Source organism: Anaerosacchariphilus hominis, assembly GCF_014290175.1.
GTDB classification, from domain to species: Bacteria; Bacillota; Clostridia; order Lachnospirales; family Lachnospiraceae; genus Laedolimicola; species Laedolimicola hominis.
The window spans coordinates 343484-401154 of sequence record NZ_JACOOR010000004.1 but is presented as its reverse complement, the minus strand read 5'-3'; the positions used below and the strand labels follow the sequence as shown (position 1 = coordinate 401154).

At 52.5% G+C, this 57671-nt stretch carries 52 protein-coding genes and 1 pseudogene (1 of these 53 cut by a window edge); 46 read left to right on the top strand and 7 right to left on the bottom strand.

Going from position 1 to position 57671, the window contains the following annotated elements:
• Positions 1–232 precede the first annotated feature (232 nt).
• From rplS to pgeF, 7 genes and pseudogenes are all read left to right on the top strand, one after another.
• Positions 233–580, top strand: a complete 348-nt coding sequence (gene rplS / locus H8S44_RS09035; protein WP_178038697.1) for a 50S ribosomal protein L19 — start codon at positions 233–235, stop codon at positions 578–580.
• A 91-nt stretch (positions 581–671) separates the two neighbouring features.
• The gene (gene lepB, locus H8S44_RS09030) at positions 672–1244 is read left to right on the top strand and encodes a signal peptidase I (RefSeq protein ID WP_186872208.1); all 573 of its coding nucleotides are present in this window, start codon (positions 672–674) and stop codon (positions 1242–1244) included.
• A gap of 43 nt (positions 1245–1287) precedes the next feature.
• Positions 1288–2142 (top strand): ribosome biogenesis GTPase YlqF, encoded by an 855-nt coding sequence (gene ylqF / locus H8S44_RS09025; protein ID WP_186872207.1) that lies wholly within the window; start codon positions 1288–1290, stop codon positions 2140–2142.
• Positions 2143–2153: 11 nt separating this feature from the next.
• Positions 2154–2732, top strand: coding sequence for a signal peptidase I (gene lepB / locus H8S44_RS09020; protein ID WP_186872206.1), 579 nt, complete (start codon positions 2154–2156; stop codon positions 2730–2732).
• A 22-nt stretch (positions 2733–2754) separates the two neighbouring features.
• Positions 2755–3435: pseudogene (locus tag H8S44_RS09015) on the top strand (ribonuclease HII); the annotation flags it as partial.
• 19 nt (positions 3436–3454) lie between these two features.
• A complete protein-coding gene (locus H8S44_RS09010; RefSeq protein WP_186872204.1) occupies positions 3455–3814 on the top strand; it encodes a YraN family protein in 360 nt (119 codons plus the stop codon).
• 2 nt (positions 3815–3816) lie between these two features.
• On the top strand, positions 3817–4641 hold the full coding sequence (gene pgeF, locus H8S44_RS09005) for a peptidoglycan editing factor PgeF (protein ID WP_330593446.1): 825 nt from the start codon (positions 3817–3819) through the stop codon (positions 4639–4641).
• Positions 4642–4779: 138 nt separating this feature from the next.
• On the opposite strand, the gene H8S44_RS09000 is transcribed toward pgeF, so the two are convergent.
• Positions 4780–5949 (bottom strand): ribose-phosphate pyrophosphokinase, encoded by a 1170-nt coding sequence (locus H8S44_RS09000; RefSeq protein ID WP_186872202.1) that lies wholly within the window; start codon positions 5947–5949, stop codon positions 4780–4782.
• A 153-nt stretch (positions 5950–6102) separates the two neighbouring features.
• Between H8S44_RS09000 and H8S44_RS08995 the strand changes: the two genes are divergently transcribed.
• Genes H8S44_RS08995 through H8S44_RS08950 form a run of 10 tightly spaced genes read left to right on the top strand, consistent with a single transcriptional unit; the run spans position 6103 to position 15907 of the window.
• Positions 6103–7428, top strand: a complete 1326-nt coding sequence (locus H8S44_RS08995; RefSeq protein ID WP_186872201.1) for a DUF512 domain-containing protein — start codon at positions 6103–6105, stop codon at positions 7426–7428.
• 52 nt (positions 7429–7480) lie between these two features.
• The gene (gene der / locus H8S44_RS08990; protein ID WP_186872200.1) at positions 7481–8809 is read left to right on the top strand and encodes a ribosome biogenesis GTPase Der; all 1329 of its coding nucleotides are present in this window, start codon (positions 7481–7483) and stop codon (positions 8807–8809) included.
• The gene (plsY, locus tag H8S44_RS08985; protein ID WP_186872199.1) at positions 8806–9450 is read left to right on the top strand and encodes a glycerol-3-phosphate 1-O-acyltransferase PlsY; all 645 of its coding nucleotides are present in this window, start codon (positions 8806–8808) and stop codon (positions 9448–9450) included. Before der ends, plsY begins: the two co-directional genes overlap by 4 nt.
• A 37-nt stretch (positions 9451–9487) precedes the next feature.
• Positions 9488–10498 (top strand): NAD(P)H-dependent glycerol-3-phosphate dehydrogenase, encoded by a 1011-nt coding sequence (locus H8S44_RS08980; RefSeq protein ID WP_186872198.1) that lies wholly within the window; start codon positions 9488–9490, stop codon positions 10496–10498.
• 13 nt (positions 10499–10511) lie between these two features.
• On the top strand, positions 10512–11504 hold the full coding sequence (locus tag H8S44_RS08975) for a hypothetical protein (protein WP_186872197.1): 993 nt from the start codon (positions 10512–10514) through the stop codon (positions 11502–11504).
• The gene (locus H8S44_RS08970; RefSeq protein ID WP_186872196.1) at positions 11494–12042 is read left to right on the top strand and encodes a hypothetical protein; all 549 of its coding nucleotides are present in this window, start codon (positions 11494–11496) and stop codon (positions 12040–12042) included. The genes H8S44_RS08975 and H8S44_RS08970 overlap by 11 nt, the downstream gene beginning before the upstream one ends.
• Positions 12043–12092: 50 nt before the next feature.
• Positions 12093–13046 (top strand): Gfo/Idh/MocA family protein, encoded by a 954-nt coding sequence (locus H8S44_RS08965; protein ID WP_186872195.1) that lies wholly within the window; start codon positions 12093–12095, stop codon positions 13044–13046.
• Between the two features lie 6 nt (positions 13047–13052).
• A complete protein-coding gene (locus H8S44_RS08960; RefSeq protein ID WP_186872194.1) occupies positions 13053–13985 on the top strand; it encodes a magnesium transporter CorA family protein in 933 nt (310 codons plus the stop codon).
• A 29-nt stretch (positions 13986–14014) separates the two neighbouring features.
• Positions 14015–15040, top strand: coding sequence for a tRNA preQ1(34) S-adenosylmethionine ribosyltransferase-isomerase QueA (gene queA, locus H8S44_RS08955; protein ID WP_186872193.1), 1026 nt, complete (start codon positions 14015–14017; stop codon positions 15038–15040).
• A gap of 27 nt (positions 15041–15067) precedes the next feature.
• Positions 15068–15907, top strand: coding sequence for an HAD family hydrolase (locus H8S44_RS08950; RefSeq protein WP_186872192.1), 840 nt, complete (start codon positions 15068–15070; stop codon positions 15905–15907).
• 28 nt (positions 15908–15935) lie between these two features.
• Here the strand turns inward: H8S44_RS08950 and aroA are convergent, their stop codons facing one another.
• Both aroA and H8S44_RS08940 read right to left on the bottom strand, forming a co-directional pair.
• Positions 15936–17213 (bottom strand): 3-phosphoshikimate 1-carboxyvinyltransferase, encoded by a 1278-nt coding sequence (gene aroA, locus H8S44_RS08945; protein ID WP_186872191.1) that lies wholly within the window; start codon positions 17211–17213, stop codon positions 15936–15938.
• Between the two features lie 23 nt (positions 17214–17236).
• Entirely contained in the window at positions 17237–18334 is a 1098-nt protein-coding gene (locus H8S44_RS08940; protein ID WP_186872190.1) for a prephenate dehydrogenase, read from the bottom strand.
• A gap of 300 nt (positions 18335–18634) precedes the next feature.
• Between H8S44_RS08940 and H8S44_RS08935 the strand changes: the two genes are divergently transcribed.
• From H8S44_RS08935 to H8S44_RS08915, 5 genes are all read left to right on the top strand, one after another.
• Positions 18635–20716: an elongation factor G gene (locus H8S44_RS08935; protein ID WP_186872189.1), complete on the top strand. Its 2082-nt coding sequence runs from the start codon at positions 18635–18637 to the stop codon at positions 20714–20716.
• Between the two features lie 143 nt (positions 20717–20859).
• Positions 20860–22602, top strand: coding sequence for an ABC transporter ATP-binding protein (locus H8S44_RS08930; RefSeq protein ID WP_186872254.1), 1743 nt, complete (start codon positions 20860–20862; stop codon positions 22600–22602).
• Complete coding sequence (locus H8S44_RS08925; protein WP_186872188.1) at positions 22592–24328, top strand: ABC transporter ATP-binding protein; 1737 nt, start codon at positions 22592–22594, stop codon at positions 24326–24328. Before H8S44_RS08930 ends, H8S44_RS08925 begins: the two co-directional genes overlap by 11 nt.
• A gap of 139 nt (positions 24329–24467) precedes the next feature.
• A complete protein-coding gene (gene leuS, locus H8S44_RS08920) occupies positions 24468–26885 on the top strand; it encodes a leucine--tRNA ligase (protein ID WP_186872187.1) in 2418 nt (805 codons plus the stop codon).
• Complete coding sequence (locus H8S44_RS08915; RefSeq protein WP_186872186.1) at positions 26885–28213, top strand: chloride channel protein; 1329 nt, start codon at positions 26885–26887, stop codon at positions 28211–28213. Before leuS ends, H8S44_RS08915 begins: the two co-directional genes overlap by 1 nt.
• 151 nt (positions 28214–28364) lie before the next feature.
• On the opposite strand, the gene H8S44_RS08910 is transcribed toward H8S44_RS08915, so the two are convergent.
• Positions 28365–28760 carry a hypothetical protein gene (locus H8S44_RS08910; protein ID WP_186872185.1) on the bottom strand — a complete coding sequence of 132 codons (396 nt, stop codon included), beginning with the start codon at positions 28758–28760 and terminating at the stop codon, positions 28365–28367.
• 120 nt (positions 28761–28880) lie between these two features.
• On the bottom strand, positions 28881–29138 hold the full coding sequence (locus tag H8S44_RS08905; protein ID WP_186872184.1) for a chorion class high-cysteine HCB protein 13: 258 nt from the start codon (positions 29136–29138) through the stop codon (positions 28881–28883).
• Positions 29139–29319: 181 nt separating this feature from the next.
• Here H8S44_RS08905 and H8S44_RS08900 point away from each other — a divergent pair, with 181 nt between their 5' ends.
• The 7 genes from H8S44_RS08900 to H8S44_RS08870 all read left to right on the top strand — a co-directional run bounded on the left by H8S44_RS08900 (position 29320) and on the right by H8S44_RS08870 (position 37851).
• On the top strand, positions 29320–30105 hold the full coding sequence (locus tag H8S44_RS08900; RefSeq protein ID WP_186872183.1) for a zinc dependent phospholipase C family protein: 786 nt from the start codon (positions 29320–29322) through the stop codon (positions 30103–30105).
• 35 nt (positions 30106–30140) lie between these two features.
• Positions 30141–31376, top strand: coding sequence for an MFS transporter (locus H8S44_RS08895; RefSeq protein ID WP_186872182.1), 1236 nt, complete (start codon positions 30141–30143; stop codon positions 31374–31376).
• A 29-nt stretch (positions 31377–31405) separates the two neighbouring features.
• Positions 31406–32335: a S8 family peptidase gene (locus H8S44_RS08890; protein WP_186872181.1), complete on the top strand. Its 930-nt coding sequence runs from the start codon at positions 31406–31408 to the stop codon at positions 32333–32335.
• 52 nt (positions 32336–32387) lie between these two features.
• Positions 32388–34091, top strand: a complete 1704-nt coding sequence (locus H8S44_RS08885) for a S8 family peptidase (protein ID WP_186872180.1) — start codon at positions 32388–32390, stop codon at positions 34089–34091.
• A 97-nt stretch (positions 34092–34188) separates the two neighbouring features.
• Positions 34189–35406, top strand: a complete 1218-nt coding sequence (locus H8S44_RS08880; RefSeq protein ID WP_186872179.1) for an NADP-dependent isocitrate dehydrogenase — start codon at positions 34189–34191, stop codon at positions 35404–35406.
• Positions 35396–36841 (top strand): MBOAT family O-acyltransferase, encoded by a 1446-nt coding sequence (locus tag H8S44_RS08875; protein ID WP_186872178.1) that lies wholly within the window; start codon positions 35396–35398, stop codon positions 36839–36841. Before H8S44_RS08880 ends, H8S44_RS08875 begins: the two co-directional genes overlap by 11 nt.
• A 14-nt stretch (positions 36842–36855) precedes the next feature.
• Positions 36856–37851: a hypothetical protein gene (locus tag H8S44_RS08870; protein WP_186872177.1), complete on the top strand. Its 996-nt coding sequence runs from the start codon at positions 36856–36858 to the stop codon at positions 37849–37851.
• On the opposite strand, the gene abc-f is transcribed toward H8S44_RS08870, so the two are convergent.
• Positions 37845–39755, bottom strand: coding sequence for a ribosomal protection-like ABC-F family protein (abc-f, locus tag H8S44_RS08865; RefSeq protein ID WP_186872176.1), 1911 nt, complete (start codon positions 39753–39755; stop codon positions 37845–37847). The two genes, H8S44_RS08870 and abc-f, sit on opposite strands and share 7 nt — an antisense overlap.
• 175 nt (positions 39756–39930) lie before the next feature.
• On the opposite strand from abc-f, the gene H8S44_RS08860 reads away from it, so the two are divergent.
• The 13 genes from H8S44_RS08860 to rlmH all read left to right on the top strand — a co-directional run bounded on the left by H8S44_RS08860 (position 39931) and on the right by rlmH (position 52662).
• Positions 39931–40578, top strand: coding sequence for a redox-sensing transcriptional repressor Rex (locus H8S44_RS08860; RefSeq protein WP_186872175.1), 648 nt, complete (start codon positions 39931–39933; stop codon positions 40576–40578).
• Positions 40579–40691: 113 nt separating this feature from the next.
• Positions 40692–41864 carry an alanine racemase gene (gene alr / locus H8S44_RS08855; protein WP_186872174.1) on the top strand — a complete coding sequence of 391 codons (1173 nt, stop codon included), beginning with the start codon at positions 40692–40694 and terminating at the stop codon, positions 41862–41864.
• Positions 41865–41961: 97 nt separating this feature from the next.
• On the top strand, positions 41962–42309 hold the full coding sequence (locus H8S44_RS08850; protein WP_186872173.1) for a type II toxin-antitoxin system PemK/MazF family toxin: 348 nt from the start codon (positions 41962–41964) through the stop codon (positions 42307–42309).
• Positions 42310–42409: 100 nt separating this feature from the next.
• Positions 42410–43138, top strand: a complete 729-nt coding sequence (locus tag H8S44_RS08845) for a YebC/PmpR family DNA-binding transcriptional regulator (RefSeq protein WP_186872172.1) — start codon at positions 42410–42412, stop codon at positions 43136–43138.
• A 14-nt stretch (positions 43139–43152) separates the two neighbouring features.
• Positions 43153–43932 carry a CFI-box-CTERM domain-containing protein gene (locus H8S44_RS08840; protein ID WP_186872171.1) on the top strand — a complete coding sequence of 260 codons (780 nt, stop codon included), beginning with the start codon at positions 43153–43155 and terminating at the stop codon, positions 43930–43932.
• Positions 43933–44001: 69 nt separating this feature from the next.
• Positions 44002–44745 (top strand): ClpP family protease, encoded by a 744-nt coding sequence (locus H8S44_RS08835; protein WP_186872170.1) that lies wholly within the window; start codon positions 44002–44004, stop codon positions 44743–44745.
• 27 nt (positions 44746–44772) lie between these two features.
• Positions 44773–47526 (top strand): FtsK/SpoIIIE family DNA translocase, encoded by a 2754-nt coding sequence (locus H8S44_RS08830; RefSeq protein ID WP_186872169.1) that lies wholly within the window; start codon positions 44773–44775, stop codon positions 47524–47526.
• A 40-nt stretch (positions 47527–47566) separates the two neighbouring features.
• Complete coding sequence (locus tag H8S44_RS08825) at positions 47567–48556, top strand: chitobiase/beta-hexosaminidase C-terminal domain-containing protein (protein WP_186872253.1); 990 nt, start codon at positions 47567–47569, stop codon at positions 48554–48556.
• A gap of 15 nt (positions 48557–48571) precedes the next feature.
• The gene (locus tag H8S44_RS08820; protein WP_186872168.1) at positions 48572–48874 is read left to right on the top strand and encodes a Dabb family protein; all 303 of its coding nucleotides are present in this window, start codon (positions 48572–48574) and stop codon (positions 48872–48874) included.
• A gap of 169 nt (positions 48875–49043) precedes the next feature.
• Positions 49044–49928 (top strand): sulfide/dihydroorotate dehydrogenase-like FAD/NAD-binding protein, encoded by an 885-nt coding sequence (locus H8S44_RS08815; protein WP_158364019.1) that lies wholly within the window; start codon positions 49044–49046, stop codon positions 49926–49928.
• Positions 49928–51316, top strand: a complete 1389-nt coding sequence (gene gltA, locus H8S44_RS08810; protein WP_186872167.1) for an NADPH-dependent glutamate synthase — start codon at positions 49928–49930, stop codon at positions 51314–51316. Before H8S44_RS08815 ends, gltA begins: the two co-directional genes overlap by 1 nt.
• A gap of 69 nt (positions 51317–51385) precedes the next feature.
• The gene (locus H8S44_RS08805) at positions 51386–52186 is read left to right on the top strand and encodes an MBL fold metallo-hydrolase (protein ID WP_186872166.1); all 801 of its coding nucleotides are present in this window, start codon (positions 51386–51388) and stop codon (positions 52184–52186) included.
• Positions 52183–52662: a 23S rRNA (pseudouridine(1915)-N(3))-methyltransferase RlmH gene (gene rlmH, locus H8S44_RS08800; protein ID WP_186872165.1), complete on the top strand. Its 480-nt coding sequence runs from the start codon at positions 52183–52185 to the stop codon at positions 52660–52662. Before H8S44_RS08805 ends, rlmH begins: the two co-directional genes overlap by 4 nt.
• Positions 52663–52735: 73 nt before the next feature.
• Here the strand turns inward: rlmH and H8S44_RS08795 are convergent, their stop codons facing one another.
• Positions 52736–54145 (bottom strand): alanine/glycine:cation symporter family protein, encoded by a 1410-nt coding sequence (locus H8S44_RS08795; RefSeq protein ID WP_186872164.1) that lies wholly within the window; start codon positions 54143–54145, stop codon positions 52736–52738.
• 149 nt (positions 54146–54294) lie between these two features.
• On the opposite strand from H8S44_RS08795, the gene H8S44_RS16410 reads away from it, so the two are divergent.
• The 4 genes from H8S44_RS16410 to H8S44_RS08775 form a co-directional block, all read left to right on the top strand.
• Complete coding sequence (locus tag H8S44_RS16410) at positions 54295–55458, top strand: D-alanyl-D-alanine carboxypeptidase family protein (protein WP_186872163.1); 1164 nt, start codon at positions 54295–54297, stop codon at positions 55456–55458.
• Positions 55459–55585: 127 nt separating this feature from the next.
• A complete protein-coding gene (locus H8S44_RS08785; protein WP_186872162.1) occupies positions 55586–56191 on the top strand; it encodes a hypothetical protein in 606 nt (201 codons plus the stop codon).
• 36 nt (positions 56192–56227) lie between these two features.
• Positions 56228–57214, top strand: coding sequence for a diaminopimelate dehydrogenase (locus H8S44_RS08780; protein ID WP_186872161.1), 987 nt, complete (start codon positions 56228–56230; stop codon positions 57212–57214).
• Positions 57215–57245: 31 nt separating this feature from the next.
• Positions 57246–57671: the 5' portion of a DUF2284 domain-containing protein gene (locus H8S44_RS08775; RefSeq protein ID WP_243167531.1), read on the top strand. Its footprint extends 96 nt past the window's final position; 426 of the gene's 522 nt are visible here — the first part of the coding sequence; the start codon lies at positions 57246–57248; its stop codon lies off the right edge, out of view.

Below are 57671 nucleotides of genomic sequence, written 5' to 3'. Positions count from 1 at the left end.
GAAATTTATAAAAAGAAATCCTTGCATTTTAGGGATTCCTATGATAAAATTAACCACGTTGTGATAAAGAGCAGATGGTCCGCTGCTGCAGCAGACGGAAAAGGGCATCTTTTGATATATATGCGATATATTCGAGAGAGAAGCGAGACAGATACGCGCCGGCCTCCGGTGCGGTTTCGGGTCCTTCGTACTGGCGGTAAGAACATCCAGAAAACAAGGAGGAGACAACGAAATGAACGAGATTATTAAGAACATTGAGGCTGAGCAGCTGAAGGCTGAAGTACCGGAGTTCAAGGTAGGAGATACCGTAAAGGTTTACGGTAAGATCAAAGAGGGAAACCGTGAGCGTATTCAGGTATTCGAGGGTATCGTACTGAAGAAGCAGGGCGGCGGAGCTCGCGCTACCTTTACTGTAAGAAAGAATTCCAACGGTGTTGGTGTTGAGAAGACATGGCCGCTGCATTCCCCGAACGTAGAGAAGGTAGAAGTTGTTCGTCATGGTAAAGTAAGACGTGCAAAGCTGAACTACTTAAGAGGACGTGTAGGAAAGCGCGCGAAGGTAAAAGAACTTGTAAAATAATTTCGAAAAAGGGGAGAATGAAAATTCTCCCTTTTTCTTTCATGTGGACGTTTTATAGAATTCCATTTTATAGAAGGGACAGGAGGAGAAGATGAGAGGACTGAATTTCCGACGCAGGAAAAAAAGAGTGGATCTGTCGGCGCTTCAGGGGATCCTGGTCTGGATCGGGGAAGCGGCACTGGCCTTCGTCATAGGCTGTATTCTGGTATACTTTTTCGGTTACTCTCTGAGTAATGTGGGACAGTCCATGGAGCCGACTCTGTACAGTGGAGACAGGGTGCTGATCAACCGGCTGGTCTATGAGGTAAAGTCTCCGGATTACGGAGATCTGATCGTATTCCGTCCAAACGGAAATATAAACGCCCACTACCATGTGAAACGCGTGGTGGGAAAGCCCGGCGATACGGTGACCATTGAGAGCGGCCGGGTATTTGTGAACGGCCAGGTGCTGGACGAACCGGTACAGACCGAGAGTATGAAGGACGCGGGACTGGCAGAAGAGGGCGTGACCCTGGGCCAGGACGAATACTTTGTGTTGGGTGATAACCGGAATAACAGCGAGGACAGCCGAAGCGCGGACATCGGAAATGTGGAAAAGAAAAATATCCTGGGTAAGGCATGGTTTATCCTGACCCCTGGAGAACGCTTCGGATTTTTGAAATAGAGACTGCAAAACAGGACAGTTTGGAAAATAAGAGAGGGTCAAGATGAATATACAGTGGTATCCGGGTCATATGACCAAGGCCAGAAGAATGATGCAGGAAAATATCAAACTGGTGGATCTGGTGATCGAGCTGGTGGACGCCCGCGTACCCCAGAGCAGCCGGAATCCTGATATTGATGAGCTTGGAAAGAATAAAGCGCGCCTTCTGCTTCTGAATAAGGCAGACCTGGCAGACGACGCAGCTACGGAGGTCTGGAGCACCCATTTCCGTGCCAAGGGCTTTCAGGTGGTGAAGTTGAACTCCAGGAGCGGTTCCGGTCTCAAGGCCATCAATGGGGCTATTCAGGAGGCCTGCAAAGAAAAGATTGAGCGGGATCGAAAGCGCGGTATCCTGAACCGTCCGGTTCGCGCCATGGTGGCTGGTATTCCCAATGTGGGCAAGTCCACCTTTATCAACAGCTTTGCGGGCAAGGCCTGTACCAAGACCGGCAATAAGCCGGGCGTCACCAAGGGAGCTCAGTGGGTCCGTTTGAACAAGCAGGTGGAGCTTCTGGATACGCCGGGTATCCTCTGGCCCAAGTTTGAGGATCCGGAGGTGGGTCTGAAGCTGGCCATGATTGGCTCCATTAAAGAAGAGGTATTGAATACAGAAGAACTTTCCCTGGAGCTTCTGAAGTATCTGAAGGGACAATATCCGGGCGTCTTAAAAGAACGTTACGGCGTGGAGGAAGCGCTTGCGGAAGTGGAGCTGTTGGGAGAGGTGGCTGCCCGGAGGGGCTGTCTGCAAAAAGGCGGAGCCCCGGATCTGCAGAAGGCGGCCGCCATACTTCTGGAGGAGTTTCGAAACGGAAAGCTGGGTAAAATCACACTGGAGCTGCCCGGAGCAGTGGAAGCATAAGGAGGCGGACTATGGGCAGAAAGAACAGAACAGAAGATTACATAGAGGAAGAAAAGCCAGATGTGATGAGGGAGCTTCTGGGCATGCTGGTATACGTGGGAATCGTGCTGGCTGTGACCTTTCTCATCATTACCTTTGTGGGACAGCGTACCCATGTGAGCGGAGAGTCTATGGAGAATACCCTGGATGACGGCGATCAGCTGATCGTGGATAAGGTTACCTATCGCTTCCATGCTCCGGAACGCTATGATATCATTGTGTTCCCCTTCCGTTATAAGGATAATACCTATTACATCAAGCGTATCATCGGACTGCCGGGAGAGACCGTACAGATCGTGGACGGAGAGATCTATATCAACGGTGAAGTATTGCAGGAGTCCTATGGCCGGGAGGTCATGCAGGATGCGGGCCTGGCAGCGGAACCCATTACCCTGGGGGATGACGAGTACTTTGTATTGGGAGACAACCGTAACTACAGCTCCGACAGCCGCGACCCCAGCGTGGCATTGATTCACCGGAAGGAAATCGTGGGAAGAGCCTGGCTTCGGATCTGGCCTCTCAGTTCCTTTGGTATCCTGAAACATCAGTAACTAGGATAAGGTAGAAAAACAGGACAGAACAGGCATGACAAAGACAGAACAGCTGCGCCTGGAACGGGAGCAGCGAAAAGCGGAAAAACTGCAAAAAGAGCGGGAACGTCTGGAGGGGATGCGTACCTTTGAGCGGCAGTATGCCTCTTATGGCGCTGTCTGCGGCATTGACGAGGTAGGCCGCGGCCCCCTGGCCGGTCCGGTGGTGGCGGGAGCGGTGATCCTTCCGGCGGACTGCGAGATCCTTTATCTGAACGACTCCAAGAAGCTTACGGAGAAACGGCGGGAGCTTCTCTATGACGAGATTATGGAAATGGCTGTGGCCACGGGAATCGGTGTCATCGGTCCGGAACGGATCGATGAGATTAATATTCTTCAGGCCACCTATGAGGCCATGCGGCTGGCCATCGGAAAGTTGTCGGTGCGGCCGGAGGTGCTCCTGAACGACGCTGTGACCATTCCCCAGGTGGGGATCTATCAGGTACCCATCATCAAAGGAGACGCTAAAAGCCTGTCCATCGCGGCGGCCAGCGTCATAGCCAAGGTGACCCGAGACCGGATGATGGTGGAGTATGAGTCCATCTATCCGGGCTATAGCTTCGCTTCTAATAAGGGCTATGGCTCTGCACAGCATATTTCTGCATTGAAAGAGCTGGGTCCGACGCCCATTCACCGCCGCAGCTTTATCAAAAACTTTATGTAAATAGCTTAGGGAGGCTTCTATGCAAAACCGCCGTCAAATCGGCACAAAAGAGGAAGCTTTGGCCGCTGCTTTTCTGGAAAAGCAGGGCTATCAGATACTGGAACGGAATTTTCGCTGCCGCCTGGGCGAGATCGATCTCATCGCCCGGGACGGCAGCACACTTGTATTTGTGGAAGTCAAGTACCGGAAAAATGCGGATTTCGGTACACCTGCGGAAGCTGTAAATCGGAAAAAGCAGCTGACCATCTGCAAAGTGGCCGATTATTATCGGATGGTCCACCGGATCCCGGATAACCGGCCTTGTCGCTTTGATGTGGCGGCCATTCAGGGAACGGTTATACAGGTGATCCGGGACGCGTTTCCCTATCAGGGAGGATGAACATGAGATTAAGAACGAATGAGGGAGTTCCCTTTTTGACCTTTCCGCTGCTGGAAGAAACGGGGATAGTGATTCACGGTTTTTCTACCAGGCTTGGCGGGGTCAGTAAAGGAGACTGCGCCACCATGAATGTGAGCTTTTCCAGAGGTGATAAGGAAGAGGATGTGCGGGAGAATTACCGGCGGCTGGGCCGGGCTATGGGCTTTTCCTGCGAAAATCTGGTCTGCTCGGATCAGACCCATACTACAAACATACGGGTGGTGACAGAAGCGGATCGGGGAAAGGGATTTACCTGTCCCAAAGATTATACCGATGTGGATGGTCTGATAACGGATGTATCGGGTCTGGCCCTGGCCACCTTTTACGCGGACTGTGTGCCTTTATACTTTGTGGATCCGGTGCGCCGGGTCATCGGCCTGTCCCATTCCGGCTGGCGGGGAACTGTGGGAAAGATGGGAAAGAAGACCGTAGAGAAGATGCGGGAGGTCTACGGATGTGAGGCCACAGATATCCGGGCCGCCATCGGTCCCTCCATCTGCCAGAGCTGCTATGAGGTCAGCGGGGATGTGATCCTGGAATTTCAAAAGGCATTCCGGGAAGAACTGTGGCCGGAACTCTTTTATGCGAAAGAAAACGGGAAGTATCAGCTGAATCTATGGAAAGCCAATGAACGGATTCTGGAAGAGGCGGGCATCCTCCCGGAGCATGTGGAGGTCACCGATCTCTGCACCTGCTGTAATCCCCGGCTTTTATTCAGTCACCGGGCTTCTCATGGAAAGCGGGGAAATCTGGGCGCCTTCCTGATGCTGAAAGAGAAGGCGTATTAAATACAGAAGTGTATCAGCAAAGCATAGAACAGCAGGGCCAGTGAAAAGGCCGGTTAAAAAAGGAGCTATACACGGAACATTCCGTGTACAACTCCTTTTCTGATCCTTTCATCCGGATGCGATGATCCGGACCCGGCTTTAAGCGTTCTGCTTCTCCAGAAGTTTGCGAATTTTCTCCGTGGGATTGTTGATCTTTCCGACCGGAGTATCGTGATTCAGGGTATCAATGATGGTAGCCAGGAACTTGGTCATGTCTGCCTCTGCATAGTAGGGTTTGGAAAGAAGCTCCGGAGAGCGGTAGTTCAGGTTCGTGGTCACGATACGCTTGATGTAACCCTTCTCGTAATATTCATCGAATTTGTCGAAGCCGTCGGTGAAGAGACCGAAGGTACAGCATACATAGACATTGCGGGCTCCCCGCTCCTTCATCTGCTTTGCCACGTCCAGCATGCTTCCGCCGGAGGAAATCATATCGTCGATGATGATGACATCCTTGCCCACCAGGGAATCACCCAGGAACTCATGGGCCACGATGGGGTTCTTGCCGTTTACGACGGTGGAGTAGTCTCTTCTCTTATAGAACATACCCAGGTCGATGCCAAGTACGTTGGAGAAGTAGACCGCGCGTTCCATGGCGCCCTCGTCGGGAGCGATGATCATCAGGTGATCGTTATCCACCCGGAGATCCGGCTCAGTGCGAAGCAACGCTTTCATGAACTGATAGGGTGGTTGGAAATTATCAAAACCATTCAGAGGAGTGGCATTCTGTACTCTGGGGTCATGGGCATCAAAGGTGATGATATTCTGAACTCCCATATTCTGAAGCTCCTGCAGGGCAAGGGCGCAGTCCAGAGACTCCCGGCGGGTACGGCGGTGCTGACGTCCCTCGTAAAGGAAGGGAATGACCACATTAATCCGGTGTGCCTTTCCGGTGGCAGCGGAGATGATACGCTTCAGATCCTGATAATGATCATCGGGAGACATGTGATTGACCTGGCCGCATACGGTGTAGGTCAGACTGTAATTGCATACATCCACCATGATGAATAAATCGCTTCCACGGACGGATTCGCCCAGACGGCCTTTTGCTTCGCCCGTACCGAACCGGGGGCAGGAACAGTCGATCAGGTAGGAATCCTGCGCGTATTCCTGAAAATAGACGTTGTCCCGGTGCTGGGTGTTCGCGGTTCTGCGGAAATCCACGAGGTAGCGGTCTACCTTTTCCGCAAATTCCCTGCAGCTTTCCAGAGCTGCGATTTTCAGCGGTGCTACCGGTAAAATGTTATCAAACTGGTTATTTTCTGACATGAGAGTCCTCCAAAAGTGTGACGTAATTGAAGTTAGTATTAAAAAACATACTACATATAAATTTATACCATTTTCAGGGGCAGATCGTCAAGACAGATTGCTTTTTATTTTCAAATAAGGTATGATGTAATATGGTAAAGAAGAGGAGCTTTTATGAAAAAGATAAGAGAACATGTAATTAAAAGTATAGAACCGGGAAGTATCGCGGAGGAACTGGAGCTGGAGCCGGGAGACGTACTGGTGGAAGTGAACGGCCAGCCGGTCCGGGACGTTTTGGATTATCATTATCTGATCAACGAAGAATATCTGGAGATCGTGGTACGGAAGCCCGATGGAGAAGAATGGGAACTGGAGATCGAAAAGGAATATGAAGACGATCTGGGTATCGAGTTCGAGAACGGTATGATGGACGATTACCGTTCCTGCAGTAATAAGTGTATTTTCTGTTTTATCGATCAGCTGCCGAAGAACATGCGGAAGACCCTGTATTTTAAGGATGACGATTCCAGACTTTCCTTCCTGCAGGGAAACTATGTGACATTAACCAATATGAGCCAGGAGGATGTGGATCGAATCATCACCTACCGGATGGAGCCCATCAATATTTCCTTCCAGACCATGAATCCGGAGCTTCGCTGTAAGATGCTGCATAACCGCTTCGCCGGAGAGGCCCTGAAAAAGGTAGACCAGTTTTATGAGGCCGGAATCATCATGAACGGCCAGATCGTTCTGTGTAAAGGAGTCAATGACGGAGAGGAACTGAATCATTCCATCGAGCAGCTGACCCAATATCTTCCTTATCTGCAAAGCGTATCGGTGGTTCCTGTGGGACTGACCCGTTACCGGGACGGTCTGTATCCCCTGGAACCCTTTACCCGGGAGGACGCGGAGCAAGTGCTGGATCTGATTCACAGCTGGCAGGAGCGGATTTACCGGGAATACGGCACCCATTTTATCCATGCGGGCGACGAATGGTATCTGCTGGCAGAGCGGGAAATTCCGGAGGAAGAAACCTACGATGGCTATCTTCAGCTGGAAAACGGTGTGGGTATGGTACGTCTTCTCCGGGAGGAGACTGCAGCGGAGCTGGCAGAGCGTCAGGGAGACGACCGGAAACGCCGGGTGACCATCGCCACCGGAGAGCTGGCGGCGCCCATTCTCCGGGAGATCGGAGATGATATCACGAAGAAATATCCGGGGATCGATCTGCAGATACAGGCCATCAAAAATGAATTCTTCGGCGGAAAGATCACCGTGGCGGGGCTTCTGACCGGACAGGATCTGGCGAAGCAGCTTTCAGGCCTTGATCTGGGCGCGGAGCTTCTCCTTGGCGATCATATGCTGAAAAGCGGAGAGCAGGTATTCCTGGATGACATGACCGTGGCCCAGCTGTCAGGGACTTTACAAGTTCCTATAACTATTGTAAAATCAGACGGAAAAGCCTTTGTGGAGGCCGTGGTCGGCGGCAGTAAGGCCTGAATGTCCGAATCTGCAGTCAGAATACAGAATATAAGAACAGGAGAACAAGTATATGAGTAAACCCATCGTAGCCATCGTGGGGCGTCCCAATGTGGGTAAATCCACCCTTTTCAACGCCCTGGCCGGAGAGAATATTTCTATTGTAAAGGATACCCCCGGCGTGACCAGAGATCGCATCTACGCAGATGTAACCTGGCTTGACCACGCCTTCACCCTGATTGACACCGGCGGAATCGAACCGGACAGCAGCGATATCATCCTGTCCCAGATGCGGGAGCAGGCTCAGATTGCCATCGACACCGCCGACGTGATTATTTTCTTGGCAGACGTACGCCAGGGCCTGGTGGACGCGGATTCCAAAGTGGCGGACATGCTGCGACGCTCCCGGAAACCCGTGGTACTGGCTGTGAATAAGGTGGACAGCTTCCAGAAGTTTATGGCAGACACCTATGAATTCTATAACCTGGGGATCGGCGATCCGGTGCCCATTTCCGCAGCCTCCCGTCTGGGCATCGGCGATATGCTGGACGAGGTGGTAAAGCATTTCCCAAAGCAGACCGGCGAGATCGAGGAGGACGACCGTCCCCGTATTGCCATTGTGGGAAAGCCCAATGTGGGAAAATCTTCGATTATCAATAAGCTCATCGGCGAGAACCGGGTGATTGTATCCAATATCGCAGGCACCACTCGGGATGCCATTGATACTGAGGTACGCCGGAACGGAAAGGACTATATCTTTATCGATACGGCAGGCCTTCGCCGCAAGAATAAGATCAAGGAAGAACTGGAGCGTTACAGCATCATCCGCACTGTGACAGCGGTGGAGCGGGCCGACGTGGTGATTCTGGTCATTGACGCGAAAGAGGGCGTCACCGAGCAGGACGCAAAGATCGCGGGCATCGCCCATGAGCGGGGCAAGGGCATTATCATCGCCGTAAATAAGTGGGACGCCATCGAAAAGAACGACAAGACCGTCTATGAATATACCAATAAAATCCGCAATATTTTAGCATATATGCCTTATGCGGAGATTACGTTTATCTCTGCGGTAACCGGACAGCGTCTGCCGAAGCTGTTTGAACTGATTGATATGGTCATTCAGAATCAGAACCTTCGGGTGGCAACCGGTGTTCTGAACGAGATCATGACCGAAGCTGTGGCTCTGCAGCAGCCGCCCTCAGACAAAGGCAAGCGCCTGAAGCTCTTCTATATTACACAGGTGGCAGTGAAGCCGCCTACCTTCGTCATTTTCGTAAATGACAAGGAGCTGATGCACTTCTCCTACACCAGATATCTGGAGAACAAGATCCGGGATGCTTTCGGCTTCAAGGGAACTGCTTTGCGGTTCCTGATTCGGGAAAGAAAGGGTGATCAGCAGTGATACGTCTGGCATGTGTGGCCATCGGCTATGTGTTCGGTCTGTTTCAGACCGGTTATATCTATGGAGAATTAAAAGGTACGGATATCCGCCAGCATGGAAGCGGCAACGCGGGAGCCACCAACGCGCTCCGGACGCTTGGCTGGAAGGCAGGCCTTATTACCCTGCTGGGAGACTGCTTTAAGTGTGTCTTTGCGGTGCTTCTGGTACGCGCCCTGTTTGCGGGCCGTTATCCGGATGAACATATGGGCGTGCTTCTGGGAATGTACGCAGCCCTGGGTGTGATTTTGGGACATAACTTTCCTTTTTATCTGAAGTTTAAGGGCGGAAAGGGCATTGCGGCTACCGCAGGTCTGTACCTGTCCCTGGATCCGGTGATGACCCTGGTGGCTGTTGTATTATTTGGAGGCGCCGTAGGCGCGACCCGTTATGTATCCCTGGGTTCCATTCTGGTCAGCATCTGGCTGCCGGTGGGGACAATTCTGTTTGGGCAGCAGGGAAAGTGGGGGCTGTCTCAGGGACATCTCTATGAGCTTTATGCAATCACTGTTTTCCTGTGTCTGATGGCTATTTTCCGCCACCGTAAGAACATTGGAAGGCTTTTGAGCGGCACCGAGAGTAAGCTGGGACAGAAAGCAAAATAACAGCAGCGAATATTCAGAAATAGTGGGAGAGTAAACTATGGCAAAGACAGGCGTTATCGGAGCGGGCAGCTGGGGAACAGCCCTGGCTCTGGTGCTTCATCAGAACGGACACGAAGTAACCCTCTGGTCTCATTCGGAAGCTTCGGTGAAAAGTCTTTTAAAAGAACGGGAGCTTCCGGGAAAGCTTCCGGGCGTAAAGATTCCCGAAGAGATTCAGATTACCGGCGATCTGGAGCAGGCAATCCGGGGAATGGATATGCTGGTACTGGCGGTTCCTTCCGCCTGCATCCGCAGTACAGCTAGGAATATGTCCCCCTTTGTGGCGGACGGACAGCTTATCGTATGCGTATCCAAGGGCATCGAGGAAAGTACCCTGAAGATTATGACGGAAGTGATCGAGGACGAGATCCCGAACTGTCGGGCTGCGGTTCTGTCCGGTCCCAGTCATGCAGAGGAGGTGAGCCGCGGTCTGCCCACCACGGTGGTGGCGGGAGCCCATGACCGGGAGACAGCAGAGTACATCCAAAATCTTTTCATGAGCCGGGTATTCCGTGTATACACCAGCCCGGACATGTTGGGCATCGAGCTGGGCGGAGCCCTGAAAAATGTCATCGCCCTGGCGGCGGGTATTGCCGACGGACTGGGCTATGGCGACAATACCAAAGCAGCCCTGATCACCCGCGGTATCGCAGAGATGAGCCGCATCGGCACCGCCATGGGCGGCCGTCAGGAGACCTTTAACGGCCTTTCCGGCATCGGCGACCTCATTGTGACCTGCGCTTCAGTCCACAGCCGGAACCGGAAGGCAGGCTATCTCATGGGACAGGGACGTTCCATGCAGGAGGCCATGGACGAGGTGAAGATGGTGGTGGAGGGCGTCTATTCCGCCAAGGCAGCCATGGCGCTGGCCCGGAAGTATCAGATCGAGATTCCCATCATCGAGCAGGTAAACAAGGTATTATTTGAAAATAAATCCCCGAAGGAAGCTGTGAGCGAACTGATGCTCCGGGATAAAAAGATCGAAAATTCACAGCTCCCCTGGGAGTAGAGGGAGGCCGCCTATGCGCTGCTACAACTGCAACAAAAACTTTGATTATGAGAAATACTACGGCATCTGCCCCAAATGCGGCTGCTTTAACAGAAGAGAAACCATGGAGGAGCAGCATGAAGCCCTCCACGACCGGTTTTCCGACAGCTCCGACGAGGAATGCCACAGAGACCACAGGGAGTACAGCTCCCATCCCGGCGAGGAGCACCGGGCCGGCTATCAGGAAGACAGCTATACTTATCAGGAGGACGGTTATGCCCATACGGCCTACGCCGGGGAGACCGCAAAGAAAAAGGGCGTGGGCCTGTTTGTCTTTGGGGTTCTGTTCTTTATCGCTAGCATTTTTATGCTGATCGGTTCTGCGGTTTATATGGCAGTGCGTCCCAGGACGACCGCTGCTGTATCAGATACTTCTTCAGAACCCTATCTGGAAAGCGTAGAACATAGTCCGGGCACCTCTTTTGAATTTCAGGATTCCATGACCCTGGAGGTGGTGGAATGCAAGGAAGTAGCAGATCGCAGCGTTCTTCCCAGCCTGAAGGAAGGAACGAAGGTGATAGCGGTTCATCTGCGGGGAACCAGCGATGGAAAGTACGAGGACTATAATGAGATCTATGGCATGTACCTGAGTGTGGATCCTACCGGCTATCTTCAATGTATTTCTTCCTATGACTTTGAGCCCTATGCCCAGATGCTGGGTGTCTACCCCGCCCTGGATGAGAGGGCACTGAAGGGAGAGACTTCCTGCGACGGCTGGATCGGTTTTCTGGTTCCTGACTGGGTCACTGCCGCGGTGTTCTGGCTGGATGAATACGACTGCAGCGACTGGGACGGTGGGAACCTTCTTCGCACGCATCAGATCGAACTGTCCATCACGCCGTTGAATCCTTCCAAAGATTCTTACGGCGAAGGGACGGAGGAAACATCCGATCCGGCAGCGGAGGATAGTATCGTTGAAAACGCGGCGGAGGAGGATACAGAAGGAGGTACGGAACATGCAGAATAAGCTCAAAAGCAGTGTTTCGATTTTCCAGGTTCTGGGTATCATTTTTCTGGCCCTTGGCATTATCTTTCTGGCGAATACCGTATCCTTATGGATCCGGCAGAGCGTCTGGGGCGCTTCGGAGAGCAAGGGCTACTACTGTATTTTTGCCCCGGCGGGCAGCAAGGCCCTGGGGGATACTTACGAGGGCGTGCAGGCGGAAGAAGGTTATTCCTTTTACCGGCTGGAGTTTAAGGTAACCAATCAGGGAAATGCATCCAGGTACGGAGACGAATATTACGGCGTTTATTTCAATGATACCAAGGGAAACCGTGACGATGTACTGGACTGGTGGCCCACCGACACCGGCAGAGAGGAGGAACCCAAAGACGATACCGTATATCTCTTCGAGGGAGCGGACTATAACTATCTGCCGGCCGGGCGTCAGCTGCGGTACTTCAAGGTAGTACAGGTACGGGATGGCGTGAAAAGCTTTTCCGTGGATTATTATCCCAGTGGGGATTCAGACGATGAGCAGCTCAGCTTTGTCATGAGTCTGTAGAAATCCGCATCCGGATTCAAATAATATAATATGAGAAAGGGGCAGGTTTTATGAGAGTTGGAATAACGGGAGCAGGGATGACAGTACCCTGGTTTCTGGACGCGGCAAAGCAGATCCCGGAGATGGAAATCTGCGCGCTTTTTGCCAGAAAGGAAGAAAAGCGACGGAAACTATGCGAGGCATATCACATTCCAAAAGCCTATGACAGCTACGAAAAGCTTCTGGCTGATGACTCTCTGGATGTACTTTATCTTCCGGTGCCCAACGATCTTCACTACAGCTTCGGTAAGCAGGCCCTGGAAGCGGGAAAACATGTGATTATGGAGAAGCCCTTCTGTGTGAACCGGGCAGAGGCCCGGGAGCTGGCGGAGCTGGCGGAGAAAAAGGGTTTGATGATCTTTGAAGCCATCACCATCCAGTATAACCCCAACTATCAGAAGGTACGGGAGCTTCTGCCGGGCCTGGGGGATATCAAGATCGTCCAGCTCAACTTCTCCCAGTATTCCAGCCGCTACGAAGCCTTCAAGCGGGGCGATATTGCGCCGGTCTTTGATGTGAAGAAAGCGGGCGGAGCCCTTTTTGACCTGAATGTATACAATATTCATTTTGTGGCCGGACTCTTTGGCAGACCGAAAACGGTCCATTACTATCCCAATATGGAACGGGATGTGGATACCTCCGGCATTCTGATTCTGGAGTATCCGGATTTCCAGTGCGTGTGTGTGGCCGCCAAGGACTGCGGCGCTCCCTGCTCTGTGAATATCCAGGGCGATAAGGGCTGTATCTTCAGCCCATCCAAACCCAGCCTCTTTGAAGAATTTTCTTATCAGGAGAATAAAAAAGAGGCGGTTCCCTATGCCCTCCGGAACTCGGAATTCCGTTTTTACGATGAGCTGCGGGCTTTTACCGATTATTATACCGCCGGAGACTATGACGGGGTGAAAAAGCGGCTGGAGCACAGCCTTCTGATTATGGAGATTCTGGACACGGCGAGAGGGGTATAGGATACGATGTTTTTTTCCATTCATAATAAAGAAATTCGGGAAATCACCCTGGAACAGTTGGATTTCCACGATATCTGCGTAGGTTATCTGACCCTGGACGAGCTGAAGAACTGTTACGGGGATCTGGGGCTTTCCGAGGTGGCAGTCAAGGACTGTATGACGGATTTCACCCATTTTCGTACCAGTATTGACGTATACGACGAATTCAGCTTCGGTATGATCAATATCGTGGACATTCTGAATCTGAGTACCCGGAGAAACCGGATCGGTTTCTTTATTAAGAAAAATCTCTTTGTGGTGGTGAAAATCATCGACAAGGAAGACAGCATCCGCCAGATGTTTCTGGATGCTATCGGCCGCTTCCGTCAGAATGCCACCATGGAGAAGGTCATCTACGGCGTGCTGGAGCGTCTGCTTTCCAGCGGTAATAAGGGTCTGGTCATGACCGAGCGTCAGATCATTGCCATGGAGCGGGAAGTGGTAAACGGCAAGGTGGATCCGGAGCTGAATACGGAGATTTTCGATCTGCGGAATCGGCTTTCCACTCTGAAGAATTATTACGAGCAGCTCATTGACATCGGAGAGTCTCTCCAGGAGAACGAGAATGATCTGTTCGAGGAAGAGGATCTGCGTTACTTCAAGATCTTCACAGACAAATCCGAGCGCCTCAGCAACAATACCCAGCTGCTCTGCGATAACCTGATTCATCTTCGGGAGGCCATGGACGCCACCCTGAATTATAATCTGAACAATACCATGAAGCTTTTCACCATGGTGACTATCATCTTCCAGCCGCTGACCCTCATCGTGGGCTGGTACGGCATGAACTTCAAGTATATGCCGGAGCTGGGCTGGCGGTTCGGCTATCTCTATGTGATTATTCTGAGCATTGCAGTGGTCGGTGTGATTCTCTACTGGTTTAAGAAACGAAAGTTTTAGCATATAAAAATAAGGACTGAACAAAACGTATGAAGACAAGTGATTTTTACTATGATTTACCCCAGGAGCTCATTGCCCAGGATCCGCTGGAGGATCGGAGCAGCTCCCGGCTGATGGTGTTGGACAAAAAGACCGGAACGGTAGAGCATAAAGTGTTCCGGGATATCATCGACGAGCTGAATCCCGGTGACTGCCTGGTGGTCAATAACACCAAGGTTATCCCGGCCCGTCTGCTTGGCGTAAAAGAAGATACCGGAGCCCACATCGAAGTGCTACTTCTGAAGCGGAAGCAGGATAACGTGTGGGAGACCCTGGTGAAGCCTGGAAAGAAGGCCAGACCCGGTACACGGATTGTATTTGGCGACGGCCTTCTGAAGGCGGAGGTCGTGGATGTGGTGGACGAGGGAAACCGTCTGATTCGCTTTGAGTACGAGGGTATCTTTGAAGAGATCCTGGATCAGCTGGGACAGATGCCCCTGCCTCCCTATATTACCCATCAGCTGAAAGATAAAAACCGTTATCAGACTGTCTATGCCAAGCACGACGGTTCCGCGGCAGCTCCCACGGCGGGACTCCATTTTACGCCGGAGCTTCTGCAGCAGATTCAGGATAAGGGCGTCAAGCTGGCTCATGTGACCCTTCATGTGGGGCTGGGAACCTTCCGCCCGGTGAAGGTGGATGATGTGACGCAGCATCATATGCACTCAGAATTCTACATGGTGGAAGAGGATCAGGCAGAGCTCATCAATGAGACCAAGGCGGCCGGAGGACGGGTCATCTGCGTGGGGACCACCAGCTGCAGAACGCTGGAGTCAGCCACCGGAGAGGATGGTATCCTGAAGGCCGGCAGCGGCTGGACAGAGATCTTCATCTATCCCGGCTACCGGTTTAAGATCATGGACGCTCTGATTACGAACTTCCACCTGCCGGAATCCACCCTGCTGATGCTGGTATCCGCATTCGCAGATAAGGAGACCATTATGAAGGCCTACCAGGAGGCGGTGGAGGAACGGTATCGCTTTTTCTCCTTTGGGGATGCCATGTTTATCAAATAGGTACGGAAAGTAAAGGACGGAATAGAAATGCAGAAGATCAAAATGATAGCTCTCGACCTGGACGGAACCACACTGGACGACGAAAGCCGCCTGACAGACAGGACCCGGAGAACTCTGGAAGAAGCTATCCGAAGAGGGCTCCATGTAATCGTGGCCAGCGGACGGGCCTATACGGCGCTGCCGAAGGAAGTGCTTTCCATTCGGGGGATTCCCTACGCCATTACCTCCAACGGGGCGGCTACCTACGATCCGGCAGTCGGAGAACGGGTATTCTCTTATTGCATGGACGGGGAAAAGGTGGAACAGCTTCTGGAGCTTTTAAAAGAGGAGCCGGAGACTGCCATCGAAGTGTTCACTCAGGGACAGCCCTACGCGTCAGCAGACTATCTGGAGGATCCGGTGGTATATGGAGCTCCCGCCCGGGTGGTTCCCTATCTGCGCCGGACAAGAAAGTCCATCCCTGACGCCAGGACATTTGCCTGGGAGCACCGGCATGAGCTGGATTCCCTGGATATCATTGCCTCCGGTCCCATGGAGCGGGCCGAGTGGATCGGAAAGCTGGAAACCCTGGGCGGAATCTATGTGACTTCCTCCGTTTCCTACCGGTTGGAGATCTCCAATGAAAAGGGTGGTAAAGGCGCGGCCCTGCGGGAAGTGGCCGCCAGACTGCAGATTCAGCCGGATGAGATCGTGGCTTTTGGCAATGCGGAAAATGATATGGATATGATAGAATTCGCCGGACTGGGCGTGGCCGTGGCCAACAGCCCGGAGATTGTAAAGAAGTGTGCGGATCGAATCGCCCCCTCCAATCAGGACGAGGGCGTGGCGCAGGTTCTGGAGGAATTATTAAAGGAGCAGAAATCCTGAGGGATTTCCGCTCCTTTTTTAAAACCTTTTATTTCTGAATCTTCAGCAGATCCCGATAAAATTCCGGATAGGAGATATTCACACAATCGGCCCCCTGAATCTCCGTTTCGCCATCCGCATTCAGCGCTGCGATGGCGAAGGACATGGCGATCCGGTGATCCAGATGGCTGTCGATGACTGCGCCGTGCAGGGTATGACCTCCCTCGATGATCATACCGTCGTAGGTAGCTGTGACCCTGGCACCCATGGCGGTAAGGTTCTCCGTCATAACAGCGATCCGGTCAGATTCCTTGACCTTCAGTTCCGCAGCGTCCCGGATTACCGTAGTTCCTTCGGCAAAGCAGGCCATAACGGCGATAACGGGAAGCTCGTCGATGAGGGTGGGAATCAGCGCGCCCTCGATGGTACAGCCCTTCAGGGAAGAGGTACGCACCAGCAGATCCGCCGTGGGTTCTCCGCTGTCCGCATTCTCATGAAGCCGCGTCACATCTGCGTTCATCATTTCGCAGACACGTAAGATTCCGTCCCGGGTGGGATTGGTCCCCACATTTTTGATCAAAATCTCCGAATCCGGCGTGATGCAGCCTGCGGCAATGAAATAGGCTGCAGAAGAGATATCCCCCGGCACCTGTACCTTCTGTCCCGCAAGCTTCGGCTCCGGCTGAATGGTGGCAGTGGTGTCTTCTGTTTTGACTTCCGCTCCGAAGAAGTTCAGCATGAGCTCCGAATGGTTCCGGGAAAGAGCCGGTTCCGTGACACTGGTGGGAGCGTCTGCGTAAAGTCCGGCCAGAAGAATCGAGGACTTCACCTGGGCGGAAGCCACTCTGGTGGTATAATGGATGCCGTGCAGAGGACGGCCGTCGATGCGAAGGGGCGCGCAGCCGTTTCCGGAAAGACTGGTGATAGAAGCACCCATCTGACTTAAAGGTTCCATAATCCGTCCCATGGGCCGCTTCTGGATGGATGCGTCCCCGGTCAGAGTGGTTTCAAAGGTCTGACCGCTTAAAATACCGGAAATCAGGCGGGTGGTGGTACCGCTGTTCCCTGCGTCCAGAATCTGATCCGGGGCGGAAAGTCCGTGCAGGCCTTTTCCGTGAATAAGGATTTGTTCGCCCTTATCCTCGATGGAGATACCGAGACGCCGGAAACAGTCGATGGTGGAAAGACAATCCGCGCCCCGCAGGAACCCGGTGACCTCTGTAGTTCCCTCCGCCAGGGAGCCGAACATGACCGCCCGGTGGGAGATGGATTTATCTCCGGGGATGGTAATTTCTCCGTGTAAGCTCTGTGTGCGTGTGAATTTCATAAAAGTTCTCCTTTTTTGCAAGCTTAACGCTCGTAAATAGTATAACGATATCTGCGGAGCAGCTCCACCGCCTTCTTATAGGCTTCTTCCTCGTAGAGCTCTACCCGGAGTACAGCCTCTTCGAACTCCCGGTTGTGGATGATGCCTATATTTTTGATGCTGATGCCACCGGAGGCCAGAATCGTGGCCAGGGTAGCGATACCGCCGGCTTCATCCACCATATCGCAGTAGAAGGCAAAGGTCTTCTTCAGAGGGCCTGCGGAAGCCTCGGGGATGGAATTCCGGTAGTCCCGGGAGGCTGCAAAGAATTCATGAATCTTTCCGGCCTCTTTTCCGGTGATCTCCGACCGGAGACGGGAAAGCTGCTGCTGGTAATGATCCAGGGCCTTCAGGATATTGTCGGAATTGGTCATGCAGATCTGTTCCCACATATCGGGAGAAGAGGAGGCAATTCTTGTAATATCCTTGAATCCGCCCGCCGCGATCCGCTTCATCAGCTCCTCCGGACCGTCCAGATCCTTCACCAGCTCCACCAGGGAGGAGGCGATAAGGTGGGGCAGATGGCTGACGCAGGCTGTGATAAAGTCATGCTGCCGGTAATCCAGAACCAGCGGCAGCGCTTTCAGGGAAGCAACGAAGCTCACAAAATTCTGTACCGTATTCTCCGGCACACCTTCTCCGGGAGTAATAATATAATAAGCGTTTTCAATCAGATGGGGTTTGGCGTTCTCATAACCGGTCTTTTCCGAACCGGCCATGGGGTGGCCTCCGATAAACTGATCTGTCAGACCAAGCTCCTCCACCTTTTGGTGAATATCTGTTTTCGTGCTGCCCACATCGGTCAGAAGGCAGGTTTTTGGCAGAAGAGGCTTCAGTTCCTCCAGATACCGGGCGTTGGTGGAGACCGGTGCGCAGAGAAAGATGAGATCACAGGCAGCAAACTCCGGGCCAACCCCGGCGCAGGCCTCGTCGATGATGCCCTCCGCCACAGCCTTTTGCAGGGTATCCTGACTTCTCATATATGCCATCATGTGGACCTCCGGATAATATTCGCGAATGGCCTTTGCGATGGAGCCTCCGATGAGGCCGAGTCCGATGAAGCCGATGGTATTCCTGTTCATAATTGAAAACTCCTTTGTATATACGAAATCTCTAAGGATTTAGTTTAAAGTCTTTTGTTGAAAATGTCAAACGCTATTTTACTTTAACGTGTAGAAGTGATGCGGACGCGTTACAAATTGCTGTATAAAAATCGGAAGAAGAATAAATGACTTGTAAAAAATATATAAAAAGACTTGAAATATTATCTGACTTTTAGTAAAATATATCCATGGTGTTCCGATGCCTTTCATTGAATGAATGTTCTTTTTGACAGATGAAATATCCGGAACTATAAAATTATTGTAATCGGAGGAAGAGGCATGAATATTTACACAACTGACAAAATTCGTAACGTAGTTCTTCTTGGTCACGGCGGCTGCGGCAAGACCAGTCTTGTTGAGGCCATGGCTTATGTATCCGGTCTGACCACCCGTATCGGAAAAGTAACTGACGGCAATACCATCAGTGATTATGATAAGGAAGAGATTAAGAGAAAGTTCTCCATTACCACATCTGTGGTTCCTCTGATCTGGCAGGATTGTAAAGTAAATCTCCTGGATGCTCCGGGATATTTTGATTTTGTAGGTGAAGCAGAAGAGGCAGTGGCAGCGGCAGACGCAGCCATCATCGTCGTATCCGGTAAGGCCGGTGTGGAGGTAGGCACCCAGAAGGCATGGGATCTCTGCGAGAAGTATAAACTCCCGAGAATGTTCTTCGTATCCGAGATGGATGTGGATCACGCGTCCTTCCGCCAGGTGGTACAGGATCTGACCGATCTGTACGGCAAAAAGATCGCTCCTTTCTATCAGCCCATCCGAGAAAATGAGAAGTTCGTGGGCTACATCAATGTCTGCAAGATGGCGGGTCGGCGTTTTACCGGTATTGGACAGCGCGAGGAGTGTGAGATTCCCGAGTATTCCAAAGAGAACCTGGCCATCTGCCGGGAAGCCCTTCTGGACGCGGTGGCAGAGACCTCCGATGAGTTTATGGAGCGTTATTTCAACGGTGAAGAGTTCACCTTCAGCGAGATTCGCGCAGCCATGAAGTTCAATGTATGCGATGGCACCGTGATTCCCGTATCTATGGGTTCCAGCACCGAACTCCGTAACATCCACAACCTGATGAATGATATCGTGGAACTGTTCCCCAGTCCGGACAAGAAGCCCTGCAACGGAATCAATACCAAAACAAATGAGATTTTCGAAGCGAATTACGACTTCTCCAAGGCGAAATCCGCTTATGTATTCAAGACTATCGTGGATCCCTTTATCGGAAAGTATTCCCTGATCAAGGTATCCTCCGGCGTCATCAAGTCCGACGACACTCTGTACAACCAGGATAAGGATGCAGAGGAGAAGCTGAACAAGCTGTACATCATGCAGGGCAATAAGCCCATTGAGATTACCGAGCTTCACGCAGGCGATATCGGAGCCATCGGTAAGCTGGCGAATACCAAGACCGGTGATACCCTGTCCACCAAGGCTACGCCCATCGTGTACGGCAGAACCGAGATTTCCAAGCCCTATACCTACATGAGATATAAGGCAAAGAATAAGGGCGATGAGGATAAGATTTCCCAGGCTCTGGCAAAGATGATGGAAGAGGATCTGACCCTGAAGAACGTCAATGATTCCGAGAATCGACAGACTCTGCTCTACGGCATGGGCGACCAGCATCTGGACGTGGTAGTCAGCAAGCTGGAGGAGAAGTTCAAGGTAGCTATCGAGCTGTCCAAGCCGAAGGTGGCGTTCCGCGAGACCCTGAAGAAGAAAGCAGACGTGGACTCCAAGTATAAAAAGCAGTCCGGCGGACATGGCCAGTACGGTCACGTAAAGATGACCTTCGAGCCCTCCGGCGATCTGGAGACACCTTATGTATTCGAGCAGGTAGTCGTAGGCGGCGCGGTTCCGAAAAACTACTTCCCGGCAGTGGAAAAGGGTATTCAGGAATCTGTGGTAAAGGGGCCTCTGGCCGGATATCCGGTGGTTGGCGTTAAGGCCGTTCTGTACGATGGTTCCTATCATCCGGTAGATTCCTCCGAGATGGCCTTCAAGACCGCGGCAAGCCAGGCATTCAAGAAGGGCTTTATGGACGCCGGTCCGGTTCTCCTGGAGCCGATCGTGACCATGACCGTGACGGTTCCCGATAAGTATACCGGAGACGTGATGGGCGATCTGAACAAACGCCGGGGCCGTGTGCTGGGAATGAATCCGGTAGCAGGCGGCAAGCAGGAGGTCGTGGCAGACGTTCCGATGACAGAGATCTTCGGTTACTCCACAGATCTTCGTTCCATGACAGGCGGAAGCGGCGAATTCTCCTACGAGTTTGCCCGCTACGAGCAGGCTCCGGCAGACGTACAGGCCAAGGAAGTGGCTGCGAGAGCATCCGAGACCGCAGAGTAATATAACTGATATTACAGAGAAATTATGAAAAAGGGGAGATAGATGAGGGCATCCGGTTAACGCCGGATGCCCTTTTTTGACTTGTAAAAAAGACTTTTGCAGAGTACAATAAGAAAGTATACGTGTTATGGAGGACTTACATGATGAAACGATTATTGTATTACATGAAAGAGTATAAAAAGGAAAGTATCTTAGGTCCCCTTTTTAAACTCCTGGAGGCAAGCTTCGAGCTGCTGGTGCCCCTGGTGGTGGCGAGCATCATCGATACGGGTATTGCAAACCGGGACAGCAGCTATGTGCTGCGGATGGGCGGCCTATTGATTTTGCTGGGAATCATCGGCCTGACCTGCTCCATTACGGCTCAGTACTTTGCGGCCAAGGCAGCTGTGGGAAGCAGTACGGCCATGCGAAAGGCCCTGTTTGAGCATCTGAACAGCTTCTCCTATAAGGAACTGGACACCATCGGAACATCCACGCTGATTACTCGGATTACCAGCGATATCAATCAGGTGCAGACCGGTATTAATCTGGTGCTGCGTCTGTTCTTACGTTCTCCCTTTATTGTGTTCGGCGCCATGATTATGGCATTTACCATTGATGCGAAGTGCGCGGCGTTCTTCGCAGGCGTTATCCCGGTGCTGTTCATTGTGGTGTTCGCCATCATGGGAATCACCATTCCATGGTACCGGAAGGTGCAGAGCCAGCTGGATCGGGTGCTTTTGCATGTGCGTGAGAATCTGTCCGGCGTTCGTGTGGTACGGGCTTTCAACCGACAGCAGGACGAGATGGACTGCTTTCATCAGGACAGCACCACCCTCATGAACACCCAGCTTTTTGTGGGACGGATTTCCGGTCTTTTAAATCCGCTGACCTATGCCATCATCAACGCGGCGGTGATTCTGCTGATATGGACCGGCGGCCGTCAGGTGGATGCCGGTATCTTAAGCCAGGGCCAGGTAGTGGCACTGGTGAACTATATGTCCCAGATCCTGGTGGAACTGATTAAGCTGGCGAACCTGATTGTCAATGTGACCAAGTCTCTGGCCTGCCTGTCCCGTATCAATAAGATCATGGATCGGGAGCCTGGTATGACGGAAGGAACTGTGGCGGATCAGAAGCAGAAGAAGAATGTTCCCTGTGTGGAATTTAAAAATGTCAGTATCACCTACGAGAAAGGCGCGGACGCAGCTTTATCTCATGTGAATTTTCAGGCCTATCCGGGCGAGACCATCGGCGTCATCGGAGGCACCGGTTCCGGAAAGTCTACCCTGGTGAGTCTGATTCCCCGTTTCTATGATGTGAGCGAGGGTGAGGTTCTGGTGGACGGTCGGAATGTACAGGATTACACCTATGAAGGACTGCGTAGCAAAGTGGGCGTGGTTCCCCAGAAGGCTGTGCTGTTCTCTGGTACCATCCGGGAGAACCTGCAGTGGGGCAAGAAGGACGCCACCGACGAAGAACTGTACGCAGCCCTTGAGACCGCCCAGGGTCGTGAGATTGTAGAAAAGAAGGAAAAAGGCCTGGATACGGAAGTGCTGCAGGGTGGCCGCAATCTGTCAGGCGGACAGAGACAGCGTCTGACCATTGCCCGGGCACTGGTGCGGGATCCGGAGATTCTGATCCTGGATGACAGCGCTTCGGCTCTGGACTTTGCCACCGACGCGAAACTCCGGAAGGCGCTGCGGGAGCATAAAAAAGAAGCTACGGTCTTTCTGGTATCCCAGCGCGCAGCCACCATCCGCCAGGCGGATCAGATTATCGTTCTGGACGACGGCGCGGTAGCCGGCATCGGAAAGCATGATGAACTGTATCAGAATTGTGAAGTGTATCGGGAGATTTGTAATTCCCAGAGTTCAGCAGAGGAGGAAAAAGCACATGAAGCGTAAATCCACATTAAAAAGAGTCCTTTGCTATATCGAAGAGTATCGACTGTATCTGCTGGCATCCATTCTGCTGGCGGTTCTGACCGTGGCCCTGACCCTGTACGCGCCGATTCTCACCGGCGACGCCATCGACTATATGATTGGAAAGGGCGCGGTAGACTTTGCGGCTTTGCTTAAGCTTCTGACAAAGCTGGGTGTGATTATCGCAGCCACTTCCGTGTTCCAGTGGCTCATGAACCTCTGTAACAACCACATCACTTATAAAGTTGTGATGGATGTGCGGACCGAAGCCTTTGACCACATGCAGGATCTGCCTTTAAGCTACATCGACAGCCATCCCCAGGGTGATATTGTCAGCCGTCTGATCGCGGATATCGACCAGTTTTCCGACGGCCTGCTGATGGGATTCACTCAGCTTTTTACCGGTGTCATGACTATTCTTGGAACCCTGCTGTTCATGCTTTCTGTAAATGTGGGCATTACCCTGGTGGTTGTCTGCATTACACCACTGTCCCTTCTGGTGGCCAGCTTTATCGCCAGGCGGACCCACAGCATGTTTAAGCTCCAGTCCGAGACCAGAGGCGAGCTGACCGGCCTGATTGATGAAATGGTAGGAAACCAGAAAGTGGTAAAAGCCTTTGGTCATGAGGAAGAAGCCATCGCACAGTTTGACGAGATTAACCGGCAGCTGCAGAAGCACAGCCTGCGAGCGATTTTTTATTCCTCAATCACGAACCCGGCTACCCGTTTCGTCAACAGTATGGTGTACGCGGGCGTGGGCGTGGCAGGCGCCTTTGCGGCCATCCGGGGTGTATTGAGCGTAGGCCAGCTGTCCTGCTTCTTAAGCTACGCAAACCAATATACGAAGCCCTTTAATGAGATCTCCGGCGTGGTTACCGAGCTTCAGAATGCCCTGGCCTGCGCGGAACGTGTGTTTGATTTCATCGACCAGGAGCCCATGAGCGCCGAGCCGGTGAATGGCCCCCATATCGAGAAAGTACAGGGAAGCGTGGATCTGGAAAATGTGCAGTTTTCCTATACGAAGGACAGAGAGCTGATCAAAAACCTGAACCTGCATGTAAAGCCCGGTCAGAGAATCGCCATCGTGGGTCCTACAGGCTGCGGAAAAAGTACCCTGATCAATTTGCTGATGCGTTTCTACGACGTGGATGCAGGCTGTATTTCCGTGGACGGAACACCTATTCAGAAACTGACCCGGGAAAACCTGCGGCAGCAGTACGGTATGGTATTGCAGGAGACCTGGCTGAAGTCTGCGACGGTCCGTGAGAATATTTCCTATGGAAAGCCGGACGCCACGGAGGAGGAGATTATCGAGGCGGCGAAGGCCTCCCATGCCCACAGCTTTATCCGGCGTCTGCCGAAGGGTTATGACACGGTGCTTTCCGAAGACGGCGGCAGCCTTTCCCAGGGCCAGAAGCAGCTTCTGTGTATCGCCCGTGTCATGCTGTGCCTGCCGCCCATGCTGATTTTGGACGAAGCCACATCCAGTATTGATACCCGTACGGAGCTGAAGATTCAGAATGCCTTTGCGAAAATGATGGAGGGACGCACCAGTTTTATCGTAGCCCACCGTCTGTCCACTATCCGGGAGGCAGATGTAATTCTCGTTATGCGGGACGGACAGATCATCGAGCAGGGTACCCATGAAAGTCTGCTTGCGGCCAAGGGCTTCTATGCGGAGCTTTATAACAGCCAGTGGGCTGTGTAAAAGGCCGTAAAGGACCGATTTTGCTTGACAAAGCAGACTGGTGTGATATGATAAAATGCAGTGAGAATTCGTGAATTGTAAGTATATGTGATTACGAAGATTCTTATTTTTACAAGATAAACAAGAGGAGTGGAAAGAAATGGCAGTACCATTTAACCACCGCGCGGTGGAAGAAAAGTGGCGGAAGCACTGGGAAGAGCATCCGGTGAACGTCAACGACGGGAAAAAACCGAAATACTATTGTCTGGATATGTTCCCCTATCCGTCAGGCAACGGACTTCATGTGGGTCACTGGAGAGGCTATGTTATCAGTGACGTATGGAGCCGTTACAAGCTGATGCAGGGACATTATATTATTCATCCCATGGGATGGGACGCATTCGGACTCCCGGCTGAGAACTACGCTATTAAGATGGGTGTACATCCGGCCAAGTCCACCGCAGAGAATGTGGCCAATATCAAGAGACAGATCAACGATATCGCAGCTCTTTACGACTGGAATATGGAAGTCAATACCACCGATCCGAAGTTCTATAAGTGGACTCAGTGGATCTTTGTACAGATGTTTAAGAAGGGACTGGCTTACGAGAAGGAGTTCCCCATCAACTGGTGTCCGTCCTGTAAGACCGGTCTGGCAAATGAGGAAGTAGTCAACGGCTGCTGCGAGCGCTGCGGCACTGCAGTTACCAAGAAGAACCTGCGTCAGTGGATGCTGAAGATCACCGCGTACGCAGACCGCCTGCTGAACGACCTGGACAAGCTGGACTGGCCGGAGAAGGTAAAGAAGATGCAGACCGACTGGATCGGCAAGTCTTATGGTGCCGAGGTAGATTTTAAGGTAGACGGAAGTGATGAGAAGATCACCGTATATACCACACGTCCGGATACTCTGCACGGTGCTACTTTCATGGTACTGGCTCCGGAGCATGCGTTGGCTGCCAAACTGGCCACCGAAGAGACCAGAGCGGCCGTAGAGGATTACATCTTTAAGTCTTCCATGCGTTCCAATGTGGATCGTGTACAGGATAAGGAAAAGACCGGCGTATTTACCGGAAGCTATGCCATCAATCCCATTAACGGAGCAAAGGTTCCCATCTGGCTTTCCGACTATGTACTGGCTGACTATGGTACCGGCGCCATCATGTGCGTACCGGCCCATGACGACCGTGACTTTGAGTTCGCAAAGAAGTTTAATATTCCGATCATCCAGGTTATTGCCAAGGATGGTAAGGAAATCGAAAACATGACCGAGGCTTATACCGAGGCCAGCGGAACCATGATCAATTCCGGCGAGTGGAACGGCATGGAGTCCGCAGTCCTGAAAAAGGAAGCTCCGCTTATCATCGAGAAGATGGGCGTAGGTAAAAAGACCGTCAACTATAAGCTGCGTGACTGGGTATTCTCCCGTCAGCGTTACTGGGGCGAGCCCATCCCGATCATCCACTGCCCGAAGTGCGGAAATGTTCCGGTTCCGGAAGATCAGCTTCCGCTGGAACTGCCGGAGGTGGAGAGCTATCAGCCTACAGGTACCGGAGAGTCTCCGCTGGCAGCCATTGATGAGTGGGTCAACACCACCTGTCCCTGCTGCGGCGCGCCTGCAAAGAGAGAGACCAACACCATGCCCCAGTGGGCAGGTTCCTCCTGGTACTTCCTGCGCTACGTGGACAACCACAACGACGAGGAGCTGGTAAGCAAGGAGAAAGCAGACAAGTATCTGCCGGTAGATATGTATATCGGCGGTGTCGAGCATGCGGTACTGCATCTTTTGTACTCCCGGTTCTACACCAAGTTCCTGCATGACATCGGAGTCATCGATTTTGACGAGCCCTTCACCAAACTGTTCAACCAGGGTATGATCACCGGAAAGAACGGTATCAAGATGAGTAAGTCCAAAGGAAACGTGGTTTCCCCGGACGACCTGATCCGAGACTACGGCTGCGACGCCCTGAGAATGTATGAGATGTTCGTGGGGCCGCCCGAACTGGACGCAGAGTGGGATGACAGAGGAATCGACGGCGTATCCCGTTTCCTGAAGCGTTTCTGGAACCTGGTTCTGGATAATAAGGACAAGGGAGCCAAAGAGACACCGGAGAGCGTCAAGATCCGTCATAAGATGGTATACGATATCACCACCCGTCTGAACAGCTTCAGCCTGAACACCGTTATCTCCGGTTTCATGGAGTATAACAATAAGCTCATCGATCTGGCAAAGCGTCAGGATGGTCTGGATAAGGAAACCTTGGAGACAGCAGTTACCCTGATCGCGCCGTTTGCACCCCATATCGCAGAGGAACTCTGGGAGCAGCTGGGTCACAGCGAGACTGTATTTGCACATGGATGGCCGGATGCGGATGAGGAAGCCATGAAGGATGATGAGATCGAGATCGCTGTACAGGTAAACGGCAAGACCCGTGGAACTGTCACCATCTCCAGCAGCGCAGCGAAGGAAGAGGCTATCGCAGCTGGTAAGGAAGTGGTCGCAGACTGGCTGAAAGGCACTATCGTAAAAGAGATCTACGTGCCCGGAAGAATTATTAACATCGTGGTAAAACCGTAATGAACGAGCAGAAATCAAACGAAACACAGATAGAAAAATTAGAAGAAGAGCTGCGGGATGCTATCCCGCAGCTTGAGAATCGGTTCCGGATCACCATCTGGAACCGATTAGTCGTTCTGTTAAAGTGGCTGGTATTCGCCACACTGACGGGTCTGGCCCTGGGACTGGTGGGAACTGCTTTCGGAAAAGGAGTTTCCATGGCTACGGCCTTCCGTATGGCTCATTCCTGGATCCTGTACAGCCTGCCCTTCGCAGGCGTCCTGATTGTCTGGATGTACAAATGGGAGCGAAAGCAGGAGCGAAGCAGTACCAATATGGTCCTGGACGCCATCCATGCAGAGCGGGAGATTCCGTTAAAGACAGCGCCGCTGATCTTCATTTCCACGATTCTGACCCATCTCTTCGGCGGTTCTGCCGGACGGGAGGGCGCTGCTTTACAGCTTGGCGGCAGCATCGGTAATTTTCTGGGGAGGGTTCTGCGTATCGATGAAAATGACCGGCGTGTCATGATCATGGCAGGTATGAGTGCCGCTTTCTCAGCTCTGTTCGGTACGCCTATGGCGGCGGCAGTCTTTTCCATGGAGGTGGTCAGCGTTGGTATCATGCATTACGCGGCTTTGGTACCCTGCGTGATAGCCTCCTATGTGGCCTACGGTGTCGCCTGCCACTTCGGACTCACCGGTGAACGATTTGCCCTGGGAACGCTCCCGGAATTCAATATCATGAATGCCGGTAAAATCCTGTTTTTAGGCTTTTGCTGCGCCGCAGTCAGCATCCTGTTCTGTGTCGTCTTACATAAGACAGAAGAACTTTTTGCGGAAAAAATTAAGAACAGCTTTTTGCGGCCCCTGGTGTCAGGCATTCTGATTATTGGATTGACCCTGCTTCTCGGAACCACGGACTACCTGGGAACCGGTATGCAGGTGGTAGAACGGGCGGTGGTAGACCGGCAGGTCATCTGGTGCGCTTTCCTCCTGAAGATCATATTTACCGCCATCACCTTATCCGGCGGCTTCAAGGGCGGCGAGATCGTCCCCACCTTCTTTGTAGGAGCTACCTTCGGCTGTCTCATGGGCCAGATATTACACATTTCCCCATCCCTGGCCGCCGCCTGCGGCATGGCCGCCGTATTTTGCGGCGTCACCAACAGCCCCATTTCCTCCCTGCTGATCAGTCTTGAAATGTTCGGCTTCGAAGGCGCGCCCTTTTACTTTATAGCTATCGCAATCAGTTATATGCAATCAGGATATTATGGCCTCTACCGCAGCCAGAAGATCATGTACTCCAAAGTAAAAACGACGTTCATCAACCGCAATGCCAAAGAGTAGCACGTCAAACCAGCTGCACCGCATCCAAGCGACATTTAAATACAGGAAGAGAATAGAAGCAGCACCTTCCTTAAGGAGGACCTCGATGGGCCAAACGTGGGAAGGTGCTGCTTCAGGCCTCTTTTGTCCGTTTCTTTTCGTCTCGTCCGTCTTACTTCATGAAACTCCGCGCCAACTGCACCATCTGCTCCATCCGCGCGATTTCATCCTGGTTTTTTCCCTTCTTCAGACTCTCAAAAATCTCCTGAAACTCCCCCTCCGACATCGGATGATCTGAATTCTTCGCCGCATTCATAATCCGCTGTAATTCCCTTGGATCCATACTCGCCATATTCACCTCATTTCCCGGCGCATCCTCCCGGGCCTGAGCGTCCGGATGATCCTTCTCCGCCGTGACCGCAGCCATTTCCGCCATCATTCCGGAATACTGCATATAAGTAGTCATAAGTTCCATCATCCGCAGAATCGAATCGATCTTCCGACCCAGCTCATTACATTTCCGCTGCAGATCCCGCAAAATTCGGTATCCGTCATCCCCCGGCCCCATAGGCATGCCTCCGGTTCTTTTGAATCAATATATGGAAACCCGGGCCAAAATATGAACCCGGGACAGAAAAAGGGGAGGAAAGTCGAAACTCCCCTCCCGGAACACAAGGGCATCGTCGGACTAGCATCCGCAGCCGTTACCGCATCCACAGCCATTGTTGCCGAAAAAGCTTCCGTTGCCACAGCCGCCGCAGCAGCACAGAATCAGAATCAGCCACAGACAGCTGTTGTCATTGCCACAGCCATTGCCGCCGCAAAGACCGTTGCCGTTGCCACAGAAGGAGGTCAGCAGCAGAAGCCAGATCAGGGTATTGCAGCAGCTGTTATTTCCGGAATCGCCGCATCCACAGCCACAGTTGGTAGCAGTTAAATCACTCATGAGAAATCCTCCAGGAAAAATATTTATTTACAGTTCCATAATATGTGGAGAACAAAAAAATGTGACGAAACTGAAAAGACACAGAAATTACACAGGAATTTAACTTGTAAGGCGGAGAGATTTGTGAGAAAATAGAAACAATAATTCAGTATTCATAAATAAAAAGAAAGGAAGCGTAACTATGCCTGCAACCTATGCACATTATAAATTTGGAAAAGAAGTGTACCGGGCCCTGCCTCAGGAGCTCCGTCAGATCATCAAAGAGAACCGGGCGGCCTACCTTATCGGTCTCCACGGACCGGATCTGCTGTTTTACTATCATCCCTGCTACAAGAACCGGATTAACCAGCTGGGCGTGAAGATGCACAGACAGCTGGCCTCCGACTTTTTCGACCATGCCAGAATCGTCTATCAGGAAAAACCGAGTTACGTCCTGTTATCCTATCTGTGCGGCTTTCTCTGCCACTTTATGCTGGACAGCGAGTGCCATCCCTATATTTCCAGATATATGGAAGAACACCATCTGGGTCATCTGGAGATCGAGACTGATTTTGATCGGATGCTGCTGACCGAGGACGGACTGGAGCCGGTGACAGCCAATTGTACCCGCCATCTGATCCGGGATCTGGATACGGAAGAAGCCATCGCTTCCGTGCTGGGCGTGACAGCCGATCAGGTGGATACCTGTATTCTTGGCTTTCATAAGACCATTCGCCTGTTCCAGTGTCCTTCTGCCGCAAAAGGCCATTTTCTGAAAGGTTTCTTTACCCTTATTGGGCAGAAGAAGGGCATTGGTGGTCTGGTAATGACCGGTCAGGTAAACCGGAAGTGCCGGGAGAGCGGCCAGATGCTGGAAGCGCGGCTGGAGAGCGCTGTGGAGCCGACGGTACAGGAGATCACCCGCTATGTGGAAACCATTCAGACCGGGAAGCCCTTAAGTCTCCGTCTGAAACGTGATTTTGAATAGAATAAAGCAAGAAAGAGTCTTATGAGGGAGAAAATATGAACCGAACAACCAAACTGGAACGCAACTGGATCCTCTATGACGTGGGCAATTCCGCCTTTGTACTGCTGGCGGCCACCATCATACCCATCTACTACAAAAACCTTACGGCAGCCAGCGGCATTTCCGCTGCCGATTCCACCGCCTATTTCAGCTACGCTACTTCGCTGGTTACCATGATTGTTGCTGTGCTGGGACCGGTTCTGGGCAGCTTCGCTGATACCAAAGGCTTTAAAAAGCCGGTATTTACCTTCTTTATGATGATGGGTGTCCTGGGCTGCGCCGGCCTTTCTCTTCCGGGAACCTGGCTTGCCTTTCTGGTGATCTTTATTATCGCCAAGGTAGGCCTGAATGCCAGCCTGGTCTTTTACGACGCCATGCTGGCGGATGTGACCACGGACGAGCGGATGGATCTGGTGTCCGCCCGGGGCTATGCCTGGGGCTACATCGGAAGCTGTATTCCCTTTGTATTCAGTCTGATCTTCGTGCTCTGCGCCGACCGGATCGGCATCTCCGGAGCCACGGCCATGACCATCGCGTTTCTCATTAATGCTCTCTGGTGGCTTCTGGTGACTTTGCCCCTTTTGCGCACCTACGAGCAGACCCATTACGTGGAGCGCTCCGCCCATCCGGTACGGGACAGCTTCACCCGTCTGGGACAGAGCTTTTCCGAGATCCGGGAGCGTCCTCAGATCTGGTATTTCCTGCTGGCCTTTTTCTGCTACATTGACGGCGTATATACCATCATCGACATGGCTACCTCCTATGGAAAGGATGTGGGTATCAGCGATACCAATCTGCTTCTGGCGCTGCTTCTGACCCAGGTGGTTGCTTTTCCCTGTTCCATTCTTTTCGGACATCTGTCCAAAAAGTTTCGGAATACGACATTGATTCAGGCGTCTATCATCGGCTACTTCGGCGTGGTACTCTTTGCGCTGCAGCTGGATAAGGCCTGGGAATTCTGGTTCCTGGCCGTCTGGGTGGCTGTATTCCAGGGAGCTATCCAGTCCCTGTCCCGTTCCTATTTTGCCCGGATCATTCCCAAGGAAAAGTCCACCGAGTATTTCGGCTTCTTCGATATCTTCGGAAAAGGCGCGGCCTTTGTGGGAACCTTGCTGATGGGTATTTCCACTCAGCTTTTCCATACATCCCGGGCAGGCGTGGCTATGCTGGCCCTGATGTTCGCGGCAGGTTTTGTTCTCTTTCGGATGGCAGTCCGGCATGAGCCGGCATAAGATAACAGAAAAGCAAGGAGTTTTCTGTTATGAATCGGGTACGAGAGCTTGTGGGAGCTTCCTGTGCTTACGAATATGGTTTCTCCGGAAAGGGAATCGGCATTGCGGTTCTCGACTCCGGTATCAACGACGCTCATCCGGATCTGCAGGGCAGACTGGTTTATTCTTATAATTATACGAATGATTCCGAACATGCACCCGACGACTGTGGTCATGGAACCCATATCAGCGGAATCATCGGCGGAACAGGAGTGGCATCCGGCGGAAGGTATCAGGGCCTTGCGCCGAGATGTCATTTTGTTTCCCTGAAGATTCTGGATCAAAGGGGGAACGGAAGCAGTCAGTCCCTGATTCGCGCCCTCCATTGGATTCTGGAACAGGGCAAAGAATATGGAATCCGCATCGTCAATATTTCTGTGGGCGGCAGCGTGCCGAGGCATGCCGGGCCAACGGAGCTGGTTAAGGCAGTGGAAGAGGTATGGGACGCCGGATATCTGGTCTGCGCAGCCGCAGGGAATCAGGGGCCGGACCGCTCCAGCATCACCGTGCCGGGCACCAGTCCGGCCATCATCACGGTGGGCGCTTCCGATGACGAGCGTGCCGTCCGGGTGCAGGGACAGCGAAAAAGGCATTATTCCGGAAGGGGTCCCACGCCGGAACTGGTGGAAAAACCGGATTTAGTGGCCCCCGGGGCCTCCATTTTATCCTGTAACAGTTTTTTCGGACAGCCGGGGGCCGGATATTACACAGCCAAGTCCGGTACCTCCATGGCCACTCCTGCGGTAGTGGGCGCTCTGGCCCTCCTGTGTGAAAAGGAACCGGCCCTCACCAACCGGCAGATCAAAGAGCGTCTCTGTATTTCCTGCCGAAATCTTGGCTATCCCAGGAACCGTCAGGGCTGCGGAAGGCTCTGGCTCCCCGGTCTGCTGGGTCTGGAGGAAGCCTCCTCCCGGGAATGAAATCCGGGAAACTGCATATCCTGTAAAAAAACAAAGATGGGAATCAGGACTTATGGCGGAAAACTGCAGGGAAAAGATCGTTTCAGAGGATTATGTGGACTTTATCTGGCAGCCGGGACTTGGTCAGGTAGAGCTGGCGGAACAGTATCCGGATCTCTGTATCCAGCCCATCAACGACTATTATTCTGTCTTTTATGCCGGGGAGGGCTTTTACCAGGGCAGTGAGGGGCAGTACTATGAATATGACTATGAGGTATTTCCCACCCTCTACAGCCTCCTGCAGACGGAGGCCCTGGAGGACTCCGGGATTCTGCGTCTCCAGAACCAGCCATTGTTGCGGCTGAAGGGGGAAGGAGTTCTTCTGGGCTTTATTGACACAGGCATCGACTATCGGAATCGGTGCTTTCTGGATGAATTCGGACGTTCCCGGATTCTTGCCATCTGGGATCAGGGTGATCAGACGGGGCAGCTTCCGCAAAACATCGGTTACGGCAGTGTTTACGTCCGGGAGCAGATCGAAGAAGCCCTGGTCTCGGATCAGCCATACAGAATCGTACCCGGCCGCGACGTCTCCGGTCACGGAACCAGGCTGGCGGCTCTGGCTGCCGGAAGCGAGGATCCTGAGACCGGGTGGCTGGGAGCCGCACCCAGGTCTATGGTGGCCATGGTGAAACTGAAACCTGCCAAAACCTACCTGAAGCGCTATTTTATGGTGCCGCCGGAGGCAGAAGCCTATCAGGAAAATGATATCATGCTGGGAGTCCGATTTCTTCACGAACTGGCCTATGCCCACAAAATGCCCCTGGTTCTCTGTCTGGCCCTGGGGACGAACATGGGCGGACACACAGGAACACTTCCCTTGAGCTCTTATCTGAATGCCATCAGCGCCCGGGCAGGCCGTTGTGTGGTCGTAGCTGCAGGAAACGAGGCCAATCAAGGCCATCATTATTACGGCGTCCTGCAGTCAGCGGAACCCTATCAGGATGTGGATCTCCGGGTAGCTGAAAACGAATACGGGCTTCTCATGGAGCTTTGGAGCAGTACGCCGGATCTGATTTCCGTTTCGCTGATTTCACCCTCCGGAGAAGAGGTTCCCCGGATCAATCTCGGACAGAAGAGCTGGCGCTTTGATTTTCTTTTTGAGCGGACTGTGGTGTATGTGAACTTTCAGCCTCTGGATCCCTACAGCGGAGAGCAGCTCATCGTCATCCGTATGGCCTATCCTTCTCCCGGGATCTGGAGAATCCGGGTCTACGGCAGCCAGTTCCTCCATGGAGTCTATAATATCTGGCTGCCTGTGACTGGTTTTCTCTCTCCGGATACCGTATTTCTGAATTCCAATCCTGACATCACTGTCACGGATCCGGGCAATGCAGAGCTCCCCATTACCACGGGAGCCTACAACACCCGGAATCGCAGTATCTATATCGATTCCAGCCGGGGTTATACCCGAAATGGCCGAATCAAGCCGGATCTGGCTGTGCCCGGCGTATCGGTGGCCACCTATGGCCCGGGAAACCGGTTTACCTCCATGAGTGGAACCAGCGCAGCGGCCGCGATAACCGCAGGGGCAGCTGCCCTGATGCTGGAGTGGGGTGTCGTAAAAAAGAATCGGGAGATCTTAAGCACCATCGAAATTAAACAGCTTCTGATCCGCGGGGCGGATCGGAGCGGCAACGACCTTTATCCCAACCGCTCCTGGGGCTATGGAACCCTGAATCTCTACGGGGCCTTTGCAGCCCTGGGACGTTTTTAAAGAGAAAGCTTGCGATGGAACAGGGAATCGTCTATAATAGAACGTAAAGTGCGGTTACCGAAGAAAAGCAATGCCGCAGGAAAGAGGAGGATACAGGATGGACAAAATTAAGATGACGACTCCGTTGGTAGAAATGGACGGAGACGAGATGACACGGATTCTCTGGAGCATGATAAAAGAAGAATTACTGCTTCCCTTTGTGGATTTAAATACAGAATACTATGATCTGGGGCTGGAGCACCGGAACGCCACGGACGATCAGGTGACCGTGGACGCCGCGGAAGCCACCAAGAAGTACGGCGTAGCAGTTAAGTGCGCCACCATCACCCCTAACGGCGCCCGGATGGAAGAGTACGATCTGAAAAAGATGTGGAAGAGCCCCAACGGCACCATCCGCGCCATTCTGGACGGAACCGTTTTCCGGGTTCCTATTATCGTAAAAGGCATCGAGCCTTATGTAAAGAACTGGAAAAAACCCATTACCGTGGCCCGTCATGCCTACGGCGATGTGTATAAGGCGGCGGAAATGCGGATCCCGGGTCCCGGAAAGTGTGAGCTGGTCTTTACGGGAGAGGATGGAACCGAGCTTCGGGAGACCATCCACGACTTTCAGGAGGGAGGAGTGGTACAGGGTATGCACAACCTGGAAAGCTCTATCGAAAGCTTTGCCAGAAGCTGCTTTTCCTATGCCGTATCCCAGAAGCAGGATCTGTGGTTTGCCACCAAGGATACCATTTCCAAAAAGTATGATCATTTCTTCAAGGATACTTTCCAGGAGATCTATGAGAAAGAGTACAAAGAGCAGTTTGAAAAGCTGGGAATCACCTACTTCTACACACTCATCGACGATGCGGTGGCCCGGGTAGTCAAGTCTGAGGGCGGTTATATCTGGGCCTGCAAGAACTATGACGGCGACGTGATGAGCGATCTCATCGCCACGGCCTTCGGCTCCCTGGCCATGATGACCTCCGTACTGGTATCTCCCCATGGATATTTTGAGTACGAGGCCGCCCACGGAACCGTGCAGCGCCATTACTATAAGCACCTGAAAGGAGAGGAGACCTCCACCAATTCCATGGCTACCATTTTTGCCTGGTCCGGAGCCCTGCGCAAGCGCGGCGAACTGGATGGCAATCCGGCTCTGATGACTTTTGCCGATAAGCTGGAGGAGGCTTCTGTCCGGACCATCGAAAGTGGAAAGATGACGAAGGATCTGGCTCTGATTACCACCTTCCCGGATCCCGCTGTCCTGTCCAGTGGAGACTTTATCAAAGAAATACGGAAAACCTTAGAGGAACTTCTGAATGCTGTTTAATTCCAATGCTTTTTATGTATTTTTACCCCTGGTGTTCGCATTATACTGGCTGACGCCCCGGAAATACCGCTGGGGCGTCCTGCTGGTATCCAGCTATTACTTTTATATGAGCGCCAATGCCGCATACATTGTGCTGCTTCTGGCTACCACTTTGATTTCCTACGGAACGGCGCTTCTCATGGAGCGCACTCCGGATTCGAAGAGACGGAAGCGGTATCTGTGGATCGCTCTGGTGATCTGTCTGGGTTTCCTGTTCTTTTTCAAGTACTTTAATTTCTTAAGCACCTCGGTGACGACGCTGCTTCGGAAATGTTCTCTGCCCCTTGACGATGTGACCCTGAATCTGGTGCTTCCGGTGGGAATCTCTTTCTACACCTTCCAGACCCTGGGCTATGTGCTGGATGTATACCACGGGAAGACAAAGGCCTGCAGACATTTTGGAAAATACGCGGTGTTTGTTTCCTTCTTCCCGCTGCTTCTGGCGGGCCCCATCGAGCGGGCAGAGCATCTGATGCCCCAGATCGAGAGAGAACATTCCCTGGATGCGGACAAAGCCATCCGGGGATCCAAATGGATCGCCTGGGGCTTCTTTAAGAAGATTGCCATCGCTGATGTGGTGGCTTCCTGTGTGGATGTGGTCTATAATCAGGTGACCTCCTATACAGGTCTGGCGCTGGGTATCGCCACCCTTTTCTATGCTTTTCAGGTATATTGCGACTTCTCCGGCTATTCGGATATTGCCCGGGGCGTGGCTACCCTTTTCGATATCGAACTGGTCAATAACTTTAAAAGTCCTTATTTTTCCGCTTCCGTCAAAGAGTTCTGGAGCCGCTGGCATATTTCTTTGTCCAGCTGGCTGCGGGATTATATCTACTTTCCTCTGGGAGGAAGCCGGAAGGGCACCTTTCGAACCTATCGGAACCTGATGATCACTTTTCTGGTCAGCGGACTCTGGCATGGGGCCAGCTGGACCTTTGTGGTCTGGGGCGGCCTTCACGGACTGGCCCAGATCGCCGAACGGATCTGGAACCGTTATTTCCCGCCGAAAAAAGAGCGGAAGAGTGTGATCCGGGTATTGCTGACCTTCGCCTTCGTGACGCTGACCTGGCTCTTTTTCCGGGCTAATACTATGAGCGACGCCGGTTATATCCTGACCCATCTGTTTGACGGAATCACCCATCCGGTGGCTTATGTGCGGACCGCTTATGAGGCTTTTGATTCCGCCGGACTGATCCAGAGTACGGATCTGAAGCTGGTGCTGATCTGGATCCTGGTGCTTCTGGTTCATGATTTTATCGGACTTCGTCGGGATGTGGCCGACTGGCTGGGACGTTTTTCAAAGCCGGTACGGTACGCTCTGTACTTTCTGCTGCTGTTTATCATTCTTTACAGTCGGCAGCTGGGCCAGTATGAATTTGTATATTTTCAATTTTAGAATGCGAGAAGAGAATGAAGAAATTTCTACGTAAAATCGCTCCCTTTGTGCTGTTTATCCTGATTCTGGAGCTGGCGATTCCCATGGTGGTAGATCCCTACAATGTGTTCCACTGGCAGGAGATCCGGGATAACGGCGTGGAGCCCAACAGCAATTACATCAAGATGCAATATGTGCTTCACAATCCGGATAAGTTTGATTCTTTCCTGTTCGGTTCTTCCCGGACGGGCTTCGTGAACGTGGAGCATATTCCCGAGGGGAAGTGGTATAATATGTCCTACTCCGAGGGCCTTCCGGCGGAGCATCTGGAGAATCTTCGGGAGCTCATCGCCAACGACATCATTCCCAAGACCGTCATGATCGGTGTGGACAATATTTCCGCTTTCGTGGATCCGTCCCTTCATGAGAACCAGTTTTACCGGATCCCATATCCCAGGACCGGAAAGCTGAACTTTTATGCCAATTATTTCAGCATCAAGGGCGTGATCCTTTCCCTGGATGTGATCCTGAACCATAAGGTGGAGGATCCGGACTATGTGACCCGGTACTATCAGAGTGGCAGTACCCTCCGGGATCCCTCACTGGGCGGCACTTTCAAGGATGACGTGCCCTACTGGGACGACTATTATAAGGATTATATGTCAGATTCCATTTTAAGCCTCCAGCGGATCCGGGAGCTCTGCGATGAATACGGCATCCACCTGATTGTGTTTTCCAATCCCATCTACTACAAGACCTATCAGCAGTCGAAATACTACGGTTATGACACCTATCTGGACTGGCTGATCGGTTCCACCCAGGGATTTTATAATTTCAGCGGGAATAATGAGATTACCAGAAACAAAAATTATTATTACGAATCCAGCCACTATACGGAAGTGCTGGGAGATATGATCATCGATCGAATCTTCCGGGGAGAAACCAGCGAAGAGCTGGAGAGCCAGGGTTTTGGCATGTATGTGGACGCGGAAAAAACAGAAGAATTCAGAAAAGCGCTGGCCAATCATTGAGCCAGCGCTTCCCATTGTTCGTAAAGAGTTTCCAGCCTTGCCGCAATCTCTTCTTTTTCCTTGTGGAGCTTCACACATTCCGCCGCGTTGGTGTAAATCGATTCCTGTGTGAGCAGTTCATCGATCTCCCCGTCGCGGCTTTCCAGCCGGAAGATTTCTTCCTCCGTCTTTTTAAAATCATTTTCCCGTTTTCTCTGACGGGCCTGTTCTTCCTTTTGCTGCTTCCAGTCCATCTTTCCGGCCGATTCCGGTTCCGGCTCCGAAGCGGCAGTGGAAGTCCCCGCAGCCGTCGGAGTCAGAATATCATGCTTTTCCAGATAATAATCGTAATTACCGATATAGTTTACCAGTATGCCTCCGGTCAGATCCAGAATCCGTGTGGCCGTGGTGTTGATAAAATAACGGTCATGGGACACGTAGAGGACCGTGCCGGTGTAATGATTCAGGGCCTGCTCCAGGATCTCCTTGGAAACGATGTCCAGATGGTTGGTGGGCTCGTCCAGAATCAGGAAATTGGCTTCCGAAAGCATCAGCTTGGCAAGGGAAACACGGCCACGTTCGCCGCCGGACAGCTCCGCGATCCGTTTGAACACATCGTCCCCCGTGAAAAGAAAGGCTGCCAGGGTACTGCGGATGGTGGTATTATCCAGATCTGGGTAGGCATCGGAGATTTCCTCGAACAGGGTCTTTTCCGGATGCAGTACATGGTGCTCTTGGTCGTAGTATCCGATCTGAACCTTGGAGCCCAGTGTAAAGGAGCCGCTGTCTGCCTCCAGAAGTCCGTTTAGAATTTTCAGAATCGTGGTCTTTCCCGTTCCGTTGTTGCCGATGAGTGCCACCCGTTCTCCACGCTTTACCTGGAAGTTCAGATCAGAGAAGAGCTGCTGGCTTCCGAAGGCCTTGGACAGTCCCTCCACCGTCAGCACATCATTTCCGCTGACCACCTTGGGTTCCAGAGTGATGTGCATTTCCGAGCGGATCTCCGTGGGCTTATCCAGAACTTCCATTTTATCCAGCATCTTTTCCCGGCTTTCCGCCCGTTTGATGGATTTTTCCCGGTTAAAGGACTTAAGTTTCGCGATAACCTCTTCCTGATGGCGGATTTCACGCTGCTGATTCAGCCAGGCGTGCATCCGTGCTTCCCGAAGTTGTGCCTTTTTCGCCGCGTAATCGGAATAGTTTCCCTGAAAGACTGTGACCTCGCCACCGTCGATCTCGATGATCTTCGTGGCGATCCGATTCAGGAAGTAACGGTCGTGGGCTACCACCAGAACAGCGCCGTCGTAGTTTAGAAGGAATGTCTCCAGCCAGGCGATGGAGTTCATATCCAGATGGTTCGTAGGCTCGTCCAGCATGATGAGATCCGGATGGGAGAGCAGCAGCTTACCTAAAGACACCCGGGTCTTCTGACCGCCGGACAGGGTATTCACCTGTTTTTCAAACTCGTCCTCCTCAAAGCCCAGGCCCTTTAAGACGCCCACCACTTCGCTTTTATAGGCATATCCGTTTTTCAGTTCAAATTCGTGCCCCAGTCTGGTATACTGATCCAGGGCGTTCTCCAGCTCCTGTCCGGACAGTTCCTTCATTTCCGCTTCCAGACTCCGGATCCGGGCCTCCAGATCGATCACATCCTGCTTTACAGAAAGCAGCTCCTGGTAAATGGTGTGGTGGCTGCTCAGGTCCTGGTGCTGGGCCAGATAGCCGATGGTTTTTCCTTTGGCCAGAACCACCTGGCCGGAATCTGCCTCCAGTTCACCCATGATGATCTTTAAAAGTGTGGACTTTCCGGCTCCGTTAATGCCGACCACTGCGGCTTTTTCCCGATCCTCGATATGGAAAGACGCCTGTTTTAAAATCACATCTGTGCCAAAGGCTTTATCTATATTCTGGCATGAAAGTATCATAATTTCTAACCCCTATCATTTCTCAATCTTTCTTATTATAACGAATATCCCTGTCCCGGACAAGTAAAATCTAAGATTCTTTCTCAAGAATTCTGTAAAAACATTGACAACTTTTTTCAAAATCGCTTATAATAAAAGCAGTTTTTTGAAAAGAATGATTGAGGGATGTGCAACTATGGAAGAGAGAGAGATCTCAAAAGCAGTAATCAAACGACTTCCGCGCTACTATCGTTATCTGGGTGAACTGATGGAGAACGGCGTGGAACGGATTTCATCCGGCGAACTGAGTTCCCGTATGAGTGTGACGGCTTCTCAGATCCGGCAGGACTTAAATAATTTCGGTGGTTTCGGACAACAGGGCTATGGATACAATGTCAAGTATCTGTATGAGGAGATCGGTAAGATACTTGGACTGGATAAAAAGCATAATATGATCATCATCGGCGGCGGTAATCTGGGTCAGGCTCTGGCCAATTACGTGGATTTCGAAAAGCGCGGTTTCTATATCAAGGGGATCTTTGATGTAAATCCGGTGCTGAAAGGCTTAAGTGTCCGCGGAATTCCCATTCACATGCTGGATGATCTGGAGAGCTTCATTCGGGACGAGCAGATTCAGATAGCGGCACTGACCCTTCCCAAGTCCAAGGCGGAAGAGATGACCGCCCTTCTTGTGAAATACGGTATTAAGGCCATCTGGAACTTTGCCCACATCGATCTGGACGTTCCTTCGGATGTGCTGGTGGAGAATGTTCATCTGTCCGAGAGCCTGATGCAGCTGTCTTACAATATCACCCGGTATGAAAAGGAGCATCCGCGTTCCTGAGGGAGATAACCTTATCCACAGACAGAATAAAAAGGGGAATCCGGTAAGCAAAAGGTGCTTCAGGGCTCCCCTTTTGCATGGGAAAGCATAGTATACAGTTAGGAGCAGAAATTATGAAACAATATAAACGAGTGGCCGCCTATGTGGATCTGGACGCCATCGAAGAAAATTTTGAAGCCATGAAACGGAACCTGGCTCCCGGCACGAAGCTGGCTGCCGTGGTGAAGGCCAACGGCTACGGACACGGAGCCCTTCCCATCGCCCGCATGATTGAAGAGAAAGACTATCTCTGGGGCTTTGCTGCCGCCACCATGGAAGAAGCGGCGGAGCTTCGCCGGAACGGGATTCAAAAGCCGGTACTGATTTTGGGTTATGTGTTCCCGGAAGATTATCCGGAGCTGGTGGAACTGGATGTGCGGGCCACTGTGTTTCGGGCTGATATGGCAAAGGAGCTCTCCCAGGAGGCCGTGAGACAGCAGAAGATTGTAAAGGTACACATCAAGCTGGATACAGGCATGAGCCGTATCGGTTTCCAGGATACGGAGGAAAGCGTCCGTACCATCTGTGAGATCGCCAAGCTTCCGGGCCTGGAGATCGAAGGCCTCTTTACCCACTTCGCCAAATCCGACGAAGCGGATAAAAGTTATACAAAGATGCAGTTAAAGAGGTACCTTTCTTTTGCGGAAAAATGTGAAAGGGCAGGCGTTCATTTTCCTATCCGTCACTGCTCCAACAGTGCAGGAATCATCGACGTGCCGGAGGCTAATCTGGATATGGTACGGGCAGGCATCACCGTATACGGCCTGTACCCCTCCGATGAAGTAAAGAAAGAACTGGTGCCTTTAAAACCGGCCATGGAGATCCGGAGCCATATCGTTCATGTAAAAGAGATCGAAGCCGGGACCCAGGTCAGCTACGGAGGAATCTATCAGGCCAGAGACAGACGGCGTATCGCCACGGTTCCAGTGGGTTACGCGGACGGTTATCCCCGCAGCCTCTCAAACTGCGGCTATCTGCTCATAGCTGGAAAGCGAGCCCCCATCTGCGGCAGAGTCTGTATGGATCAGCTCATGGTGGATGTGACGAATATCCCTGAAGCCAGAGCAGGGATGGAGGTCACCGTCTTTGGACGGGATCACGGTGCCTTTTTATCTGTGGATGAGCTGGCAGGGCTGTCCGGACGCTTTAACTATGAGTTTGTCTGCGATATTTCCCAGCGTGTTCCCCGGATTTATCTACGCCATGGAAAGGTGTCTGAGGTACACGATTTTTACAGCCCCAGTTAGGGAACCCGTTCCTTTGTATACATTTCCGCATTTTGGAAATACTTGAGATGTGGCCGTGAAAGCGGCAGAGTATTTTTAAAATCGGAGTGTGAAAAATGTGATAATCAGACGGGGCGATATCTATTATGCGGATCTTCGGCCGGTCATCGGATCGGAGCAGGGCGGTGTCCGTCCGGTTCTGGTGATTCAGAACGATACCGGGAACCGGCACAGCCCCACGGTCATCGTGGCGGCTATCACCTCAAAGATGAATAAAGCTAAGCTTCCCACCCATGTGGAGCTCAGCACCAGACAGTGCCAGATCGTGCGGGACTCCGTGATCCTGCTGGAACAGCTGCGAACCATTGATAAGCAGCGGCTGCGGGATAAGATCTGCCATCTGGATGAGCTTTCCCTGAAACGGGTGGACGCGGCTCTGCTGGTAAGTCTGGAACTGCATACATAAGACTTGCCATCTGAAAAAATTAGTGATAAAATAGATAAGAACGTCTGCCGGGAGAACAGGTCAGACGTAAAAAGTACAGGAAGAATAGGAGTGTTTTATCATGTCAGGACATTCAAAATTTGCGAATATTAAGCATAAAAAAGAGAAGAACGACGCAGCAAAGGGAAAGATCTTTACCATTATCGGCCGTGAGCTGGCCGTAGCCGTAAAGGAAGGCGGCGCAGACCCCAATAACAACAGCAAGCTCCGTGATGTCATCGCCAAGGCAAAGGCAGCGAACATGCCCAACGATACCATCGACCGCGGCATCAAGAAGGCTGCGGGCAATGCCAACGCCGTAAACTATGAGTATGTATCCTATGAAGGATACGGTCCCAACGGTATCGCCATCATCGTAGATGCGCTGACCGACAATAAAAACCGTACCGCAGCCAATGTACGGAGTGCCTTCACCAAGGGTAACGGTTCCATCGGAAACCAGGGCTGCGTATCTTATATGTTCGATAAGAAGGGACAGATCATCGTGGACCGGGAAGAGTGCGATATGGAGCCGGACGATCTGATGATGCTTGCCCTGGACGCGGGTGCCGAGGATTTCTCCGAGGAGGAGGACAGCTTTGAGATTCTGACTGATCCAGATTCCTTCAGTGAAGTGCGCGCGGCACTGGAAGAGAAGGGAATTCCCATGGCAGAAGCTGAGGTTACCATGATTCCTCAGACTTATGTAACACTGACAGATGAAGATGCCATCAAGAATCTTCAGAGAACCCTTGACCTGCTGGACGAGGATGACGACGTCCAGAACGTGTACCATAACTGGGACGAGTAGGGAGGAGTACATATATGGATCTGGTAGCATACGGAGAAAGCTATAATCAGGCGATGCAGGGCATCGAGGACATGCTGCTTCAGGAAGAGAACCCCATGGCATCCTTTAAGAAAAATGTCTATCCGGAGGCTTTTCAGGCTTATCTTCGCAGACACATGGATACCATTCAGGCCATAGAGGCCGTATACCAGCAGGAGGAGAATCCTGCCGCATGGACAGAGAAGCTTGCGGAACGGCTGGTAACTGCCGCTCAGACAGAGCTTGAGAATATCCCCAAAAAGGGAAAGCGCAGCGAACAGCAGATTAATTACAATATGCTGCTTGCCATCTATGTATTTCCGGCGATTCTGGAAATGAAGGGCCAGTCTGCGGATCCGCTGACTGACGCCATCATTGAAAAATGGAATACCACTTTCCGCACTGCTGTGGGAAAGGCCGATTACGAGAAGATCGAAAGCGGTTTCCACCGCAAGTTCTGTTATATCACCACCGCAGCCTGCGAGAGCCAGGGAAAGACAGACGACTGCTATGAGCTGGAGCTCCTGCGGTCCTACCGGGATGAGTATCTCATGAATACAGAGGATGGGGAGGCGCTGGTAAAGGAATACTACAATATCGCGCCGACCATTGTGAACCGGATTGGACGTCAGGAAAACAAAGCGGAGATCTACGCCGGTATCTGGGACACCTATCTGACCGACTGTATCCACCTCATTGAGGAGAAGGAGAATGAAGCCTGTCAGAAGTGTTACATGGATATGGTATATGATCTGAAGCAGAAATACATGGCTTAAACAGAGTATAAACACCCTGGTCCTTCGGCATACTAAAGAAAATGTATGCAGAAAGGCCAGGGTATTTTTATGGAAAAGAGTATCAATTCAGACAACGAAGCAAAGAAGGAAACAAGACAGGCAGCAGCTAACCGTTCCCCTCAGGCAGAGGACGATGGACAGCTGACACTGACGGACGGAGAAACCAGGATCCATCTGCTGAATATCATCGGCGAGGTCGAGGGTCATGAGTGCCTTCCGGCCTCTTCCAAGACCACCAAGTACGAGCATGTGATTCCTCAGCTGGCGGCACTGGAGGACAGCAGAGAGCTCCAGGGACTTCTGGTGCTCATCAATACAGTAGGAGGCGATGTGGAATCCGGGCTTGCTATTGCGGAGCTGATTGCTTCCTTAAGCAAGCCCACCGTGTCCCTGGTACTGGGCGGCAGCCATTCCATCGGTGTTCCCCTGGCCGTATCCGCGGACTATTCTCTTATTGTCCCCAGCGGAACCATGATGATTCACCCGGTCCGCATGAACGGACTGATCATCGGTGTGCCACAGACCTTCGACTATTTTCAGAAGATTCAGAACCGTATCTCCGATTTTATTGTGGGACATAGCCATATTTCCATCCAACGGCTAAACGCGCTGATGATGGAGACCGGGGAGCTGACTAAGGACGTGGGCTCAGTGCTGGTGGGGCCACAGGCGGTAGAAGAGGGGATCATCGACGCCGTAGGCGGCATCCGGGAGGCCTTTGCTGCCCTGAAGAGACTCATCCGGGAAAATGATGCGTGGACAGACCCGCATGAAAATGCTATAATAAAATGAATTGTGTTATGGGAGGACAAAAATAGAATGGCTTCAGGTAACTCCGGCAGCCGCCGGACCACCACACGAAAGAAAACCGCCGTCTCGAAAAAAACAGGCGGAAGAAATACAGGAAAAAGAGCGGCGGCGAAACGCCGGGAGGAAGACGCATTTATCCGGGACGAGGTGATCGTTCTGGTTCTTTTTGCCGTGTCCATTTTACTGCTTCTCAGTAATTTCGACATCGGCGGAGCAGCCGGGAATCTGGTCAGCAGCCTGATGTTCGGCCTGTTCGGCGTCTTTGCCTATGTGCTGCCCGTGGTGTTGTTTCTGGTGACGGCCTTTTCCATCTCAAACCGGGACAATACCATCGCCGCTGTGAAGGTGGGCGCCATGATAGTCGCGGGTTTCCTGCTCTGCGCCCTGTTCCAGCTTGTGGGGGGCGCAAAAGACGATATCAGTACTGCAGCTGATTTTTACGCCTATTCTGCAGAGCATAAAACCGGAGGCGGCTTCTTCGGCGGCATCATCTGCAAGGTTCTGACCGGAGCCTTTGGTACTGTGGGAGCCTGGATCATTCTTCTGGTTCTCTTTATCATCTGCGCGGTCATTATCACAGAGCGCTCCTTTATCGGAGGGGTCCGCACCGGAAGTAAAAAGGTATACGACACAGCCCGGGAAGACGCCATTCGTCACAGAAAGCTGGCGGAGGAGCGAAGAGAAGCCAGACGGCAGGCTCAGGAGGAACAGGAAGCCCGGGAGGAAGAGGAGTGCAGGAAGGCCCGCATCGAACACAGAGTGTCCGGTGTGGCCTTAGGCGAAACGGCCCTTTCAAAGCCGGAACCGGATTCCGATCTGAAGCCGGAGCTGTCCCCGTCCGCTGCTCCTGTCAAAAACTATACCGATGAAATGCGGGAGATTACCCTTCCCGATGCTGATTTCCAGAAGACAGATGACAGCTTTTCGGAATCTGCCGGGCTTGAAAGCTCCGGAAGTTTCGATGCGCAGCCGGATCTTAAAGATCTGGATGACATGTTCCGGATCCCCATTCACAGAGCACGGTCCGTTCCGGAGCCGGAACAGGAACCGGATCCGGAAGAAGAATTTGCTTCCTATCAGGAAGCGCCAGTCGCAGAACCTACGGTTTCTCCTGCTCCCATAATATCTAAATCCACATCTTCCGACCACCCCCGGACGCCTTCGACTGAGAGCCATTCCAGTTCTTCAGGTTCTCCGGTTTCCGGAATAACAGGGAAGCCTGCCGGGCAGGTCGAAGGACAGACTTCAGGCCCTGTACCGGATCATACGGTTCCACAGAAGCGTATGTACATATATCCGCCCTTACGTCTCCTAAATCAGGTGCGGCATGAAGAAAACAAAGACACCGATCGGATTCTCCATGAGACAGCCATCCACTTGCAGCAAATCCTTCGGGATTTCGGCGTAGGCGTCACAGTGACCGACGTAAGCCAGGGTCCTGCCGTTACCCGCTATGAGCTGCAGCCGGATCAGGGCGTGAAGGTCAATAAGATCGTCAGCCTGGCCGACGATATCAAGCTGAATCTGGCCGTCACCGACGTCCGGATCGAGGCCCCCATCCCCGGCAAGGCAGCTGTGGGCATCGAGGTCCCCAATGCGGAGAATTCCATCGTATCCTTCCGGGAACTGGTAGCCTCCCAGGAGTTTAAGAATCACAAATCCAAGCTGGCCTTTGCCGTGGGAAAGGATATCGCCGGAAAGATCATGGTGACGGACATCGCCAAGATGCCCCATCTGCTCATCGCCGGAGCCACAGGTTCCGGTAAGTCCGTCTGTATCAATACCCTGATCATGAGTATTCTCTACAAAGCCGCGCCTGACGAGGTGAAGCTTATCATGATCGATCCCAAGGTGGTGGAGCTGAGTACCTACAACGGCATTCCTCATCTTCTGATTCCGGTGGTCACCGATCCGAAGAAGGCGGCAGGAGCCCTGAACTGGGCCGTAGCTGAGATGACTCACCGATACAAGCTTTTTGCGGAATACAATGTCCGGAATCTGGCCGGATATAACGAGAAAATCCGGAATATCGAACAGATCCAGGATGATACTAAGCCCCAGAAGCTGCCCCAGATCGTCATCGTAGTGGACGAGCTGGCGGACCTGATGATGGTGGCTCCCGGCGAGGTGGAGGATGCTATCTGTCGTCTGGCCCAGTTGGCCCGGGCGGCCGGTATTCATCTGATCATTGCCACCCAGCGTCCCTCTGTCAATGTCATCACGGGTTTGATTAAGGCAAATATGCCGTCCCGTATCGCCTTCGCCGTATCCTCCGGCGTGGATTCCAGAACCATTCTGGATATGAACGGCGCGGAAAAGCTGTTGGGAAAGGGCGACATGCTCTTTTATCCCTACGGCTATCCAAAGCCCGTCCGTGTCCAAGGTGCCTTTGTCTCCGATGAGGAGGTCAGCACCGTGGTGGAATTCCTAAAAGAGAACAATACCGGTGTCACCTACCGTGCGGATGTGGAAGAGCATATTAACGCGCCCCAGACCCCAGAGACCGAAATCGCCTCCGGCAGCCAGAGCGACAGTCCTGAACGAGATCCCCTGTTCGCGGAAGCCGGAAAGTTTATCATTGAAAAGGATAAGGCCTCCATCGGTATGCTGCAGCGATGGTTCAAGGTAGGCTTTAACCGGGCCGCCAGGATCATGGATCAGCTTTCCGACGCCGGAGTGGTGGGAGAGGAAGCCGGAACCAAGCCCCGGGAAATTCTGATGACCATGGAAGAGTTTGAACGATATCTGGAGGAATACGCCTGATGGGCTTTTCTGACAGACTGAGACAAAAGAGAGGAACCCTATGAAGTGTCCAAATTGCGGCCATGAGCTGAAACCGGGCCTAATTTACTGCGAACACTGCGGTCATGAGATTCAGATCGTTCCCGATTACGATCCCATAGACGAGCTTCTGATTGGCCGGGAGGAGCCCGGCGAGTCGAAAAGTGCAGCTGAATCACAAACAGAAGAACGAACGGTCATCCACCCGGAGGATGACGGACAGAAAACACATACGAAAAAGAGTAGGCTTTCTGAAAAGAAGAAACGTCTCCATCTGGGACTCTGGCAGAAGTGCGCCCTGACGGTGGCCGTGCTTTTTATCTGCTTCGGTGCTTTTTACGCTTCCTATTCCGCTATGACCAGCGACAACAGCTACGCCTGGCAGCTTCGGAAGGGCCGAAGATACGTGGAAAAGCAGGACTACAAAAAAGCCATTCTGCACCTTCGACAAGCCCAGGAACTCCAAAGTGAAGCGGAGGGCAGCGATGTGGAGCCTTTGCGTCTTCTGGCACAGGCCTATGGAGCACTGAACGCCAAGGAAACCGCTGTCAGCTGTATGGAGGATGCCCTGAAGCTGGAGGCGTCCGCCAGAGGAGACAGCGATATTCTGAAAGATCTGTATCTGGAAATGATGGATCTGCTTAATGAAACCGGGCAGACGGAGCTGGTCGGTTCCATCATCGAGGAATGTCCCTACAAAGATATTCAGAAGACATTGCTTCCTTATCGGATTGAAAAGCCTGCCTGCGATACTCCCGAGGGCAGCTACAGCTATTATCTGCGATTAAACCTGTCCGCAGAGTACGGCACCATTTACTATACTCTGGATGGAAGTGTTCCCACCAGGGACAGTACCCGCTACGAAGCCCCCATTGAACTGATGGAAGAGGGCGATGTGCTCTTAAGTGCTGTAGCTATCAATAAAAAGGGCATGATCAGCGAACCGCTGGTTCTTGTATATAAACTGGATTTCCCCAGCGTCAAAAACGCGCCCGAGGATCCGGAGGAATAAAGGAGGAGAAAGATTATGGTAAAGCATCTTGTTATGTGGAATTTCAAAGAGGATTTTCCTGAAGAGCAGAAGGAAGCGGTGGCAAAGGAAGCGGACGCCCGTCTGAAGGCGCTGGTGGGCCAGATCAAAGGCCTGACCTTTGCGGAAATGAAGCTGAACAAGCTTCCGGGGAGCAATCGGGAGCTGCTTCTGGTATCCGATGTGGACAACGCCGAGGATCTGGCAGCCTATCAGGTACATCCGCTGCATGTGGCCGTGGCCACTGAAGTCATCAAGCCGGTGACCTGCGATCGGGCCTGCTTTGACTATGAAGTGTAACATCAGCCTGTCAATGGATTGTATCCTTAAAAAATCATTACAAACAGTTGAAATCTGCGTAATTTTGCATTATTATAATAATGATGAGTTGAATTTGGCCGTGGGAAGACTTCCGACGGCCCTTAAGCGGGTTTGAAAGATCCGTAGATTATACTCCAGGAGGAAACGTATGTTCAAGATTGTAAAAGCAGAGCAGCTCTCTGCAAACGTTTACAAGAAAGTTGTCCTCGCTCCGAGAGTGGCAGCTTCTTGTCAGCCGGGACAGTTCATTATCGTAAGACTGGATGAGACAGGGGAGCGTATTCCGCTGACTATCTGTGATTATGACAGAGAGGCCGGAACCGTTACCATCGTATTCCAGCCCATCGGCGTATCTACCAGCAAGATGGTAGACCTGAAAGAGGGAGATTATTTCCTCGATTTTGTAGGACCGCTGGGACGTCCGTCCGAGCTGGTTACCGACGACTTTGAAGAAGTAAAAAAGAAAAAAGTTATCTTCATCGCAGGCGGCGTAGGTACCGCTCCGGTATATCCTCAGGCAAAGTGGCTCCATGATCACGGCGTAGAGTGCGACATCATCATCGGTGCCCGTTCCAAGGACATCCTGATCATGGAAGAAGAGATGAGCAAGGTCGGCAACCTGTATCTGTGTACCGACGACGGAAGCTATGGCTTCAAGGGAGTGGGTACCGCTATGCTGGAGAAGCTGGTAAGCGAGGGTCATCACTATGACCTGTGTGTTGCCATCGGACCGATGATCATGATGAAGTTCGCCTGTCTGACCACCAAGAAGCTGGGCATTCCCACCATCGTCAGCATGAACCCGATCATGGTAGACGGAACCGGTATGTGCGGAGCCTGTCGTGTGGTAGTAGGCGACGAGGTTAAGTTTGCCTGTGTAGACGGACCGGAGTTTGACGGCCACAAGATCGATTTCGATCAGGCGATGAAGCGTGCAGCTATGTATAAGACAGAGGAAGGCCGCCGCATGCTTGCATACAAAGAAGGAAAGACACATCACGGCGGATGTGGAAATTGCGGAGGTGACAAGTAATGGCTGACGTATTAAAGAAGGTTCCGGTAAGAGAGCAGGAGCCGAAGGTTCGTGCTACGAACTTCGATGAGGTTTGCCTTGGTTACAATAAGGACGAGGCAGTAGAAGAGGCACAGAGATGTCTCGGATGTAAGAAAGCAAAATGTATGGAAGGATGCCCGGTACAGATTCATATTCCGGATTTCATCGGCGCAGTAAAGGAAGGCGACTTTGCGAAGGCATATAGCGTTATCAGCGAGTCTTCTGCGCTTCCGGCTATCTGCGGACGTGTTTGTCCCCAGGAGAGTCAGTGCGAGGGACGCTGCATCCGCGGTATCAAGGGCGAGGCAGTTTCCATCGGTAAGCTGGAGCGTTTCGTAGCTGACTGGGCAAGAGAGCAGGGCATTAAGCCGGCAGCTCCTGCAGAGAAGAACGGCAAGAAGGTAGCAGTCATCGGTTCCGGCCCGGCAGGTCTGACCTGCGCAGGCGACCTGGCAAAGCTGGGCTACGATGTAACCATCTTCGAGGCACTGCATAAGGCAGGCGGCGTTCTGGTATACGGTATTCCGGAGTTCCGTCTTCCGAAGGACGGCGTCGTACTTCCGGAGGTAGAGAATGTGAAGTCTCTGGGCGTAAAGATCGAGACCGACGTTATCATCGGCAAGTCCGTTACCATTGATGAGCTGATGGAGAAGGAGGGCTTCGACGCGGTATTCATCGGTTCCGGCGCAGGACTTCCGAAGTTCATGGGAATCCCGGGTGAGACAGCCTGCGGCGTATTCTCCGCAAACGAGTTCCTGACCAGAAATAACCTGATGAAGGCCTTTGATGAGAATTACGATACCCCGATTTTCCACGGCAAGAAGGTAGCCGTAGTCGGCGGTGGCAACGTAGCTATGGACGCTGCCCGTACTGCACTGCGTCTGGGCGCTGAGGTACATATCATCTACCGTCGTTCCGAGGAAGAGCTCCCGGCACGTAAGGAAGAAGTACATCATGCTAAGGAAGAGGGCATTATCTTCGATCTGCTGACCAACCCGGTAGAGATTCTCGAGGACGAGAATGATTGGGTAAAGGGTATCCGCTGCGTTCGCATGGAGCTTGGCGAGCCGGATGCTTCCGGAAGAAGACGCCCGGTAGAGGTAAAGGGATCTGAGTTCGATATCGACGTCGATACCGTTATCATGTCTCTGGGAACCTCCCCGAATCCGCTGATTTCTTCCACTACCAAGGGTCTGGAAATCAATAAGAGAAAATGTATCGTTGCTGCAGAGGATACAGGAGCTACCTCCAAGGCCGGCGTATTCGCAGGCGGAGACGCTGTAACAGGCGCAGCTACCGTTATCCTGGCAATGGGCGCAGGCAAAGAGGCTGCAAAGGGCATCCACGAGTATCTGAGCCAGAAATAAATAAAAACAACAGAAGCCCCGGGGCATCCATGGATGTTTCCGGGGTTTTTGAATACGGGAGGATTCCACATGAAACTTACAATTCTCGGAACCGGCAACGCGCTGGTAACTGAATGCTATAATACCTGTTATGTGCTGACCGGAGAGGAAGGCCATCTTCTGGTGGACGGGGGCGGCGGCAGTGAAATCCTGGCAAGGCTGAAACGGGCCGGAATCGACGTCAATGAGATCCACCATATCTTTGTAACCCATAAGCACATCGACCATGTGATGGGCATTATCTGGATGATGCGTGTGATCTGTCAGAATATGAACGCGGGAAAATACCAGGGAGAGGCTTATATCTACGCCCACCAGGAGCTAACCGAAATGCTGCTGACCCTGGCAGAGATGCTGCTGAACAAAAAAGAGACGAAGCTCATCGGCGACCGGGTACACCTGGTTCCCGTGGCCGACGGCGAGCGGAAGATAATTCTGGGGCACAACTACACCTTTTTCGATATCGGCTCCACCAAGGCAAAACAGTTTGGTTACATGCTGGATCTGGGAGATGGCCGAAAGCTCACCTGCTGCGGCGACGAGCCTTACAATGACCGGGAAGAAAAATACGCGGCTGACAGTGACTGGCTGCTCCACGAGGCTTTCTGTCTGGACGGACAGGCAGATATCTTTCATCCCTACGAGAAACATCATTCCACGGTCAAGGACGCCTGTGAGCTGGCGGAACGTCTGCATGTGAAGAACCTGCTTCTCTATCACACCGAGGACAAGAACATCGACCGCCGTCAGGAGCTGTACCGGGCGGAGGGTGAACAATACTTTACCGGGAAGCTTTACATTCCGGAAGATATGGATGTCATCGAATTATGAAAATCACCTGTGTAGTCGTGGGAAAGATCAAAGAAAAATATTTTACGGACGCCATCAAAGAATATTCCAAGCGTCTCAGCCGCTACTGCAAGTTGGAGATCCTGGAGTTGGCGGACGAAAAGACCCCGGACGGAGCCAGCGAGGCCGAAGAACTGGCCATCCGGGAAAAGGAAGGCGAGAGGATCCTGAAAGCCCTGAAGGACGATGCCTACGTCATCGCCCTGGCCATCGAAGGGAAGATGCTGGATTCTGTGGAGCTGTCCCAGAAGATCGAGAGCCTGGGTGTCGGCGGCACCAGCCATATTGCCTTTGTCATCGGCGGTTCCCTGGGCCTGGCCCCGGCTGTGATGAAGCGCGCGGATTACGCTTTAAGCTTTTCCCGTATGACCTTTCCCCACCAGCTCATGCGGGTGGTACTGCTGGAGCAGTTGTACCGGAGCTATCGGATCATGAAACATGAACCCTATCATAAATAATTCGTTAAATAAAAAGTAAAGGGACTGTTGCATCACATTTTGCGACAGCCCTTTTTGATTTTGGAATAGATACCTACAGAGTCTTATCGTGCCGGTGGTTCTGCTCATAGTCCTTCAGGCTTTCAATCACCTTTGGAGACAGTGGAATCAGCGCCATCATATTGAAGATGGTCATAAGGCCGATGCCGATGTCGCCCAGATCCCAGACGAAGGTATAGGCAGCCAGTCCACCGATGAAAAGCATCACCAGGGCCAGTACCTTGTAAAGAGCCTGGCAGATCCAGTTATCTCCAAAGAGATAGGCCACATTGGAACGGGCATAAAACAGGATTCCGATAAAGGTGGAGAAGCTGAACAGCCACAGGATGACGGCGATAAAGATCACACCGATCTCGCCGATGTGGTAGCGCATGGCGGTCTGTAACAGATCCATGCCCTGGAGCCCATCGGTCAGCGTGGCAGGAGTCAGAAGCATAATCAGGGCCGAACAGCTGCAGATGAGCAGAGTGTCGATAAAGACGCCCAGGGCCTGCAGAAGGCCTTCCTTTGCCGGATGGCTGATGTCAGCCGCTGCGGCCGCGCAGGGGGCGGAACCGCTTCCTGCTTCGTTGGAGAAGAGGCCGCGCTTGATACCGTTCATAACGACCGCGCCCATACCTCCGGCCGCAGCCTGACGAAGTCCGAAGGCTTCCTGAAAGATCCGGGCGAAGACCGCCGGAACCTGTCCGATATTTTTAAAGATAATAAAAAGTGTCAACAAAAAATAGAAGCCGGCCATAATCGGAACTACCAGATCCAGTACCTTTACAGTGGCGTTTTTCCGAAGCACAATGAAAGCTGCCACCAGAACCAGTATGATGGTGGTGTACAGCGGCGGGATGTGGAAGGCGTTCTGAAAAGCTGAGGATACCGAGTTACCTATGACCTGGCTGATACCGCACCAGCACAGGAGACCGGAGAGGGCAAAGAGCGCCGCGATGACGGAACGCTTCTTTTTGCTTCCGGGTTTCACAAACAGGGCGTGAATATAATAGGCCGGACCGCCCCGGAAGCCGCCGTAGAGGGGATCCCGCTGCTTGTAGATCTGGGCCAGTGTGGCTTCCGCGAAAGCGGTGGAGGAGCCCAGAAGGGCCATTACCCACATCCAGAAGACTGCGCCCGGACCTCCGGCGGATATGGCGGCCACCACACCGATGAGATTTCCCATGCCCACCCGGGTGGCCGTGGAGACGATCAGGGCCTGAAGCCCCGAGATTCCGTCTTTGTGCTCCGGACTGCGCTTTTCGATGGAGACCCGAAGCATCTCCGGGAAAAGCCGGAAGGGAAGTCCCCGGGTCCGGACGGTAAAGTAAATTCCTGCCGGGGCCAGAAGCAGCACCAGCAGCGAAAGCCCCAGAGAGCTTCCGCCGGGCAGCGGAATCGTGATGAGATCGCCCCAGAGAAAACTGTATATTTGATGAATCAGTGCCGTTACGTGTGTCATGTCTAACTACTCTCCCTTTTTCTGTCATATTCTCCAGTATAACCGATCCGGAAAGGTTTGTATATTCGTTTGTATATTGAAACCGGATTTTTTTTCTGTTAAAATAACGAATAGTATTATTTTAGAAACCAGGAGCGGAGGAAACAGCTGTGAGCGAGATCGATACAGAACTGGACGAAGAACGGCGGGAGCGTCTGCGGGCCCGCAGACGGGCGGAACGGAGGCGGAAGCGTAGACGGAGAGCCCGCATCAAACGGGCGCTGGTTCTGACCGGACTGGCTTTCGTTCTGATTTTGATTATCAGCCTTCTGATTTTTACTGTTAAAGCCCTGGCCGGAAAGAAAGCTGCCAAAATCTCTGAGGCTCCGGTTGTGGAGAAAGCTGGCACCCTGAACGCGGTCAGCGGTATTTTTACATCTGATACGGTGGATCTCACCGCCCGGTCCGAAGATACCACGGAGGATTCTGACAGCGTTCCTGCCGCGTCCTCCAAGTCGGCGGCCGATTACGTCATCAGCGGCCTGGACACGGCCCCTTATCTGGGCAGCGACGATGTGACCAGCACCCGGGCCCTGATGGTTGATGTGGACTCCCGGACCGTTATCGCCCAGAAGGGAGCCGGAGAGCGGATCAGTCCCGCTTCCATGACCAAGATACTGACTCTGCTGGTGGCGGCAGAACATGTGACGGATCTGGACGACACCTTTACCATTACCCGGGAGATTACGGATTACAGCTATTCTAATGATTGCAGCGCCGTGGGCTTCGGTGAGAATGAAACCGTAACCGTGCGGGATCTGCTCTATGGAACCATCCTTCCTTCCGGCGGAGACGCAGCGGCCGGACTGGCTTTTTATGTGTCCGGTTCCCTGGATGCCTTTGTGCAGCTGATGAATGAAAAGCTCGACGCTCTGGGGCTGTCGGGAACGGCCCATTTTACCAACTGTGTGGGTCTCTACGACGAGAACCATTACTGTACTCTCTATGATATGGCTGTGATTTTGGAAGCGGCTGTGGACAATGAACTCTGCCGGGAGATCCTGTCCGCTCATACCTACACCACCTCATCCACAGACCAGCACCCGGACGGTATCCAGATCTCCAACTGGTTTCTACGCCGCATCGAGGATAAGGAGATTCCAGGAGAGGTACTCTGCGCCAAGACCGGCTATGTGGTTCAGTCCGGCAACTGCGCGGCCAGCTATGCCGTGGCTTCGGACGGACATGGTTATCTCTGTGTAACAGCGGACGCCCACAGTGGCTGGCGGTGCATCTACGACCATGTGGCCGCCTATCAGCATTACATGAAGTAAAGATTATATGAAGTAAATGGATTGACTATTGGAACACAAAAAATTATAATATGGGTAGGAAATGGGAGCACCTGAGGTGCTCTCGTTTGCTGAAATGGTATTGGAACAGGAAAGGACACGACATGACATGCAGAAGGAACTGGATTATTTTGTAATCGAACATTCTTACGGAGGAAGGCAGGACTGGTTCTGGGATCCGGCCATGAAGATCGGCGGCTGCGCGGCGGTTACCGCCTGCGACAGCAGTATTTACTTCGACTGCTATAAAGGTACGACGGGACTTTATCCCTTTGAAAAAACTGCCCTGACCAAAAAGGATTATGTAAAATTCGGCATGAAAATGAAACCTTATCTGAAGCCTCGGCACACAGGGATCAATTCCCTGGATCTGTACATAGAGGGCTATGGAAAGTATCTGGAGGATAAGGACTGTCACAGCATCCGCATGCGGGCCCTTCCCGGCACAGAGAGCGCGGAAGATGCCAAGCAGGCCCTGATACACCAGATCGATGCTGGCTTTCCGGTTCCCTGTCTTCTGCTGAAGCATGAGAATCCGCTGTTTAGCGACTATGTGTGGCACTGGTTTCTTCTGACCGGGTACGACACGGCCGGAGATTCCTGCATGGCCAGGGCAGTCACCTATGGTGAAAGCCGATGGCTTGATATGGACGACCTGTGGAATACGGGGCATGCCCAGCGGGGCGGCCTGATCCTTTACGAGACCCCGCAGTAAAATGAATAAAAGGAAGAGAAAGAGAGGAATTTATCTATGAGCATCAGAATCGGAATTATGGGATACGGAAATCTGGGCAGAGGCGTGGAGTGCGCCGTAGCACAGAATCCGGATATGGAACTGAAGGCAGTCTTTACCAGAAGAAATCCGGAGGAGCTGCAGATCTGGTCCCGGACAGCTCGGGTGGTAAGCGCCGATAAGCTGGCAGACTGGAAGGATGAGCTGGATGTGCTGATCCTCTGCGGTGGAAGCGCCACCGATCTGCCGAAGCAGACCCCCGAGTGCGCCAAGTATTTCAATGTCATCGACAGCTTTGATACCCACGCGCGGATCCCGGAGCATTTCGCGGATGTGGACGCAGAGGCAAAGAAGAGCGGCAAGGTGGCCATTATCTCTGTGGGCTGGGATCCGGGACTGTTTTCCCTGAACCGCATGTACGCAAATGCTATTCTGCCGGAAGGAAAAGATTATACTTTCTGGGGCAGAGGCGTAAGCCAGGGACACTCTGACGCGGTACGCCGTATCCCAGGTGTAAAGGACGCGAGACAGTACACCATTCCGGTGGAGAGCGCTCTGGAAGCTGTACGGGCCGGAGAGGATCCGGAGCTGACCACCCGGGACAAGCATACGAGAGAATGCTTTGTGGTTCTGGAGGAAGGAGCGGATCCCGCAAAGGTGGAAGAAGAGATCACATCCATGCCCAACTACTTCGCCGACTATGATACCACCGTTCATTTCATTACCGAGGAGGAAATGCAGCGGGATCACAGCCGTCTGCCCCATGGCGGTTTCGTTCTGCGAAGTGGCGTCACCGGACGGGAAAAGGAGAACCGTCACCTGATCGAATATACACTGAAGCTGGATTCTAACCCGGAATTCACCTCCAGCGTGCTGGTGGCCTACGCAAGAGCCGCCTATAAGATGTCCCGGGAAGGCTTAAGCGGATGCAAGACCGTATTTGACGTGGCTCCGGCCTACTTAAGCCCCAAGAGCGGCGAAGAGCTTCGCGCGTCCCTGCTGTAATATGACCGGCGGCGAAGTATTCAGGGAAAATATGGAGCGGACCCTGGCGGAATTTCCTGTCTGCGAGTATGCCTTTGTGGAGATCCCGGAGATTCCCTTCCGGGAGGAGGTCCGCTATATCTGCAGGACCGAGTGTCCCCGGTACGGGACCTCCTGGTCCTGTCCCCCTGCGGTGGGCACGGTAAAGGAGTGTGAAGCGCGCTGCGCCGGCTATGACGGAGCTCTGATCTTTACCACTATCGCGGAGGATGTGGACACCGAGGATATGTCGGCCATGCTGGCTACCCGGATGGAGCACGAGGAGGTCACACGGCAGATTCGCGCGCGTATGGCAGAGGATGTGACGGACACGCTGGTTTTGTCCACAGAATCCTGCGCCATCTGTGAACACTGTGCCTATCCGGCGGGCCCCTGCCGCCATCCGGACAGGATGTTCCCCTGCATCGAGAGCTACGGG

Bases quoted from the DNA above. Each gene is read 5' to 3' on its own strand.
- H8S44_RS08830 (WP_186872169.1), top strand. From the start codon at position 44,773: ATGGCTTCAGGTAACTCCGGCAGCCGCCGGACCACCACACGAAAGAAA.
- aroA (WP_186872191.1), bottom strand. From the start codon at position 17,213: ATGAAATTCACACGCACACAGAGCTTACACGGAGAAATTACCATCCCC.
- H8S44_RS08835 (WP_186872170.1), top strand. From the start codon at position 44,002: ATGGAAAAGAGTATCAATTCAGACAACGAAGCAAAGAAGGAAACAAGA.
- H8S44_RS08820 (WP_186872168.1), top strand. From the start codon at position 48,572: ATGGTAAAGCATCTTGTTATGTGGAATTTCAAAGAGGATTTTCCTGAA.
- H8S44_RS08970 (WP_186872196.1), top strand. From the start codon at position 11,494: ATGCAGAATAAGCTCAAAAGCAGTGTTTCGATTTTCCAGGTTCTGGGT.
- H8S44_RS08795 (WP_186872164.1), bottom strand. From the start codon at position 54,145: ATGACACACGTAACGGCACTGATTCATCAAATATACAGTTTTCTCTGG.
- H8S44_RS08875 (WP_186872178.1), top strand. From the start codon at position 35,396: ATGCTGTTTAATTCCAATGCTTTTTATGTATTTTTACCCCTGGTGTTC.
- alr (WP_186872174.1), top strand. From the start codon at position 40,692: ATGAAACAATATAAACGAGTGGCCGCCTATGTGGATCTGGACGCCATC.
- H8S44_RS08860 (WP_186872175.1), top strand. From the start codon at position 39,931: ATGGAAGAGAGAGAGATCTCAAAAGCAGTAATCAAACGACTTCCGCGC.
- H8S44_RS08995 (WP_186872201.1), top strand. From the start codon at position 6,103: ATGAAAAAGATAAGAGAACATGTAATTAAAAGTATAGAACCGGGAAGT.
- ylqF (WP_186872207.1), top strand. From the start codon at position 1,288: ATGAATATACAGTGGTATCCGGGTCATATGACCAAGGCCAGAAGAATG.
- H8S44_RS08785 (WP_186872162.1), top strand. From the start codon at position 55,586: ATGCAGAAGGAACTGGATTATTTTGTAATCGAACATTCTTACGGAGGA.
- H8S44_RS08910 (WP_186872185.1), bottom strand. From the start codon at position 28,760: ATGGGGCCGGGGGATGACGGATACCGAATTTTGCGGGATCTGCAGCGG.
- H8S44_RS08870 (WP_186872177.1), top strand. From the start codon at position 36,856: ATGAAGAAATTTCTACGTAAAATCGCTCCCTTTGTGCTGTTTATCCTG.
- H8S44_RS08950 (WP_186872192.1), top strand. From the start codon at position 15,068: ATGCAGAAGATCAAAATGATAGCTCTCGACCTGGACGGAACCACACTG.
- rplS (WP_178038697.1), top strand. From the start codon at position 233: ATGAACGAGATTATTAAGAACATTGAGGCTGAGCAGCTGAAGGCTGAA.
- H8S44_RS08825 (WP_186872253.1), top strand. From the start codon at position 47,567: ATGAAGTGTCCAAATTGCGGCCATGAGCTGAAACCGGGCCTAATTTAC.
- lepB (WP_186872206.1), top strand. From the start codon at position 2,154: ATGGGCAGAAAGAACAGAACAGAAGATTACATAGAGGAAGAAAAGCCA.
- H8S44_RS08890 (WP_186872181.1), top strand. From the start codon at position 31,406: ATGAATCGGGTACGAGAGCTTGTGGGAGCTTCCTGTGCTTACGAATAT.
- pgeF (WP_330593446.1), top strand. From the start codon at position 3,817: ATGAGATTAAGAACGAATGAGGGAGTTCCCTTTTTGACCTTTCCGCTG.
- H8S44_RS08980 (WP_186872198.1), top strand. From the start codon at position 9,488: ATGGCAAAGACAGGCGTTATCGGAGCGGGCAGCTGGGGAACAGCCCTG.
- H8S44_RS08915 (WP_186872186.1), top strand. From the start codon at position 26,885: ATGAACGAGCAGAAATCAAACGAAACACAGATAGAAAAATTAGAAGAA.
- H8S44_RS08805 (WP_186872166.1), top strand. From the start codon at position 51,386: ATGAAACTTACAATTCTCGGAACCGGCAACGCGCTGGTAACTGAATGC.
- H8S44_RS08780 (WP_186872161.1), top strand. From the start codon at position 56,228: ATGAGCATCAGAATCGGAATTATGGGATACGGAAATCTGGGCAGAGGC.
- H8S44_RS08845 (WP_186872172.1), top strand. From the start codon at position 42,410: ATGTCAGGACATTCAAAATTTGCGAATATTAAGCATAAAAAAGAGAAG.
- leuS (WP_186872187.1), top strand. From the start codon at position 24,468: ATGGCAGTACCATTTAACCACCGCGCGGTGGAAGAAAAGTGGCGGAAG.
- H8S44_RS08900 (WP_186872183.1), top strand. From the start codon at position 29,320: ATGCCTGCAACCTATGCACATTATAAATTTGGAAAAGAAGTGTACCGG.
- lepB (WP_186872208.1), top strand. From the start codon at position 672: ATGAGAGGACTGAATTTCCGACGCAGGAAAAAAAGAGTGGATCTGTCG.
- H8S44_RS08975 (WP_186872197.1), top strand. From the start codon at position 10,512: ATGCGCTGCTACAACTGCAACAAAAACTTTGATTATGAGAAATACTAC.
- H8S44_RS08880 (WP_186872179.1), top strand. From the start codon at position 34,189: ATGGACAAAATTAAGATGACGACTCCGTTGGTAGAAATGGACGGAGAC.
- H8S44_RS08905 (WP_186872184.1), bottom strand. From the start codon at position 29,138: ATGAGTGATTTAACTGCTACCAACTGTGGCTGTGGATGCGGCGATTCC.
- H8S44_RS08925 (WP_186872188.1), top strand. From the start codon at position 22,592: ATGAAGCGTAAATCCACATTAAAAAGAGTCCTTTGCTATATCGAAGAG.
- abc-f (WP_186872176.1), bottom strand. From the start codon at position 39,755: ATGATACTTTCATGCCAGAATATAGATAAAGCCTTTGGCACAGATGTG.
- H8S44_RS08895 (WP_186872182.1), top strand. From the start codon at position 30,141: ATGAACCGAACAACCAAACTGGAACGCAACTGGATCCTCTATGACGTG.
- H8S44_RS08965 (WP_186872195.1), top strand. From the start codon at position 12,093: ATGAGAGTTGGAATAACGGGAGCAGGGATGACAGTACCCTGGTTTCTG.
- H8S44_RS09010 (WP_186872204.1), top strand. From the start codon at position 3,455: ATGCAAAACCGCCGTCAAATCGGCACAAAAGAGGAAGCTTTGGCCGCT.
- H8S44_RS08940 (WP_186872190.1), bottom strand. From the start codon at position 18,334: ATGAACAGGAATACCATCGGCTTCATCGGACTCGGCCTCATCGGAGGC.
- rlmH (WP_186872165.1), top strand. From the start codon at position 52,183: ATGAAAATCACCTGTGTAGTCGTGGGAAAGATCAAAGAAAAATATTTT.
- H8S44_RS08815 (WP_158364019.1), top strand. From the start codon at position 49,044: ATGTTCAAGATTGTAAAAGCAGAGCAGCTCTCTGCAAACGTTTACAAG.
- H8S44_RS08930 (WP_186872254.1), top strand. From the start codon at position 20,860: ATGAAACGATTATTGTATTACATGAAAGAGTATAAAAAGGAAAGTATC.
- queA (WP_186872193.1), top strand. From the start codon at position 14,015: ATGAAGACAAGTGATTTTTACTATGATTTACCCCAGGAGCTCATTGCC.
- H8S44_RS08885 (WP_186872180.1), top strand. From the start codon at position 32,388: ATGGCGGAAAACTGCAGGGAAAAGATCGTTTCAGAGGATTATGTGGAC.
- H8S44_RS08840 (WP_186872171.1), top strand. From the start codon at position 43,153: ATGGATCTGGTAGCATACGGAGAAAGCTATAATCAGGCGATGCAGGGC.
- H8S44_RS08960 (WP_186872194.1), top strand. From the start codon at position 13,053: ATGTTTTTTTCCATTCATAATAAAGAAATTCGGGAAATCACCCTGGAA.
- H8S44_RS09000 (WP_186872202.1), bottom strand. From the start codon at position 5,949: ATGTCAGAAAATAACCAGTTTGATAACATTTTACCGGTAGCACCGCTG.
- der (WP_186872200.1), top strand. From the start codon at position 7,481: ATGAGTAAACCCATCGTAGCCATCGTGGGGCGTCCCAATGTGGGTAAA.
- gltA (WP_186872167.1), top strand. From the start codon at position 49,928: ATGGCTGACGTATTAAAGAAGGTTCCGGTAAGAGAGCAGGAGCCGAAG.
- H8S44_RS08935 (WP_186872189.1), top strand. From the start codon at position 18,635: ATGAATATTTACACAACTGACAAAATTCGTAACGTAGTTCTTCTTGGT.